Here is a 55,053-nt window from a genome sequence, read left to right as displayed (position 1 = left end):
GGCCGACGAGCGCCTGCGCACCTTCGTCGACTGGCTGGCGGGCAAACCGGCGGGGTTCGAGCCGAGGCATTGAGGGCGCTGTGCTACTCAACGCATCAGGCAGTAGTTGATCAATTGCTCTTCGATGCTCTGTCGCTGCCGCAGGATCAGCGCGACCATCACCAGGCTGGCGGTCTCGTCGAAGCGATAGAGGATGCGGAACTCATCGATATGCAGTTCGCGGTAGCCGCGGACGCCCAGCAAGGCGGCTTCCTCGCAGATGGGGGCGGCCAGTGGGTGGGCTTGCAGATGGTGCTCGGAGGTTGTGATCAGGGCTGCGAGCTTGGCGTAGGCCGGTTCGGCGCCAATGAAAGGCGTCAGGTGGTGGATCTGCGAAACCAGGCTTTCTTCGGCGGTGGTCGCATAGGCGACCTCAATCTTCCTGCTCATCCTCGATGCTTCCCGGTCCTTGGGTGAGGGGGCTGCGCTGTTTGAGGCGCTGCAGCAGGGTGTCGGCGGAGATGAGGCGGCCCTCTGCCTTGTCCCGTTCCGCGAACGACAGCAGCTTGATCAGCGCCAGGGCTTCATCGCGGCGGCGGCGTTCGGCATAGGATTCCACGACGTAGGCCGGTACGCCGTTCTGGGTGATCACCATGGGCTCGCTCAGGTCCAGCGAGGCGGCGTGCTGTTTGAGGTAGCTGATGGTCCGGACTTTCATGGCGGGCTCCTTGTGAGGGGCGCATGGTAACGGATGCGGTCCATATATAGTCCGCATCCGGTCCGGTAGGCAATCGTGCGCTGGCCGGGTCGAGCTCAAGCCGCCTTCGCCATCGCCTCGCATTCCACCACGCAGCGCTGGCAGGCCTGCGCGCATTCCTGGCAGTGGTCGTGGTCATGCTTGGCGCATGCCTCGGCGCAGGCCTGGCAGGCGATGGCGCAGAGGCGGCAGATCTCGTCGGCCAGCGGGCTGTCGCGGGCCATCAGCAGGGCGGCGAGGCGGCACAGGTCGGCGCAGTCGCGGTCGGTGCGGATGCACAGCGCCATGTGCCCGGCGTGTTCCTCGCGCAGGCAGGAGGCGGCGCAGTGTTCACAGGCGATGGCGCAGGCGTTGCAGGCCTGGATGCAGGAGGCATAGCGGTCGCGGATCATGGAGGTCTCCTCATGGAGTGGGTCCTGTTGAGTGGACGTGGCTCTGCCCCGTCGGTTCGACCTATTTCCCGCCCGCCGCCCGTCGATTGACCCTGGCCACCCCGGCCACTAAGCTGCGCGCCTTGCATCAGGTGCCCCGTGGCCATGCCGCCGGGGTGAAACAGGGAAGCCGGTCCATTCTCCCGAAGAATCCGGCGCTGCCCCGCAACGGTAGGCGAATCAGACTCCGCAACAGCCACTGTGCCCAGGCATGGGAAGGCGCGGAAGGGAACCGACGGTTCCACTCGCAAGCCCGGAGACCGGCCTGGTGTGACTGCGCATGGGATCGCCCATGCATCACCCCAGAAGGTCGCGCGGGTGGCGCGACGGAGATCGAATCTTGAGTCGATACGCTTCCCCGAGGCCGGCGCTGCTGGCTGTTCTCGGCATTTCGTGCATTTCCCCGCTGGCCGCCGCGCCCCTCGAACTTGACGAGCAGGTGGTCACCGCCACCCGCAGCGAGCAGCCCGTGCGCGCCAGCCTGGCCGCCACCACCGTGATCGACCGTGCGGCCATCGAGCGCAGCCAGGCGAGCTCCGTGCCCGAGCTGCTGCGCAAGGTGCCGGGCGTGACCCTCAGCAACAACGGTGGCCCTGGCAAGAACACCACGCTGTTCATGCGGGGCAGTGAGTCCGACCACGTGCTGGTGCTGATCGACGGCGTCAAGGTCGGCTCCGTCAGCGCCGGGCTCACGGCCTTCCAGGACCTGCCGGTGGAGCTGATCGAGCGCATCGAAGTGGTCCGTGGCCCGCGCTCCAGCCTCTACGGCTCCGAAGCCATAGGCGGGGTGATCCAGATCTTCACCCGCAAGGGGCATGGCGACGGCGCGGCGAAGCCTTGGTTCTCTGCCGGCTACGGCACCCATGACAGCTACCAGGGCAGCGCCGGGGTAGCCGGTGGCGATGAGCAGGCCTGGTACAACCTCGGCGTTAGCAGCCAGGACACCGACGGCATCAACTCCCGCCGCCAGGGCAGCAACTACTACGAGCCCGACGCCGACGGCTACCGCAACCTGTCCGGTACCCTGAATGCCGGTGTGCAGCTCGGCAGTCTGGCGCTGGATGGCACGCTGATGCGCGCCAAGGCCCACAACGACTACGACGACATCGACAGCAGTGGCTACCTGCATCCCCTCGGCGGCCACGGCGCCAACGCCGACAACCGCCAGGAGGTGATCGGCGGCCGCGCCCGCTTCAGCCCCCAGGACATCTGGAACATCACCCTCCGGGCCGGTCGCAGCGAGGACAAGTCCACCAGCCACACCGATGGCTTGTTCGATGCCCGCTTCGACTCCAAGCGCGACAGCGCCTCCTGGCTCAACGACCTGACCCTCGCCGAAGGCCACGTGCTGACCCTCGGCTACGACTGGCAGCGTGACCAGGTCAGCAGCTCCACGGCCTTCGAGCAGGACTCGCGCCGCAACCAGGGGTGGTTCGCCCAGTACCTGGGGCAAGCCGGCCAGCAGGACTGGCAGCTGTCGCTACGCCGTGACGACAACGAGCAGTTCGGCACCCACGACACCGGCAGCGCCGCCTGGGGCTACGCGTTCACCGATGAATTGCGCTTCAGCCTCAGCTACGGCACCGCCTTCAAGGCGCCCAGCTTCAACGAGCTTTACTACCCCGGCTATGGCAACCCGGGCCTGGACGCGGAAACCTCCGAGAGCTTCGAGGCCGCGCTCACCGGGCAGCACGACTGGGGCCACTGGTCGGTCAACGCCTACCGCACCCATGTCGACGACCTGATCGCCTACGACTCCACCCTCGGCCCGTACGGCGGCCCCAACAACATCGGCAAGGCCCGCATCGACGGCCTCGAACTGGTGCTCGGCAGCCAGTGGCTGGGTTGGGACTGGAACGCCAACGCCACCTTCCTCGACGCCGAGAACCGCGACCACGGCAGCAACGCCGGCAACGAGCTGCCGCGCCGCCCGCAACAGAGCTTCAACCTCGACCTGGACCGGCGCATCGGCCGCTTCGGCCTGGGCGCCACGCTGCACGCCGAAGGCCGCAGCTACGACGACCTGGCCAACCGCAACAAGGTGGCCGGCTATGCCACCCTCGACCTGCGCGGCGAATACTGGCTGAACGAGGAGTGGCGCTTGCAGGCCAAGGTCACCAACCTGCTGGATGCCGACTACGAAACCGCGCTGGACTACAACCAGCCCGGCCAGGCAGTGTTCTTCAGCGTCCGCTACCAAGCCCTCTGACAGGAGCCCCCATGACCGAATCCATCGAACGCGATGCCCGCCACAAGGCGCGCATGCAGCGCAAGAAAGCCCTGATCGACGAGAAGATCGCCCAGGCCCAGGACGAGTACGGCCTGTTGCTGGTGCACACCGGCAATGGCAAGGGCAAGAGCAGCTCGGCCTTCGGCATGGTCGCCCGCGCCCTCGGGCATGGGGTGAAGGTGGGCGTGGTGCAGTTCATCAAGGGCGGCATGTCCACCGGCGAGGAAGCCTTCTTCCGCCGCTTCCCGGACGAGGTCGCCTACCACGTGATGGGCGAGGGCTACACCTGGGACACCCAGGACCGCCAGCGCGACATCGACAAGGCGCAGCAGGCCTGGGCCGTCGCGGCGCAGCTGCTCAACGACCCGCAGGTGGGCCTGGTGGTGCTGGATGAGCTGAACATCGCCCTCAAGCACGGCTACCTCGACCTGGAGACCGTGCTCCGCGACATCGAATCGCGCCCCGAGCTGCAGCACGTGGTCGCCACCGGCCGTGGCGCGCCCCAGGGCCTGATCGACGCCGCCGACACCGTCACCGAGATGAGCCTGGTCAAGCATGCCTTCAAGTCCGGGGTGAAGGCGCAGAAAGGGGTGGAATTCTGAGCACCTCCACGCGCCATTGCCCGGCCCTGCTGATCGCCGCCCCGGCGTCCGGCCAGGGCAAGACCACCGTCACCGCCGCCCTGGCGCGCCTGCACACCCGCCAGGGCAAGCGCGTGCGGGTGTTCAAGTGCGGGCCGGACTTCCTCGACCCGATGATCCTCGCCCGTGCCTCCGGCGCGCCGGTCTACCAGCTGGACCTGTGGATGATCGGCGAGGCGGAAAGCCGCCGCCTGCTCTGGGAGGCCGCTGCCGAAGCGGACCTGATCCTTATCGAAGGGGTGATGGGCCTGTTCGACGGCTCGCCCTCGGCTGCCGACCTGGCGCGCTGCTTTGGCGTGCCGGTGATGGCGGTGATCAATGGCGCCGCCATGGCCCAGACCTTCGGCGCCCTGGCCGTGGGCCTGGCCACCTACCAACCGGGCCTGCCGTTCTCCGGCGTGCTCGGCAACCGCGTCGGCAGCCAGCGCCACAGCGACCTGATCCGCGACAGCCTGCCGGACTGGATCCGCTGGTACGGCTCCCTGCCGCGCAGCGCCGAGGTCGAGTTGCCCAGCCGCCACCTGGGGCTGGTACAGGCCGAGGAACTGGCTGACCTGGATGCGCGCCTGGACGCCGCTGCCGATGCCCTGGCCGCCAGCGCCTCGGTGGAGCTGCCGCCGGCCGTAGCCTTCGAGGCGCCGCCGGCCCATGAGCTGCAACCGCTGCTCGAAGGCGTGCGCATCGGCGTCGCCCGCGACACCTCCTTCGCCTTCACCTACCAGGCCAACCTCGACCTGCTGCGCGCCCTGGGTGCCGAGCTGCAGTTCTTCTCGCCGCTGACCGACGCCGCCCTGCCCGAGGTGGACAGCCTTTACCTGCCCGGCGGCTACCCCGAGCTGCACCTGGCGCCGCTGGCGGAAAACCATGCCATGGCCGATGCGATCCGTGCCCACCATGAGGCCGGCAAGCCGACGCTCGCCGAGTGCGGCGGCATGCTCTACCTGCTGGATGCACTGACCGACGCCGAAGGCGAGCGTGCCGAACTGGTGGGCCTGCTGCCCGGCAGCGCGGTGATGCAGAAGCGCCTGGTGGCCCTGGCCTTGCAGGAAGTCGAGCTGCCCGGCGGTGCCTTGCGTGGCCACACCTACCACCATTCGCGCCTCGACTCGTCGCTGCAGCCCCTGGCGCGCGGCACCTGCCCGAACGACAAGCCGGTGGCCGAGGCGGTGTTCCGCATCGGCCGCCTCACCGCGTCCTATATCCATTTCTACCTGCCTTCCAATCCCGCTGCGGCGGCGGAGCTCCTGCGCCCATGACCGACAACGCCTTCAGCCCCGAGGAACGCGCCGCCGTTTACCGCGCCATCGCCGAGCGTCGCGACATGCGCCACTTCAGCGGCGGCGAGGTGGCGCCCGAGCTGCTCGCACGGCTGCTGGAGGCGGCGCACCAGGCGCCCAGCGTCGGCCTGATGCAGCCCTGGCGCTTCATCCGCGTCACCGAGCCGGCGCTGCGTGAGGACATCCACGGCCTGGTGGAGGCGGAGCGGGTGCGCACCGCCGAGGCCCTGGGCGAGCGCTCCGACGAATTCATGCGGCTCAAGGTCGAAGGCATCCGCGACTGCGCCGAGCTGCTGGTGGCCGCGCTGATGGACGGGCGCGAGGCCCATGTCTTCGGCCGACGCACCCTGCCCGAAATGGATATGGCGTCCCTGGCCTGCGCGATTCAGAATCTCTGGCTCGCCGCCCGCGCCGAAGGGCTGGGCCTGGGCTGGGTCTCGCTGTTCGACCCGCAGGCCCTGGCCGAGCTGCTCGGCATGCCGCCCGGCAGCAAGCCCCTGGCGGTGCTCTGCCTGGGCCCGGTGGAGGTCTTCTACCCGGCGCCGATGCTGGCGCTGGAGGGCTGGGCGCAGCCGCGCCCGTTGTCCGAATTACTGTTCGAGAACCAGTGGGGAAACAAGGAATGAGCCTGGGCATGCTGACATTGGCCGCCGTGGTGCTGGATGCCGTCTTTGGCGAGCCACGGCGCTGGCACCCGCTGGTGGCCTTCGGCAACTGGGCCAAGCGCCTCGAGCAACGCTTCAACCCCGGTGGCCGTGGCTGGCGCAGCCATGGCGTCAGCGCCTGGGTGATCGCCGTGCTGCCGCTGACCCTGGCCGCCTGGTGGCTGGCCGAGCTGCCCTGGATCGGCACCCTGGTGGGCGTCATCGCCCTCTACGCCGCCATCGGCCTGCGCAGCCTCAATGAACACGCCGAGCCGGTGGCCCGCGCCCTCGAGGCCGGTGACCTGGAGCAGGCACGCCAGCGCGTCGGCTACATGGTCAGCCGCGAAACCCGCGAACTGGACGAAGGCGCCGTGGCCCGTGCCGCCACCGAGTCGGTGCTGGAGAACGGCAGCGATGCGGTGTTCGCCGCGCTGTTCTGGTTCGCCGTGGCCGGTGCGCCGGGCGTGGTGCTGTACCGCCTGAGCAACACACTCGATGCCATGTGGGGCTACCGCAACGCGCGCTTCGAACGCTTCGGCTGGGCCGCCGCGCGCATCGATGACGTTCTCAACTACATTCCCGCGCGCCTGGTGGCACTGACCTACGCGCTGCTCGGCAAGACGGCCGTGGCGCTGCACTGCTGGCGCAAGCAGGCACCGCTCTGGGACAGCCCCAACGCGGGGCCGGTGATGGCCGCCGGCGCCGGTGCGCTGGGCGTGCAACTGGGTGGCCCGGCCGTCTACCACGGCGAGCTGCACGAGCGCCCGCACCTGGGGCTGGGCGAGCCCGCGCGGGCCGAAGACATCGACCGTGGCATGGACCTGGTGCGCCAGGGCGTGATGCTCTGGGTGGGCGTGCTGATCATCGGAGGGTGGCTCTTTGCTTGAGCATGGAGGCAGGCTGCGCGCCGCCGCGCAGCGTTATCGCATCCCCGAGGCCGACTGGCTCGACCTCTCCACCGGCCTGGCGCCCTACGGCTGGACCCTGCCGGAGGTGCCCGGCGCCGCCTGGGCCCGCCTGCCCGAGCAGGACGACGGCCTGGAAGAGGCCGCCCGCCGCTATTACAAGGCCCCGACCCTGTTGCCGGTGGCCGGCTCCCAGGCCGCCATCCAGGCGCTGCCGCGCATTCGCCGTACCTCCCAGGTGGGCATCCTCTCGCCCTGTTACGCCGAGCATGCCGCCGCCTGGCGCCGGGTCGGCCATCGCCTGGAAGAGATCAGCGAAGCCGGTGCCCGTCGCGCCATCGACCGCCTGGACGTGCTGGTGGTGGTCAACCCCAACAATCCCACCGGCCAGCGCTACTCGCCGGAGCTGCTGCTGGACTGGCATGCGCGCCTGGCCGAGCGCGGCGGCTGGCTGGTGGTGGACGAAGCCTTCATGGACTGCACCCCGGACCAGAGCCTGGCGCGCATCAGCCACCTGCCGGGGCTCATCGTGCTGCGCTCCTTCGGCAAGTTCTTCGGCCTCGCCGGGCTGCGCCTGGGGTTCGTCTGCGCCGCCCAGGAGCTACTCGATGAAATGGAGGAGTTGCTCGGCCCCTGGGCCGTGAGCGGCCCTGCCCGTTTCATCGCCAAGACCCTGCTGGAGGATGTTGACGGCCAGGCCCGGCAGCGTGAGCGCCTGCTGGTGGACGGCCAGCGCCTGGCGCGCCTGCTCACCGACAACGGCCTGCAGCCCACCGGTGGCTGCGCCCTGTTCCAGTGGGTGGCCATGCCCCACGCCGGGGTGATGCACGAATACCTCGCCGCCCACGGCATCCTCACTCGCCTGTTCCTCACGCCGTCGAGCCTGCGCTTCGGCCTGCCACCGGACGAAGCCGGCTGGCGGCGCCTGGACCAGGCCCTGAGCGGCTTCGCCCGGGAGCTCGCATGACCACGCTGATGGTGCAGGGCACCACCTCCGACGCCGGCAAGAGCACCCTGGTGACCGCGCTGTGCCGCTGGCTCAAGCGCCAGGGCGTGGCGGTGGTGCCGTTCAAGCCGCAGAACATGGCGCTGAACAGCGCGGTGACCGCCGACGGCGGCGAGATCGGCCGCGCCCAGGCGGTGCAGGCCCAGGCCTGTGGGCTGGCGCCGCACACCGACATGAACCCGGTGCTGCTCAAGCCCAATACCGACACCGGCGCCCAGGTGATCATCCACGGCCGCGCCGTCACCTCGATGAACGCGGTCGCTTACCACGACTACAAGAAGGTGGCGATGCAGGCGGTGCTGGCCTCCCACCAGCGCCTCGAAGCCGGTTACCAGGTGGTGATGGTGGAAGGGGCGGGCTCGCCGGCGGAGATCAACCTGCGCGCCAACGACATCGCCAACATGGGCTTCGCCGAGGCGGTGGACTGCCCGGTGATCCTCATCGCCGACATCGACCGGGGCGGCGTCTTCGCCCACCTGGTGGGCACCCTGGCGTTGCTCTCGGAAAGCGAGCAGGCGCGGGTGAAAGGCTTCGTGATCAACCGTTTCCGCGGCGACATCGCCTTGCTGCAGCCGGGCCTCGACTGGCTGGAACAACGCACCGGCAAGCCGGTGCTCGGCGTGCTGCCGTACCTCACCGACTTCCACCTGGAGGCGGAGGACGCTATCGACCGGCGCCAGGACGCCAAGCCCCGCGAGGCGCTGAAGGTGGTGGTGCCGGTGCTGCCACGCATCAGCAACCACACCGATTTCGACCCGTTGCGCCTGCACCCGCAGGTGCAGCTGACCCTGGTCGGCCCCGGCCAGGCGATGCCGGCGGCGGAGCTGATCGTGCTACCCGGCTCCAAGAGCGTGCGCGCCGACCTGGCCTTCCTCCGCCAGCAGGGCTGGGATCTGGCCATCGCCCGCCACCTGCGCTACGGCGGCAAGCTGCTGGGCATCTGCGGCGGCCTGCAGATGCTCGGTGAGCGCATCGACGACCCCCACGGCCTGGAGGGGCCCGCCGGCAGCAGCGCCGGCCTCGGCCTGCTGGCCTTCGACACGGTGCTGGAGCCGGAGAAGCAGCTGCGTAACGTGCGCGGCTACCTGGGCCTGGAGAACGCACCGGTGAGCGGCTACGAGATCCACGCCGGGGTCAGTCGCGGTGCTGCCCTGGAGCAACCGGCGGTGCGGCTGGACGATGGCCGCGCCGACGGTGCCATGAGCGCCGACGGCCAGGTGCTTGGCACCTACCTGCACGGTCTGTTCGAAGGCGCCGAGGCCCGTGATGCGCTGCTGCGCTGGGCCGGCCTCGCCGAGGTGCAGGCGGTGGACTACCCGGCGCTGCGCGAGCGTGACATTGAGCGCCTGGCCGACCAGGTCGAGCGCCACCTGGATACCGACCTGCTGCGCCGCCTCTGCGGCCTGGAGCCCGTCCATGGCTGAACTCATCCTCGGCGGCGCCCGCTCGGGCAAGAGCCGCCTGGCCGAACGCCTCGCCACTGAATCCGGCCTGGCCGTCACCTACATCGCCACCAGCCAGCCCCTGGACGGCGAAATGAGCCAGCGCGTGGCCAGCCACCGCGCCCGCCGCCCCGACCACTGGGGCCTGGTGGAAGAGGCCGTCGAACTGGCCCGGGTGCTGCGCGAGCATGCCGCCCCCGGCACCTGCCTGCTGGTGGATTGCCTGACCCTGTGGCTGACCAACCTGCTGATGCTGGAGGACGAGGCGCGCCTCGTCGCCGAGCGTGACGCCCTGCTGGCCTGCATCGGCGAGCTGCCGGGGCGGGTGCTGCTGGTGAGTAATGAAACCGGCCTCGGGGTGGTGCCCCTGGGCGAACTGACCCGCCGCTATGTCGATGAAGCCGGTTGGCTGCACCAGGCCCTGGCCGAGCGCTGCACCCGCGTGACCTTCACCGTCGCCGGCCTGCCCATGCTGTTGAAGGGAGAGCCCCTATGAACACCTTCGCGTGGTGGTTGGCCGAATGCCAGCCCCAGGACCATGTCGCCCGCACCCGGGCCCAGGCCCGCCAGGACCAACTGACCAAGCCCCGCGGTGCCCTGGGCCAGCTGGAAGGCCTGGCCATCACCCTGGCCGCCATGCAGGGCAGCGATCGCCCCGAGGTGGCGCGCCCCTGGTTCGCCGTGTTCGCCGGCGACCACGGCGTGGTGGCGGAGGGCGTTTCCGCCTACCCGCAGGCGGTGACCGGCGAGATGCTGCGCAACTTCGTGCGCGGCGGTGCGGCCATCAGCGTGCTGGCCCACAGCCTCGGCGCCACACTGGAACTGGTCGACCTGGGCACCGCCGTGCCCCTGGAAAAACTGCCCGGCGTGCTGCACCTGGGCCTGGGCGCCGGCACTGCCAACTTCGCCCGCGAGCCGGCCATGAGCGATGCCCAGTGCCTGGCCGCCCTGGAGGCCGGCCGCGCCAGCGCCGTGCGCGCGGTGGAGTCGGGCGCGGACATCTACCTCGGCGGCGAGATGGGCATCGGCAACACCACCGCCGCCAGCGCCCTGGCCTGCGCGCTGCTGGGCACCCCGGCGGCGCAACTGGTCGGCCCCGGCACCGGGCTGGACGACAAGGGCGTGCAGCACAAGGCCGAGGTGATCGAGCGCGCCCTGGCCCTGCACAGCCCCCATTGCCATGGCCCGCTGGAAAGCCTGCGCCGCCTCGGCGGCTTCGAGGTCGCCGCCCTGGCCGGCGCCTACCTCGGCTGCGCCCAGCGCGGCATCCCGGTGCTGGTGGATGGCTTCATCTGCAGCGTGGCCGCCCTGTGCGCGGTGCGCATGAACCCGGCCTGCCGCGACTGGCTGCTGTTCTCCCACCGTTCCGCCGAGCCGGGCCACCAGGCCGTGCTGGCGGAGCTGCAGGCGCAAACCCTGCTCGACCTCGGCCTGCGCCTGGGCGAGGGCAGCGGTGCCGCCATCGCCTTGCCGCTGCTGCGCCTGGCCTGCGACCTGCACAACGGCATGGCCACCTTCGCCGAAGCCGCGGTTTCGGACCGTCCGGCATGAGCCTGGTCATCGACCTGCTGCGCCATGGCGAGACCGAGCTGGGTGCCGGCTTCCGTGGCAGCCTGGACGACGCCCTGACCGAAACCGGCTGGGCGCAGATGCGCGGCGCGGTGGAGGGGGCCGGCCCCTGGGACGCCATCGTCGCCTCGCCACTGCAACGCTGCGCGCGCTTCGCCGAGGAGCTGGCCGGGCGCCTGGACCTGCCGCTGCGCTTCGATGCCGACCTGCGCGAACTGCATTTCGGCGCCTGGGAGGGCCGCACTGCCGCCCAGTTGATGGCCACCGACGAAGCCGGGCTGGGCCTGTTCTGGAACGACCCCTACAGCTTCACCCCGCCCGGGGGCGAAACGCTGCTGGACTTCGAGGCCCGCGTCCACGCCGCGGCTGCTCGGCTGCAGGAAGGCTTCGCCGGCCAGCGCCTGCTGGTGGTCAGCCACGGCGGGGTGATCCGCCTGCTGCTGGCCCGTGCGCGGGCCTGCCCCGAGCCCAGTTGATGCAGGTGGAGGTGCCCCACGCCACGCTGCACCGGATCGTTTTGCCATGATCCCGCTGCTGATCGCCCTGCAATTCCTCACCCGCCTGCCGGTGCGCCTGCCGGGCATGCCCGAGCCGGTACAGGTGGGGCGCTCGCTGCTGTTCTACCCGCTGGTGGGGTTGCTGCTCGGCCTGGCGCTGCTGGCGCTGGAGTGGCTGCTGGGCGATACCTCGGTGCTGCTCAAGGCTGTGCTGCTGCTCGCCGCCTGGGTGGCGCTGAGCGGTGGCCTGCACCTGGATGGCCTAGCCGATACGGCGGACGCCTGGGTGGGCGGCTACGGCGACCGCGAGCGCACCCTGACCATCATGAAGGACCCGCGCAGCGGCCCCATCGCCGTGGTCGTATTGGTGCTGGTGCTGCTGCTGAAGTTTTCTGCCCTGGTCGCCCTGCTGGAGCAGGGCCCCATCGCCGCGCTGTTGCTGGCGCCCTGGCTGGCGCGGGGGCTGCTGCCGCTGCTGTTCATGACCACGCCTTACGTTCGTGCAGGTGGGCTGGGGCAGGCTCTGGCGGAGCACCTGCCACGCCGGGAGCTGCCCTGGGTGCTGGGCGCCCATGTGTTGCTCGGGTTGGTGTTCGGCTGGGTGGCGCTGGTGTCCCTGGCGGCCGCCCTGGCCGTATTCGCCTGGTGGCGGCGCGGCTTGCTGCGGCGGCTGGGCGGCACCACCGGCGACACGGCCGGGGCGCTGGTGGAGCTGGCCGAGGTGGCCGTGCTGGTGGCGTTGGCGCTGCTGGGGTGAACGCCGGGGCGCAAGGCCCCGGCGCTGTCAGGGCTCAGAAACGCAGCCTGTCGTACCAGTTCTCGTAGACCGCAGTCGGCGCCACTTCCACGCGGAAGCGGCTGGCGTCGTAGGCCTCGCCCCAGAGGAACAGGTGGTCCTTCCAGGCGCCGTCGGGCCAGATCTTCAGGTAGTAGTCGCGGCCGGGCAGCGGGCGCTGGCCGCTGTAGTCGATGAACGCCACCTGGTCGCCGTCCTTCAGGCATTGCCCCTGGTCGTTGTCGATCTGCACGCGCAGGTGCCGCGAGGGCTTCCCGGCCGCCGGGTAGTAGCCGTACTTGCCGGCGCCGTGTTCGTACCAGGTGAGGAAGTAGCCCGGGTAGGCGCGGGATTCCAGGGTCACATAGTCGCCATTGCGCACGCAGAAGCTGGCGAAGTGGTCCCAGTCGTTGAGGCTGAAGGTGCTGGCGTCGTCGCGGCCGTTGCCGGTGACGGTGACCCAGTTGGTGGCCTTCTCCCCGGTGCGCAGGGCGTTGCCGTTGTCGACACTGCGCAGCACCACGCGGGCGTAGCGGTTGTCGGTGGGCTTGAAGGCCTGCTGCGGCGTGCGCTGCGGGTCGGCGTAGGTGAAGGCGGCGACCGGGTAGTGGTCGGAGTAGTCCTGGTAGTGCCAGGTGTTGACGCCGTCGCTGGCGCTCCAGCGCGGGGAGGGCATGTCCAGCGCCTGGTTGTGCCAGTAGGACACCTGGCCGTGGCGGTTGGAAACCAGGATGTAGTCGAGGTATTCCGGTGGGTTGGTCGGCGCCTTGCCGGGGCCGTTGTCCTTGTAGGGGGACTGGTAGCCGGTCACGCCGTTGCGCCGGGTGTCCCAGGTGGCGGGGGCGCCGGCGTAGCTGTCGGGCGCGCGCAGGTCCAGCTGGGCCAGCACGCGCGGGTACTCGGTGCTGCCGCGTACGACGTTGAGGTCGCCACCGACGAAGAGCACTTCGTTCGCTGGGATGTTCTGCCGGTCGATGAAGGCGCGCATTTCCCGGAACTGGCTTTCCCGCACCACTTGCCCGCCATCGGGGCAGGCGGCGTCGGCGGCCTGGGTGTGGGTGGCGATGACGTGGAAGGGGCGCTCGCCGCGCAGCACCTTGACGTAGACGAAGCCCTTGTTGGCCAGCCCGTCGGCGCCACAGGCGTCGCGGTAGAGGTACTGGACCCGGCGCACGATGGGCCAGCGGCTGACGATGGCGACGCCGCCGTCCTCGAGCTTGGCGGCGGGGTTGCCGGTGCTCTCGTCCCAGCCGCTGGTGGAGCGGCCCAATACCGGGGTCTGGTGCGGGTAACGGTCCTTCAGGCCGTTCAGCAGGATGTCGGAGGCGGCGTTGTCGAACAGTTCGTTGAAGATCACCAGGTCGCGATCCTCCAGGTACGCGGCGCGGGTCATCAGGCGCGCGCGCTCCTGGTTGTTCCAGCTGAACTTGAATGGCAGGGGCGTGAGGAAGAAGGCGTTGTGGGTCAGCAGGTTGTAGGCATCGGACCGGGGTTCGGGTGTGGCAAGGGCCGGGGTGGCGAGCAGGGCGAGCATCGCCCAGGCGATTCGGGTGGTGGTCATCGGCGTGTCCGTGTTGGGGGCTCAGGGCGGCGCGACGCTACCACCGGTGGGCAGAGCGGCTGCGCCCTCATCCATGGGTTCGGCTGTAGGAAACATCAGGTGTATGACGGCGACATTTCCATGGGCCTGCTTTAGCCCTGGCCGTGCCAGTCCCGGGCCTCCCAGGGAGGCCCGGGATGGGGCTCAGTCGAAGACGAAGTGCTCCCCCGGCAGGCCCATGACCGAGGCAGTGGGCTTGGTCATGGCGGCGGCGTGGCCCTTGGCGCGGGGCAGCAGGCGGTCGAAGTAGAAGGCGCTGGTGGCCAGCTTGGCGCGGTAGAAGTCCTCCGACTCGGTGCCGCCATCACGGAGCAGGCGGCGCGCGGCGGCTTCCTGCAGGGCCCAGGCGTAGGCGAGGGCGGCGTAGCCGGAGTACATGAGGAAGTCGTGGCTGGCGGTGCCCACCAGGTCGCGGTCCTTGCGGGCGCGCAGGGCGATGCGCAGGGTCAGGACGTTCCACTGGCCGGCGATCTTCAGCAGGGTCAGGGCGCGGCCGCGCATGGCCGGCTCGGTCTTCAGCAGGTCGAGGGCGAAGCGCGCCACCTGGCCGCTGAAGTCGCGCACGGCCTTGCCCTGGGTCATCAGCAGCACCTTGCGGCCGAGCAGGTCGAGGGCCTGGATGCCGGTGGTGCCCTCGTAGAGGGTGGCGATGCGCGCGTCGCGGACGATCTGCTCCATACCGTGCTCGCGGATGTAGCCATGGCCGCCGAACACCTGCATGCCGAGGTTGGCGCTTTCCAGGCCCAGCTCGGTGAGGCAGCCCTTGAGGATGGGGGTGAGGAAGCCGAGCTTGTCGTCCCAGTGCTCGTACTTGGCGGTGTCGTTCTGCAGGATGCCTTCGATCATGCGGTCGGCGTACTGGGTGGCCAGGTAGACCAGCGCGCGGCCGCCCTCGGCCACGGCCTTCTGGGTCAGCAACATGCGGCGCACGTCGCCATGGTGCATCAGCACGTCGGCCACCTCGCCCGGCTCCTTGGTGCCGGAGAGGGCGCGCATGGAGCGGCGCTCGCGGGCATAGGCCAGGGCGCCCTGGTAGGCCAGTTCGGCGGTGGCCACGCCCTGGATGGCGGTGCCGATGCGTGCGCTGTTCATGAAGGTGAACATGCATTCCAGGCCCTTGTTCGGCGGGCCGATGAGGTAGCCGGTGGCGCTGTCGAAGTTCATCACGCAGGTGCTGGAGGCCTTGATCCCCATCTTCTTCTCCAGCGCGCCGCAGCTGACGCCGTTGCGCGGGCCGAGGCCGCCGTCGGCGCCGGGGAGGAACTTGGGCACGATGAACAGGGAGATGCCACGGGTGCCCTTGGGCGCGTCGGGCAGGCGGGCGAGGACGATGTGGATGATGTTCTCGGTGAGGTCGTGGTCGCCGGAGGAGATGAAGATCTTGGTGCCGGTGAGGGCGTAGCTGCCGTCGGCGTTGGCGTCGGCACGGGTCTTCACCTGGCCCAGGTCGGTGCCGCACTGGGGCTCGGTGAGGCACATGGTGCCGGCCCAGCGGCCTTCGGTGAGGGGCGTCAGGTAGGTGCGTTTCTGCTCCTCGGTGCCGTGCTGCATCAGGGTGTTCATGGCACCGAGGGACAGGCCCGGGTACATGGAGAAGGGCCAGTTGGCGGTGCCGAGCATCTCCTGCTTGAGGGCGCCGAGGCTCATGGGCAGGCCCTGGCCGCCGTACTCGACCGGGTGCGAGAGCCCCTGCCATCCGCCGGCCACATAGGCGTCGTAGGCTTCCTTGTAGCCCTTGGGCGTGCGCACGTCGCCGTTCTCCAGGTGGCAGCCTTCCTCGTCGCCGCTGTGGTAGAGCGGGGCGATGACCTCTTCGCAGAGCTTCGCGCACTCGCCGAGGATGGCGTCGACCATGTCCGGCGTGGCTTCGCCGCCATTGGCCAGGGCGCGGTAGTGGGCGGGGAAGTCGAAGACCTCGTTGAGCAGGAAACGGGTGTCGCGCAGGGGCGCCTTGTAGCTGGGCATCGGTGAACCTCGGAACGCAGGTGGCAGACGTGCCGATTTATACGGCGCCCGTGCCGGCGCGGCCTTGGCAGCGGTAACGGAGGCCTCTGGCAGTTCGGACAATGCCGGCCACCAGGCTGATTTCCATTGACGATGATTGGATGCGGGTATATACACGCATCCATGATGACGACCCAATGCCTGTGCACGCGGCTGCGCCGCGCCAGCCGCAACCTGACCCGCATCTACGACGACGCCCTGGAGCATGTCGGGATCAACGTCGCCCAGTACTCGCTACTGAAGAACCTGCAGCGCCTCGACCAGCCGAGCATCACCGACCTGGCCGAGGCCCTGGGGCTGGACCGCAGCACCTTGGGCCGCAACCTGCGGGTGCTGGAGGGCCGGGGCCTGGTGCGGATGGGCGAGGGCGTGGACCAGCGCAACCGCCTGGTGGCCCTGACCGCGAGCGGCAAGGCCTGTGTCGAACAGGCGCTGCAGGCCTGGGAAAGCGTGCAGGAGCGGATGGTCGAGCGCATGGGTGACGAGCGGCGCGATGCGCTGATGTCGCTGCTGGGCGAACTGGAAACCCTGGACTGATTTTTTCGCGATAACGCGGGTATATACCCGTAGAGGACCTTCTATGACTTCCGTATGGCGCACGAGTGGCTGGATTCTCCTGGGGGCGTCGCTGATCCTGGCCCTGTCCTTGGGGATCCGCCACGGCTTCGGCCTGTTCCTGGCGCCCATGAGTGCCGAGTTCGGCTGGGGGCGCGAGGTGTTCGCTTTCGCCATCGCCCTGCAGAACCTGATCTGGGGCCTGGCGCAGCCGGTGACCGGGGCCATCGCCGACCGCTTCGGGGCGATGAAGACGGTGGTGATCGGCGGGGTGCTCTACGCCGTCGGCCTGGTGCTGATGGGGTATTCCCATTCGCCCATGGGGCTCTCGCTGAGCGCGGGGCTGCTGATCGGCATCGGCCTGTCGGGCACTTCGTTCTCGGTGATTCTCGGCGTGGTCGGCCGCGCAGTGCCGCCGGAGAAGCGCAGCATGGCCATGGGCATCGCCGCCGCTGCCGGCTCCTTCGGCCAGTTCGCCATGCTGCCGGGCACCCTCGGGCTGATCGGCTGGCTGGGCTGGTCGTCGGCGTTGCTGGCACTGGGGCTGCTGGTGGCGCTGATCGTGCCCCTGGCGGGAATGATCAAGGACCAGCCGCTGCCGGTGGCCGCCCATGAGCAGACCCTGGGCGAGGCACTGCGCGAGGCGTGCAGCCATTCCGGCTTCTGGCTGCTGGCGCTGGGCTTCTTCGTCTGCGGCTTCCAGGTGGTGTTCATCGGCGTGCACCTGCCGGCCTACCTGGTGGACCAGCACCTGCCGGCCCAGGTGGGTACCACGGTGCTGGCGCTGGTGGGGCTGTTCAACGTGTTCGGCACCTATATAGCCGGCTGGCTCGGCGGGCGCCTGTCCAAGCCGCGCCTGCTCACGGTGCTCTACCTGCTGCGCGCGGTGGTGATCGTCGCCTTCGTCTACTCGCCGCTGAGCACCTGGAGCGCCTACGCCTTCGGCATCGCCATGGGGCTGCTGTGGCTCTCCACCGTGCCCCTGACCAACGGCACCGTGGCCACCCTGTTCGGCGTGCGCAACCTGTCGATGCTCGGTGGTATCGTCTTCCTCTTCCACCAGTTCGGCGCCTTCCTCGGCGGCTGGCTGGGCGGCTACCTCTACGACCACACGGGCAGCTACGACATGGTCTGGCAGATTTCCATCCTCCTCAGCCTGATGGCGGCGGCGCTGAACTGGCCGGTGCGCGAGCGGCCGGTGGCGCGCCTGCAGGCACTGGCATGAGCCTGCGCCTGGGGCTGGCGCTCGGCGTGGGGGCGACCCTGCTGCTGGCGCTGGCCTGGTGGGGCTGGCAGCGCGGCGGCCTGGCGTTGCTGCAGCTGAACATGAGCCTGTGCTGATTGCCGCTTCCGCAGGGCGGGGGTAGCCTTCGAGCATTGCCCCTGCCGCGTGGAGCGCCCGATGAAACGCCTCTTCCTTCTCCCCCTGCTGGTCTCTGTCGCCGGGCCCGCCCTGGCCACCGAGTGCGTGCCGTTGCTGCAGCACTCGATGCAGCAGCTGCGTTCCAAAGAAACCATCGACCTCTGCCAGCGCTTCGCCGGCAAGCCGCTGGTGGTGGTCAACACCGCCAGCCACTGTGGCTTCACCCCGCAGTTCAAGGGCCTGGAGGCGCTCTACCAGCGCTACAAGGACCAGGGGCTGGAAGTGCTGGGCGTGCCCTCCGACGACTTCAAGCAGGAAGCCGACGACAACGCCGAGACCGCCAAGGTCTGCTACGTGAACTACGGCGTGACCTTCGCCATGACCCAGCCGCAGCACGTCACCGGGGACGAGGCGACGCCGCTCTACCGCGACCTCATCGCCCAGTCCGGGCAGAGCCCGCGCTGGAACTTCTACAAGTACGTGGTGGATCGCCAGGGCAAGGTGATTGCGCACTTCTCCAGCCTCACCAAACCCGATGACGAGGATCTGGTGAAGGCAGTGGAGCAGGCTTTGGCCAGTACCCCCTGATCGCATTGCCAATGTTTTGCAAAAAGTTCCGTAGCGCGGGATAAATATTTCCGAATATTTCGGCTGGTTCCGTTTTCCCGGCCCAGCCCGTGGTAACGTCTCGCGCCTGTCTTTTTGCCCATCCATGGAGTTACCCATGTCGATCAAGGAACTGATCCTGGCCGGCCTTATCGCCGCCGCCATTCCTTCCGCATTCGCCGCCAAACCCGAAGCCCCCGCCGAAGAACCCGTTGCCGCCACCCAGGCGGAAGAGGAGGGCGAGGCCACCATCGAGGAAGATGGCCAGACGATGTCCGAGGAAGAGTTCCTCGCCAGCCTGAACTTCCAGCAGGGCAAGGTGGTGATCGGCGACAACCTCGCCACCCTCGACGTCCCCGAGCAGTTTGTCTTCCTCGCTGGTGAAGACGCCGAACGCGTGCTGACCGATGCCTGGGGCAACCCGCCGGATGAAGTCCTGCCGCTGGGCATGATTCTGCCCAAGGGCATCTCGCCACTGGCCGACGAGTCCTGGGCGGTGACGGTTGAGTACGAAGAGAACGGCTACGTCTCCGACGAAGATGCCGCTGACATCGACTACGGCGACATGCTCAAGGACATGAAGGAAGAGGCCAAGGCCGACAACAAGTGGCGTGCCGAGAACGGCTACGAGCCGGTGCAACTGATTGGCTGGGCCGCCCAGCCGCGCTACGACGCCGAAGGCCGCAAGCTGCACTGGGCCAAGGAGCTGAAGTTCGGCGACGCCGAGACCCACACCCTGAACTACAACATCCGCGTGCTGGGCCGTAAGGGCGTGCTGGTGCTGAACTTCATCGCCAACATGGACCAGCTGCCGACCATCGAGCAGAACCTGCCGGCGGTGCTGGCCATGACCGAGTTCAACCCGGGCAACCGCTACGCCGATTTCAACCCCGAGCTGGACAAGGTCGCGGCCTATGGCCTGGGCGCCCTGATCGCCGGCAAGGTCGCCGCCAAGGCCGGCCTGTTCGCCATACTCCTGGTGTTCCTGAAGAAGTTCTTCTTCGTGCCCCTGGCCATCGGCGCCTGGATCATCAACCGCATCCGCGGCAAGAAGAAGGAAGCACCCGCCGAGGCCCAGCCGCAGCCCGCTCCCGAACCGCAGCCCGTGGTGGTGAGCGAGCCGGCGGCGACGGTGATGGACATGAACAAGGACGACAAGCCCAAGATCGTCGAGTGAATGACCTCGAGTGACTGAAAGAAGCCCGGACCTGTCCGGGCTTTTTTTATGGAATGAAGGCTAATAGCCATCTGTGAATTATGCCTCTGCGCTTGTAGGCGCAGTGCTGATATCTCTTTCACGAGCTACAGTTTTTCTACCTACCTGTGCTACTTTGCGATCCCCAAGTTATTGCTCGGTCTTTACCTGTGCTCGGTGAGCTCCGGAGGTGGAGTGGGAATGCCGCTGAATGGGTCCAGTTATGTGAGTTCTTGTTTTAAAGTGCCCTACTTAAGTTTCGTCTAGCTGTCATGGAAGAAAAGATATGAATGCCCCGCTAATACAGCCGTATAGAACCTCTAACGACATAGAGTTCTTCGTTCTATTGAAGGGTATCTGGAAACAGCGTCGCTTGGTTCTTGCAATTACTGTTGTATCGCTCGTTCTTGCAGCAGTCTATGCGTTTGTGGCAATTCCTCAATATAAGGTTCAGAGCATACTTAGGCCGGCGTCTCTCAAGGATCTGGACCAGCTCAATGAGTCAGGTTTCTACTCGATAACGCCTGAGGCTTCATTGGAGCGGGTAGTGAATGCGTTGGGCTCATACAGCCTGCGTTTGGATTATCTGAGCTCTCATTTGGAGCTTGTCAAGGACATGCGTAAGGCGGATGAGCCTTTGAACCAATTGCTCGATCGTCTTAATCGTGAGGCGTTCTCAATGATTGCCTCTGAGGTTAAAGCGGCAGGAGAGCCTCGTTCATATCAAGGGATCAGTTTTATCTATCCAGAGGGTGTGGATGGTGTTGCCATTACCAATGGGTTGGTTATGGCCGCCATTGATCATGAGCGGAAAAAATTGCAGGAAGACATGGATGTTCTTGTGAATAATCGGCTCTCGATGTTACAGGCGCGATTCAGTGCTGAGAAAGCGCGTTATGACGCTGATAAGGCCTCTCGTATTGCAGAGTTATTGGAAAGTGACCAGTTGGACAAGGCTTTGTTTCAGGACGAGCTCAGAGCACTGCGGCAGCAGTTGCTAACTGGTCGGCAGAGTCGTATCAAACAGCTGGATGAAGCGATCCTGATTGCAGAAAAATTGGGGATTTCCAAGCCTACAACGCCCTCGGCAATGGCGGAAAGTAGGGTGGGAGGGCAGGGTAATTTCGTTCGGACCGAAGTTAATAACCAGCAAAATCCTTTATATTTCATGGGCGTTGAGGCGCTGTCGGCCGAACGCACGACGCTTCTGTCTCGTACTTCTGATGATTTCGTCGAGCCAAAAATTGCGAAAATCCAAACAAAGTTGAGCCGTTTGGAAAATAATCGTCAGGTTGAGACGCTTAGGGCGCGTAAAAATGAGGATATTTTCTTCAAGGATATCGTGGAGCTCAGTGGCGAGCGTGCGAAGTTGGAATCTTTGAAAGCCGAGTTCGCACTTCTCGATTTCTCTAAGTTACGCTTGGTCCATGTAGATCAAGTGGCTTCGAGCCCTGAGGAACCTGTGAAACCCCAGAAGTTCTTGATTCTTCTGTGTGGTTTAGTCCTAGGTCTCGTAGTGGGGGGATTCATCGCCACTATTCGTGTCTTGGTCCGACATGCCATGGAGCCTGTCCGACAAGAGGTCTCCGTGTAGCCTTACGATTTTATTGGTGGAGCAAAAAGGGCCGATCAGTTTTCTGATCGGCCCTTTTTGTTGAGGCAGGATTCTATCAGAAGCGGTAGGTCACCTGAGCACCCAGGCCGTGGGCGCTGTTCTTGTAGGTGGAGCTGTAGCGGCCCTTGGTGGCGCTGGTCTGGTTCACTTCGGCATCGTCTTCCTTCAGGTAGGAATAGGCGACGTCGACGGTCCAGTCGTCGCTCGGGCTCCAGGCGGCGCCCAGGCTGAGGATCTTGCGGTCGTCGGTGGGGATGCGCGGCGAGCGGTGCTCGTTGCGGGTCGGGGTCTGGTCGTAGGCCAGGCCGGCGCGCAGGGTCCACTGCGGGTTCAGCTTGTAGGAGGCGCCTACGGCGTAGGACCAGGTGTCGCGCCAGTCCTGCTCTTCGGAGATGGTGCCGATGGGGCCGGCCGAGCCGCCCAGCAGTGCCGGAACGCCCTTGTTGTTGACGGTGATGTCCTTCAGGCGGCTCCAGCGGGTCCAGGTGCTACCGGCATAGAGGGTCCAGTCGGCGTTCAGGTCGTGGGTAACCGAGAAGTCGACGGATTCGGGCGTCTTCAGTTTCAGCGAGGCGTCGTACTCGTTGCCGGAGAAGGGACCGAAGCCGGTGCCGGAAACCTGGGTATCGCCTTTCAGCTTGTAGTTGACCATGGAGTGGTAGGTCAGGCCGAAGCGGGTGCTCTGGGTGGCTTCGAACAGCACGCCGACGTTGTAGCCCAGTGCGGTGTCGTCGCCCTTGACCTTGACCTTGCCATCGTTGCGGCCGGGGGTGGCCGCGTTGAGGGTGGCGGAGGTCAGTTCACCGTCGATGCGGTTGATGGTCGGGCCGAAGCCGACGGAGAGCTGGTCGTTGATCTTGTAGCTGATGGTCGGCTGCAGGGTGATCACGCGGACTTCGCTGCGATCGCCGTAGTAGCGGCCTTCGAAGCCGGACTCGTAGTCGGTGATCAGGCCGAAGGGCACGTACATGCCGAGGCCGAAGGTCCATTTGTCATCGATCGGCTTGACGTAGTAGCCCATGGGCACGCCCATGAAGGGGACCATGTCGCCGTCGTTGCTGCCGCCGAAGGTGCTGCTGTGGTCGTCGATGTCGGTCTTGGCGTCCAGCAGGGCAAGGCCACCACTGACCTGTTCGCGCTTGAGGCGCGACATGCCGGCCGGGTTGCCGAACACGGTGGTGGCGTCATCAGCGGACGAGGAGCGACCGGCGAAGGCGGTGCCCATGCCACTGACGCTCTGTTCGTTGATGGCGAAGCCGCCGGCGAGGCTGTAGCTGGATGCAGCGCTGATGGCGATTGCGAGGCTGGTCTTGAAGACTCTTTTGATCACGGGTGACTCCTGGGGACTTTGAGGCAGGTGGCGGAAACTATCAGGATTTCCAGACCCCTGCCAGCTTCCGGGAGTTCCCGGAATAGAGCGTTTTCTCTGGCTTTATGGCATCAAAATGCCTGCAATTTCGCCGATCGGGCATATTGCATTGGACGCTCGTTCCTGACTGGTCGGTCAGTGAGCGGTTTTGTCCTACGCGACCTTCGCCGAGGGGCCTACCCAGCGTTGCCAGGCATCCAAGTAGTCACCGGGTGTTCCCTGAGGGTTGAACACCTGGCGCCAGATGGCGGCCATGCCCGCCCAGTCGTCGGCGGCGGGCATCACCAGCACTTCGGTTTCGATCAGCAGCCAGGCGATGGCGGTGGCGTAGCGCAAGTTCACCGTCAGCTCCATGTGCGGTGCGGCGAGGAAGGCGTGCTGGCTGGCCAGGCCGCGCACCAGGCTGGCGAGTTCCGGGTCGCGTGCCAGGTGCAGATCCCAGAGGCAGCGGTGGTGCTCTTCGCTGATGTGGTAGAGGCCGTAGCCCGCCTTGTCACCCAACGCTGAGCCGAGTGCCGACTGGCAGGCGGCGGCGCCCAGCAGCAGGGACTCCGCCATCGGCGATGGTCGCTGCAGGTAGAGCAGGGTGGGGCGGATGACGTGTTCACAGAGGTCGCTGGCGGCTATTCCCATGGTGCCCTCGCGAGAAAGGTGCCGGCGGGACCGGGGGCATCTGGCAGCTTCTCGTTCTCGGAAAGGGCCCCGCCGGAAGCGGGGTTAGCCGCTCGATTTGAAGTGTAGTGCGATGAAACCGCTGTAAAGGCCTGTTTTTAAACTGTTTGAGGCCGTGATGGCGGCGGCATATATCCCAGGGTGATTAAAAAATGATCGCTGGCAACCGGCCCAGTGCCCGGCTGGCGCTGGGCCGGTGGGGCGTGCCCGGCTTCAGTCGCCCTTGGCCAACGGGCGTGCCGGGTCATTGATCCATTCGCTCCAGGAGCCGGCGTAGAGCGGCGCCAGCGGGTAGCCGGCCAGGCTCAGGGCGAACAGGTTGTGGCAGGCGGTGACGCCGGAGCCGCAGTAGGCCACCAGGCCGTCCACCGGGCGCTCGCCGAGGAAGGCGGCGAACCGCTGGCGCAGGGTTTCGGCGGGGAGGAAGCGACCGTCGGCGCCGAGGTTGTCGGTGAACACTGCGCACTGCGCGCCGGGTATATGGCCGGCCACCGGGTCGATGGGCTCCACCTCGCCCTTGAAGCGGGGCAGGGCGCGGGCGTCGAGTAGGGTCAGGTCAGCGTTGCCCAGGCGGCCCTGCAGTTCGTCGGCGCTGCGCAGCAGGGTCGGGTCGGCCTGGCCGCTGAAGTGGCCCCGGGGCACTTCGGGCACCGCGACTTCCAGGGGCAGGCCTTCATCGCGCCAGGCCTTGAGGCCGCCATCCAGCAGGTAGACGCCTTCGCGCTTGCCCAGCCAGGCCAGCAGCCACCAGGCGCGGGCGGCAAAGGCGCCGGGGCCATCGTCGTGGAGCACCAGGGTGCTGCCGTTGTCGATGCCCCAACCGCGCAGGCGCTCCACCAGGCGCTCGGGAGCGGGCAGCGGGTGGCGGCCGGTGACGCCCTTCTGCACCCGGCCGGAAAGGTCGTGCTCCAGGTCGGCGAAGCGGGCGCCGGGGATATGCCCTTCGGCGTAGCTGCGCTGGCCGTAGGCGGGGTCGTCGAGGGCGAAGCGGCAATCCAGCACGATCACGCCCGGTTCGTTCAGGCGGGCTTCCAGTTGCCGGGGGCTGATGAGTTGCGCGAGGGGCATGGCGGTGTCCTGTGTCCAATCGATGACAGTGGGCATCATAAGGACAGCCGCGCGCCGCGTCGCGCTGATCGATGGGGAGCCGTCCATGCCCAGCCTGCAATCCTTCGCCGAGAGCGCCAACCTCGCCCGCCGTATCGGCGTGGTGCTCGGGTCACTGTCGCTGACCCTGTTCTATTGCCTGTTGATACTCGGGCGGGGGCCTGCGGGCGCCTCGACCGCGCGCGGGTCGACGCCTACACCCGTGCCTGGTCCCGGGGCCTGCTGCGCCTGGTGCGGGTGCGCCTGTCGGTGCACGGCAGCCTGCCGGATTTCAACGACGGCCGCCGCTACCTGATCCTTTGCAACCATTCCAGCCACTACGACATTCCCGCCAGCTTCGTCGCCCTGCCGGGCTCGATCCGCATGCTGGCCAAGCAGGAGCTGTCGCGCCTGCCGTTTCTCGGTGCGGCGATGAAGGCCGGTGAGTTCCCCTTCATCGACCGGCACAACCGCGAGCGGGCCCTGGCCGACCTGCACAAGGCGCGGCAGATGATGGAGAGCGGCATCGTGCTGTGGGCGGCGCCGGAAGGTACGCGCTCGAAGGATGGCCAGTTGCAGCGCTTCAAGAAGGGCTGTTTCCACCTGGCGCTGGATACCGATGCGGTGATCGTCCCGGTGGCCATCCGGGGCATCCATCAGGTGCTGCCGGCGCGTACCTGGCGGTTCAACCTCGGCCTGCCGGTGTCGCTGCACGTGGGCGAACCCATCGATGCCGCGCAGTTCGATGTGGAGCGCCTGGAAGAGCTGATGGCACGGACCCATGGGCAGATGCAGGCGCTGCTGCACCCTCAGCCGGCGCGGGTGGTTCAGGGCGTGCGCGAGACGGTGCCGGCCTGAGTGCCGGCATTACCGCCCCTGAAATGAAGAAGCCCGCCGATTGGCGGGCTTTTCGTATCCGGTAGCGGGGTGCGGTTCTTGCGATTCTCAGTGGATCTTCAGCTTGCCGATGCGGTCGTTGTCCAGGCTGCCGAAGTAGAGGTAGTCGCCCACCGGTTTCACCGAAGTGATCATGCGCAGGTGGGTGCCGCTGGTGTCGTGCAGGCTGCGGATGATCTGGCCGTTCTCGTCGAGGGCGATCACCAGGCCGTATTTCTCCGCCTTGGGCCACAGGGCGCGGGGCAGCTTGGCGATCTGCGCCTTGAGCCAGGGCTGGGTGTGGAGGAAGTCGGCGTCGGCCTTGCGCGGGGAGGGCAGGGCGACCCAGAAGGTGCCCTTGCGGTCGCCTTGCAGGTTGTCCGGCAGGCCCGGCAGGTTGTCGATGAACACGTCGTGGGTGCCGGCCTTCTCGCCACTCAGCCAGTAGCGGGTGATGCGGTAGCGGTAGGTTTCGTTGACCAGCACGAAATCTTCCTTGGCCGAGAGCGCCACGCCGTTGCCGAAGTACAGGTCCTTGAGCAGCACCTCGACCTTGCCGGTGGCCGGGTCATAGCGTATCAGGCGGCCGTGGGGACGGCCCTCGAGCAGGTCCAGCAGGTAGTCCGGCTGCTCGAACTTGGCGGAGGCGTCGGTGAAGTAGATGCGCCCGTCGCTGGCGATGTCCAGGTCGTCGGTGAAGCGGAAGGGGCCGCCTTCGGCCTCGGTGGCGAGGACCTTGATCTGGCCTTGCGGGTCGATGCTCAGCAGGCCCTTGTAGGCGTCGCCGACGATCAGGTTGCCTTGGGCGTCGAAGTCCATGCCCAGCGGGCGGCCGCCGGTGGTGGCGAAGGTCTCGACCTTGCCGTCGGCGGTGATGCGCACCACGCGGCCGTCATGCAGGCCGGCGTAGACGCGGCCCTGGGCGTCCACTGCGGTGTCCTCGGGGCCGTGGATCTGTCCCTTGGCCAGCAGCTCGGCCTTCATCAGGGTGTCGTTGGGCTCCATCACGCCGGTCATGGGCGGCGCCTTGGGGGCGTCCCAGGCGACGGGATCGATGGGGCTCTTGGTGATGGCGAGGTAGATGCCCGCAGCGGCGATGAGCAGGACCAGCAGGCCCAGAAGCTTCTTCATGTCCGAATTCCCTGGCGGTGGGCCCGTCATGGGCCTGGTTATTGTTGGAAGGGCTTTTTAGCAGCCATGGCCGGCCAACGCCAGACACCGGGCCCGGCTGAATGGCTGGGGTGCGACGTCGCCGCAGTTGACAGGCTTGTAGGGATTTTCGCAGTATCCCCGTCTCGCATTCCTGCACCGAGCTACTCCATGCCCGCCATCTTCGCCTCCATCGCTTCCGTTCCGGCCCTGCCGGCGCTGGTGCGTGGCGTTGCCGCGGGTAAATCGAAGAAACAGTCGCTCATTTGACCGGGGCGTGCTGTCCCGTCAGATGGGCTGACAGGACAGTGGACGCGAAGGTCGAAACCTCTCTTGCACGAACACTCCCCGCCAGCCTCCGACGGTGACTTTTACGGTCAGCCTGAAGGAGTTTTCGCTATGCCTGTGTTTTCCGGAATCTGGGTCGCCCTGGTAACCCCCTTCGCCGATGGCGCCATCGATTTCCCCGCCCTGCGTCGCCTGTCCGCGCACCTGCTGGAGGCCGGCGTCGCGGGGCTGGTGGTGTGTGGCAGCACCGGTGAGGCGGCGGCGCTGAGCAAGCGCGAGCAGCTCGCGGTGCTCGATGCCCTGCTCGAAACCGTGCCCGGCGAGCGCCTGGTGATGGGCCTGGCCGGCAACAACCTGGCAGAGGTCCTGGCCATGCAGCACGAGGTGCAGAAGCGCCCGGTGGCCGGCCTGCTGGTGCCCGCGCCCTATTACATCCGCCCGTCGCAGTCGGGGCTGCTGGCCTGGTTCGGCGCCATCGCCGATGCCGCCGCGGTGCCGGTGATCCTCTACGACATCCCCTATCGCACCGGCTCGCGCCTGGAGCTGGAGACCCTGCGCGAGCTGGCCCGGCACCCGCGCATCGTGGCGATCAAGGATTGCGGCGGCGAGATCGACAAGACCCAGGCGCTGATCGCCGACGGCCAGCTCGACGTGCTGGCGGGGGAAGACGCGCAGATCTTCGCCACCCTCTGCCACGGCGGCACGGGTGCCATCGCCGCCTCGGCGCACATCCACCCCGAGCGCTTCGTGGCCATGGCCGAGCGCGTGGCAGCGGCCGACCTGGTGGGCGCGCGGGCGATCTTTCGCGAGCTGCAGCCGCTGATCCGCCTGGCCTTCGTCGAGCCCAACCCGGCGCCGGTGAAGAGCCTGCTGGCCCTGCGCGGGCTGATCCGCGACGAGTTGCGCGCGCCCATGCAGGCCAGCTCGCCGGCCCTGGTGCAACGCCTGCGCAGCGAGCTGGGCTGACCTGTGCCGCCCCACGCGGAATGACGGGTGGGGCGGGGATGGGGTTGCGATATATACTTCGCGCCTCTGAACCGAGGAGAGCCTTGTGGCCATCGACTTTCACTGGATTCGCGACGACGCCGAACTGGCCTCCCATTGCGCCCGCTGGCGCAACCTCAGCTTCGTGGCCCTGGACACCGAGTTCATGCGGGTCGACACCTTCTACCCGAAGGCCGGCCTGGTGCAGGTGGGCGACGGCGAGAGCGCCTGGCTCATCGACCCCCTGCTGATCAAGGACTGGCGCCCCTTCGCCGAGCTGCTCGAAGACCCGGCGGTGACCAAGGTGCTGCACGCCTGCAGCGAGGACCTCGAAGTCTTCCTGCGCCTCACCGGCAGCCTGCCGCTGCCGCTGCTGGACACCCAGCTGGCCGCCGGCTACCTGGGCATCGGCTACTCCATGGGCTATTCGCGCCTGGTGCAGGCCGTGCTCGGCATCGACCTGCCCAAGGACGAGACCCGCTCCGACTGGCTGCAGCGCCCGCTCACCGAGATGCAGGAGCGCTACGCCGCCGAGGATGCCATCCACCTGGCCGAGATCTACCGCATCATCGACGAGCGCCTGGACGCCACCAAGCGTGCCTGGGTGCTGGAGGACGGCGCCGAGCTGGTGGCCAACCTGCGCCGTGAAGTGGACCCGTACGAGCTGTACCGCGACGCCAAGCTGGGCTGGAAGCTGTCCCGCCAGCAGCTGGCCGTGCTGCGTGACCTCTACGCCTGGCGCGACCTCGAGGCGCGCCGCCGCGACCAGCCGCGCAACCGCATCGTCCGCGAGCACGCCCTGTGGCCGCTGGCCAAGTTCCAGCCGGACAACCTCGTCGCCCTGGCCCGTGTCGAGGACATGCACCCGCGCACCGTGCGCCAGGACGGCAACACCCTGCTGAAGATGATCCGCGAAGCGGCCGAGCTGCCCCCGGCCGAATGGCCCGAGCCGCTGCCCGAGCCGCTGCCGTCGGAAGCCACCACGCTGCTGAAGAAGCTGCGCGCCATCGGCCAGGCCGAGGCCGAGCGCCTGGGCATGGCGCCCGAACTCATGCTGCGCAAGAAGCACCTGGAAGCCCTGCTCAAGACGGGCTACCCCAACGGCCCCTACAGCCTGCCCGACGGCTTCAAGGGCTGGCGCCGCGAACTGATGGGCCAGGCGCTGCTCGATGCCCTGGCCGGAGACAACGCCCCATGAAACGCATCTGCTCCATCTACAAGAGCCCGCGCAAGAACGAGATGTACCTCTACGTCGAGAAGCGCGACGCCCTGGCCCGTGTACCCGAGGCACTGCTGGCGGCCTTCGGCGCGCCGCAGCATGCCTTCGACCTGGTGCTCAGCCCCGAGCGCCAGTTGGCCCGCGAGGACATCGGCAAGGTGCTGGAGAACCTCGAAAAGCAGGGTTACCACCTGCAGATGCCGCCGGGTGAAGAGGAATACATCGAGCATCTGCCCGAAGAACTGCTGCGGATGAACGACCCCATCTGATGAAAGTCCTCCTCGCTGACGAGAAACACCTCCGCCACGCCGAACTGCTGCTCGCCGCCATCCCCTCGCTGGATGTGGCCGGCAGCGATGACCCGGACGAGCTGCGCGCCCTGGCGGCGGAGCGGCCCATCTGGCTGGGCAGCCCGGAACGGGTGGTGGAACTGCTGCAGGCCGGGTTCGCCCCGCACTGGGTGCAGTCCAGCTGGGCCGGCATCACCCCGTTGCTGGCGGCGGGCCTGCCGCGCAACTACCGTCTGACCCGCGCCGTGGGCATCTTCGGCCAGGTGATGGCCGAGTACATGCTGACCTACATCCTCGCCCACGAGCGCCAGCTGCTCTCGCGCCTGGCCAGCCAGGTGGAGCGCCAGTGGGATGCACGCATGCCCAGCAGCCTGGCCGGGCGGCGAGTGCTGGTCGTCGGTGCCGGTGATATCGGCCAGAGCGTTGCGCGCTTCCTCGCGCCGTTCGGGGTCGAGCTGCGCGGCATCGCCCGCGAGCCCCGTGCCCTGGAGCCGTTCAGCCAGGTGCTGGGGATGGACGCCCTGGCGGAGCAGGCGGCCTGGGCCGATTACCTGATCAACCTGCTACCCGACACCCCGGCCACCCGCGACGTGTATGACGCTGCGCTGTTCGCGCGCATGCAGCCGGAGGCGCTGTTCATCAATGCCGGGCGCGGTGTGGCGGTGGTGGATGCCGACCTGGTCGCCAGCCTGCAGGCCGGGCACCTGGCCGGTGCGGTGATCGACGTCTGCCGCGAAGAGCCGCTGCCCCCCGCGCACCCGTTCTGGACCGCGCCGCGGCTGCTGCTCACCGGCCACAGCTCGGCGCCCACCCTGCCGGAGCTGCTGGTGGGGCTGTTCCTCGACAACCTGGCACGCTTCCAGGCTGGCGAGCCGCTGCGCGGCGAGGTGGAGTTCCAGCGCGGCTACTGATGCCAGCTCGGTGGGCCTCTGCGTGGTGATGGCGTTCGTGTTCTCCGGCAGCACCGCTGGTGGATGAAAAGAGCGTCATCCACCCTACGCCCGGCGGCATCTCAGGCCGCTTTTGCTGAGCACCGAACCAGATGGCTTGCGTAGATACCGTCTTGATCCCTAGTGAGCAAGGGCCAGTTTTACGTCGTACGGCTGGCCCGATTTCAAGACGCCATAAGCGATGTTCAGCAGCTTACGCATCGCTGCACAGATGATCTGCATGCCGGTCTTGCCCTTGGCTCTGAGGCGTTCTCTCATCGCTTTGATCGCCCCGTTGTGCTGCAGGGCGCAAACGGCAGGCATGTACAGCCCAGCACGCAGCCGCGATGAGCCCATCTTGGAAATGCGGGTCTGCCCCGGTACTTACCAGACTCCTGCAAACGCGGGTTGAGTCCGGCAAAGGCGGTAATCGCGCGGCTGCTGGTGAAGCGATGAGGGTCGCCCAGCTCCGCCAGGATCAGGGCGGCTGTCTTGTCCGCGATGCCATCGATGCTGGTCAACAGATCACGTTTGCCACGCAGATCCGGGTCATTGTCGATGTGGTCGTTGATGGCCTTGAGGGTTTCCTCGATCTGTTGCTCGATGTGCCGCAACACTGAGCGGATCGACTCCTGCACGCTGGTATCGGCCACCTCCAGGCGATTGCTCTCCATCTGCTGGATTTCCTGCAGATCCGCCAGGCGCCGCATCAGTGCTTTCAGGCGCCGTATGGCGCGAGGTTCAGGCTGCCAGGGCCGTAGCTCATCTTGGTGGCGCTCGCCGTATTCGGCGATCAGCTTGGCGTCGACCTTGTCAGTTTTCACGCGCTGCAGCTGACTGCGGGCGTAGTGAGCGATTTGCGCTGGGTTGAGGACGCAGACCCGATAGTTCTGCTCCAGCAGCCATTCGGCCAGGGCTTCATGGTGGATGCCGGTGGCTTCCATCACGACCCAGGCACCCGCCTCGCTGTGCTTGTTCAGCCACTCCTGCAGCGTGCGAAAGCCCGCCTCGCTGTTGGCCAACTTGGCCTTGGTGCGGTACTTGCCGTTCGCCTGCAGGGTGGCGATATCAAACGTGTGCTTCGCAATGTCGACACCAATGACACTGGGCATGTGTGCTCCTCCTGATCGTTCCAAATGCGATCATCACTGCACCCGGCCCAACCTTGTGAATGCGAGCTCTGGGCTCAAGGGTGGACCACGCTTCACCGGTCCACCTTTCGTGCTCCCAGGCAACATGGTTGGTGGATGAAAAGAGCGTCATCCACGCCTGCCCGTTGCCTGGGAGCCCACGGTGTAGCCGTCCTGCGAATGATTTTCCTTACATGGCGCTACCGGTCGTCCCGTCGTCGGCAGCGCTTGGCCGGCACCTTCGACGGGACTAGACTACCGCGCCCCGTTACCCAGTCAGACCACCATGGCCGCCAAAGTCGAACCCTTCTGGAAGCGCAAGACCCTCGCACAGCTCGATCAGGAGGAGTGGGAATCCCTCTGCGACGGTTGCGGCCTGTGCTGCCTGCAGAAGCTGGAAGACGAGGACGACGGCGCCGTGTACTACACGCGCATCGCCTGCAAGCTGCTGGACCTGAACACCTGCCGCTGCACCAACTACCCCAAGCGTCGCGATTTCGTGCCCGATTGCATCCAGCTCACCCCGGCCCAGGCCGACGAGTTCCGCTGGCTGCCGCCCACCTGCGGCTACCGCCTGGTGGCCGAGGGCAAGGACCTGCCGCCCTGGCACCCACTGATCTGCGGCGACACCGAGGCGGTGCACAACGCCGGTATCTCCCAGTCCGGGCGCATGGTCAGCGAGACCCAGGTGGCCGAGGACGACTGGGAGGACTACATGATCTTTCGTGCGGGCTAGACGGATAGAACCACCGCGTGCCGAGTCATAGGGAAATCGCTCCGAGGAAGCCCGACATGTCCAACCGCGCCACCCTGCTGCTGTCCACCGCCACCCTGCTGTTCTGCGCGCCGCTGCTGGCCGCCAAGCGCAGCGATGTCGACTACCTGGTGCGCTTCCTGCCGGACAGCGACCAGGCCGAGGTGCGCGTGGTGCTGGAGAACGGCGAGAAGGTCCGCAGCCTCGGTTTCGACCTGGGCGACAAGGGCTACTACAGCGACTTCAAGGCCGACGGCCAATGGCAGCAGGCCAGCGCCGAGCGTGGCACCTGGACCCCGGCGGAGGGCAAGGCGACCCTCAGCTACAAGGTGCGCATCACCCACCCCCGTGGCGATGGCAAGTTCGACGCGCGGATGACGCCGGACTGGACGCTGCTGCGTGGCGACGACCTGGTGCCCCCGGCACGCATCGACCTGGTGGACGGCACCGAGCTGGTGTCGCGCATCCAGTTCGAGCTGCCCAAGGGCTGGAGCACGGTGGAGACCGGCTGGTCCCGCGTGGGCAAGAACCGTTTTCGCGTCGACAATGCCGAGCGCCTGTTCGACCGCCCCACCGGCTGGATCATCGCCGGCAAGCTGGGCAGCCGCCGCGCCGAACTCGGCAACACCGACGTCACGGTCGCCGCGCCCATGGGCGAGGGCATGCGCCGCATGGACATCCTCACCCTGCTGACCTTCGTCTGGCCCCATGCCCAGGCGGTGTTCCCCCGCGACCCCGGCAAGCTGTTGATCGTCGGTGCCGGCGACCCGATGTGGCGCGGCGGCCTGTCCGCGCCCAATTCCTTCTTCATGCACGCCGACCGCCCCCTGGTCAGCGAGAACGGCACCAGCTCCCTGGTGCACGAGCTGGTGCACGTGTTCAGCCGCATCAAGGACACCGACCAGAGCGACTGGATCAGCGAAGGCATCGCCGAGTTCTACGCCATCGAACTGATGCGCCGCGCCGGCGGCCTCAGCGAGGACCGCTACCACAAGGTCCGCGCCAAGCTGCAGCGCTGGAGCCGCAAGGTCGAGAACCTGCGTGGCGAGCAATCGTCCGGCCCGGTCACCGCCCGCGCGGTGCTGCTGCTGCAGGACCTCGACGAGGAGATCCGCAAGGCCAGCAACGGTGAGCGCTCCCTCGACGACGTCACCCGTGGCCTGATGCGCCTGGACAAGGTCAGCACCCGCGACTTCGTCGAGATCGCCGAGAACGTGCTCGGTGGTGAGTCCGACGTGCTCGACACGTCGCTGCTGAAGCTGCCCAAGGCGTCCTGACTTTCGGCGCGGGTCCCGGGCTACGCTCCGCTGGACGCCATCGCCCCACCTGCGCAACGATGCCGGCTTTGCCCGGAAGCCCGCCCATGCGCCGCCTGCCGTCCCTCACCGCCCTGCGCACTTTCGAATCGGCTGCCCGCCATGCGCATTTCGGCCGTGCCGCCGCCGAGCTGTGCGTCACCGACAGCGCGGTGAGCCACCAGATCCGCCAGCTGGAGGAGCAGCTCGGCACCGAGCTGTTCGTCCGTGCCGGCCGCCAGGTGCGGCCCACGCCCCAGGCACGGCGCCTGCTGCACAGCCTGCAGCAGGCCTTCGAGCTGATCCTCGATGCCTGCGACGAGTTGCGCGACCCCGGCTCCCAGGCGCAGCTGCGCATCGCCGTGACCGCCGAGCTGGCGCAGAAGTGGCTGGTGGGCCGGCTGGCGGATTTCGGCGAGCGCCATCCGCACATCACCCTGCACCTCTACGTCCAGCCGCTGGAGTCGGCGCTGCCGGGCGAGGAGATCGACCTCGCCATCACCTACGGCACCGGCCCGGGGGATGCCAGCGCCTACTTCGTGCGGCCGCTGCCGGCCCTGCAGTTCTTCCCGGTGTGCAGCCCCGGCCTGTTCAACCAGCTGCCGCTCAAGCACCCGCGCGACCTGGCCCGCCACTGCCTGCTGCATGACGACCAGGACGGCAAGACCTGGAGCGCCTGGCTCAGCGTCCACGCCGGCGACCTGCAGCCGCTGCGGCACCTCTACCTGGGCCACGCCGGGCTGACCCTGGAAGCCGCCGCGCAAGGGCAGGGCGTGGCCATGGGCGACAACCTCACCAGCGCCGAGGACCTGGCCAGCGGCCGCCTGGTACGCCCCTTCGCCGCCAGCGTGGCGTCCCTGGGGCAATACGCGCTGGTCTGCGAACGGCTGCGCCTGGACAAGCCGGCGGTGGCCCAGTTCGTCGAATGGTTCAGCGATCAGCTGGCCGATAGCTGAATCCAATTCAAGGATTCCGCGATATTCATCATTGGTCGCCGGGGCACCGGCGCGCTTAACGTCAGGGCACTTCCAACCCTACTCCGAGGTTTCCCATGGCGCGTTCCCTGACTTCCCTCCCCAAGGCCGACGGCTTCCGCCTGCCCGGCGAATTCGAGCCCAAGGCCGGCTGTTGGCTCGGCTGGCCCGAGCGCACCGACGTCTGGCGCAACGGCGCCAAGCCCGCGCAGAAGGTCTGGGTGGAGATCGTCAGCGCCATCGCCAGCAGCGAGCCGGTCACCGTCTGCGCCTCCGCCACCCAGTACGCCAATGCCCGGCGCATGCTGCCGGCCCAGGTGCGGGTGGTGGAGATGACCTGCAACGACACCTGGTTCCGCGACAGCGGCCCGGCCTTCCTGGTCAACGACCAGAGCGGCGAGGTGCGCGGCGTGGACTTCGAATTCAACGCCTACGGCGGCCTCGATGGCGGCCTCTACTACCCCTGGGACAAGGACGACCAGATCGCCCAGAAGATCCTCGAGATCGAGAAGCTGGACCGCTACCGCGCGCCCTTCATCGCCGAGATGGGTGGCATCCAGACCGACGGCCAGCGCACCCTGCTGACCACCGAGCAGTGCCTGCTCAACCGCAACCGCAACGCCCACCTGGGCAAGGAGGAGGTGACCCGGCGGCTCTCCGACTACCTCGGCGCCGAGCAGGTGATCTGGCTGCCGCGCGGCTGCAAGTTCGACGAAACCGACGGCCACATCGACGACCTGGCCTGCTTCGTCCGCCCCGGCGTGGTGGTGATGCAGTGGACCGACGACCGTGACGACCCGCAGTGGGAGATCTACCAGGAGGCCTACGACATCCTGCGCAGCACCCGTGACGCCCGCGGCCGCGCGCTGGAGGTGCACAAGCTGCCGCAGCCCCGCGTGCTCACCTGGACGGCTGAGGAGGCCGCCGGCCTGGACCAGGTGGACGGCACCCACCTGCGCGAGGAGGGCACGCGCATCTGCGCCTCCTACATCAACTACTACGCCGGTAACTCCGCCATCGTCCTGCCGTTGTTCGGCGACGTCCACGACCAGGCGGCCGGCGCGGTACTCGCGGAGCTGTTCCCCAGGCACCGCATCGTCGGCATCGAGAACTCGCGGGAAATCCTCCTCGGGGCGGCAACGTCGCCTGCATCACCATGCCGCAATACGCCGCCAGCCGAGCTGGCTAGGGAGCCTTCGATGCACATGCGCACACTGGCAATAGCCCTGGGCCTGGCCCTCGGCAGCGGCATGGCCCAGGCGGCGAGCGAGCCGCCCAAGGTCAACCTGTACATCTGGAGCGAGTACCTGGCGCCGGATACGCTCTCCCGCTTCGAGGCCAGGACCGGCATCAAGGTGGTGGCCGACCACTTCGACTCCCTGGAAACGGTGGAGACCAAGCTGCTCACCGGTCGCAGCGGCTACGACCTGGTACTGACCGCCGGCCAGCACCTGCAGCGGGCCATCGCCAGCGGCGCATTGCAGCCGCTGGACAAGGCCAGGCTGCCGCACTTCCAGGGGCTGGACCCGGAGTTCACCGCGCACATGGCCAGCTTCGACCCGGGCAACCGCTACGCCGGGCTCTATGTCTGGGGCACCACCGGCTTCGGCTACCAGGAGGAGGCCATTCGCACGCGCATGGCCGACGCCCCCACCGACAGCTGGGCGATGCTGATGGACCCGGCGGTGGTCGCACGCTTCGCCGACTGTGGGGTGAGCTTCCTCAACGATCCCAACGAGGTGTTCGCCGCCGCCTTCCGCTACCTGGGGCTGGACATCAACCGCCAGAGCCTCGACGACCTCAAGCTCGCCGAGGCGCACCTGGCGAAGATCCGCCCGTCGATCCGCTACTTCGACAACGACCGCAACATCAACGACCTGGCCAACGGCAACACCTGCCTGGCGATGTCCTGGAACGGCAACGTGGCCATCGCCGCCGCCCAGGCCGAGCAGGCGCAGAAGCCCTTCAGGCTGCGCTACCGCATCCCGCGGGAAGGCACCCTGATCTGGTTCGACGCCATGGTGGTGCCCAAGGATGCGCCGCACCCCGAAGCCGCCCTGGCGCTGATGGACCACCTGATGACACCCGAGACCATCGGCGCCATCACCAACAACATCCACTACGCCAATGCGGTGCCGGCGGCCGCCGCCAGCGTCGACCCCGCCATCCTCGCCGACCCGGGCACCTACCCGCCGGCGGACGTGCGCGCCAAGCTCTACACCAAGAACGACAACACCAAGGCCTTCAACCGCGCCCTGACCCGCGCCTTCAGCAAGCTCAAGTCCGGCCTCTGAGCTACCCCCGCCCCGGCATCCGACCTTCGGGATGTCGGGCATCTTGACCGCCCCGTCGCGCTTGCTATCTAATGATATGCATTCTCATTTGGTATCCCTGGCACGCCGCATCCGGCAGCGTCGCCCGGTTACCTGTTGTCGGGGGCGTGCGTGCAGGTAGCGAGTCGAGCAGACGGGAGGCAGCCCCGTGGATGAGCAGTTCCGGGGCTCCGTCTCCGGCGCCTACCGCGCCTTCCATGCCGAGCTGCTGAAGTTCCTCGGCAAGCGCCTGGGCAGTTCCGCCGACGCCGCCGACCTCGCCCAGGATGCCTTCACCCAGTGGCTGGACTGGCGCGACCGCGACCAGGTCCGCCAGCCCCGCGCCTTCCTCTTCCAGATCGCCCGCAACCTGCTGCGTGACCACTGGCGCCGCCAGCAGGTGCGCGGTGCGGCCGACGGCGAGGGCGAACAGACGCTGGAAACCATGGTCGATGAACAAGGAGCGAGCCCCTTGGAACAGGTCGAGCAACATCAGCGCTTGCGCCTCCTGGCCTCGGCACTGGATGATCTGTCGCCGCGCCGGCGCGAGGCCTTCGTCCTGCACAAGTTCGATGGCCTGTCCCAGGCGGAAGTCGCCGCGCGCATGGGGATTTCCTTGAGCATGGTGGAAAAGCACATCGCCTGTGCCCTGCTGCATTGCAAGCAACGCGTGCAGGGCGACGTCCAGGCGGACGGACAATGAACACGAGCACCTGGATGGATTCCCGACCCTCGATCGACGAACAGGCCGCCACCTGGTACGCCCGCCGTACCAGCGGGCAGTTCACCGCCGAGCAGGAGGCCGAGCTGCAGGCCTGGCTGGCCACCAGCCCGGCGCACGCCAAGGCCTTCGCCGACATGCAGCTGATCTGGGCCGACTTCGATCGCGTGCCACGGCCCGTGCTCGCCACCCCGGTGGTCATGCTCAAGCCTCGCAGCCGGCGGACCCTGCCGCGCGCCATGGCCGCTTCGTTCGTGCTGCTCTGCGCCGCCCTGGCCACCTCGCAGGACTGGTTCGGCCGTGCGCCCAGCGTCGACCTGCAACTGAGCAGCGCCCGGGGCGAGCAGCGCCAGGTGGAGCTGGCCGACGGCTCGCGCATCGACCTCAACGTGGACACCCGCCTGCACGTGCGCCTCTACGACGACCACCGCGAAGTGGAACTGCTCCAGGGCGAGGCGTTCTTCGCCGTCGCCCGTGATGAACGACGCCCGTTCGTGGTGATGGCCGGGGAGGGCAGCGTGCGCGTGCTCGGCACCCGCTTCAGCGTCCGCCGGGGCGGCGAGCGCCTCGACGTGGCAGTGGAGAGCGGCAAGGTCGCGGTGAGCCCGGAGGCCGGCGGCAGTCACCGTGCCGAACTGGGTGCCGGCGACAGCGCCGATTTCGACTACCGCACCCGTCACCTGGAGCTCGGCCACCGCAGCCCCGAGGAAATCGCCAGTTGGCGGCGTGGCCAGTTGATCTTCCGTGATCGCCCGCTGGCCCAGCTGGTGGACGAGCTTTCCCACTACCGAAACGCGCCCGTGGGCCTGGCCGATGCCAGCCTCGCCGAGCGCCGTGTTTCCGGCAGCCTGAACATCGGCAAGCCGGATGCCTTCCTCGCCGCGTTGCCGCAACTGCTGCCGGTGCGCGTCGAATACCTGGCCAACGGAACGGCCCTGATCCACCCGCGCTGACACCCCGGAGCTGCTCCGGGGCCGCGCCGCGCGGGTACTTCGATGCAAGTGAAAATATTTTTCATTTGCATATGCGGGTTTTGCCGAGCGCTGCGTCTTCCTGATGTCCGCCTCATGCAAGGGCGGTTTTGCAGTACTTGGGGAGATTTGGATGAACACCCGTAGCACCCGTTTCGCGCTGCGCCGCCTCGTCGCCGGCGGCGCCCTGGCCACCCTCCTGCTCAGCGGCAGCGCCCTGGCTCAGGACCACGACTTCAACCTGCCGGCCCAATCCATGGCCAGCGCCCTGACCGCCCTGGCCCAGCAGAGCCAGCTGCAGATCCTCTTCGACGAGTCGCAGCTGCGTGACCTGCGCGCCCCGGCCCTGGCCGGCCGCTACAGCGCCCGCACTGCTCTTGAGCGTCTGTTGGCCGGCTCCGGGCTGGAGCTGGTGGAGGCGGGGGATGGGTTCGTGATTCGTCGTGTGGCCAGTGCCGGCCATGCCGCCGCCGATGACAACGTGCTGGAGCTGGGCAGCACCAACATCATGGGCAGCGCCATCGACTCCAGCTCGGTAGGGCGTTCTGTCCTGACCCAGGAAGACATCAACCGCAAGCAGGCGGACAACATCGCCGAGCTGCTCGACACCTTGCCGGGCGTGAGCTCCAGCGGCTCGCCCCGCCCCGGTGGCCAGACCCTGAACATCTGGGGCATGGGCGATGTGGAGGACGTCAAGGTCATCCTCGACGGCGCGCCCAAGGGCTTCGAGAAGTACCGCCAGGGCTCGGTGTTCATCGAGCCGGAACTGATCAAGAACGTCGAAGTGGACAAGGGTCCCCACAGCACCCTGTACGGCAATGGCGGCTTTGGTGGGGTGATCAAGGTGGATACCAAGGACCCGGCCGACCTGCTGCAGGACGGCGAGAACGTCGGCGCCTTCCTCAAGTACGGCTATCACACCAATGACCGCCAGGAGATCTACAGCGGCGCGGTGTATGGCCAGACCACCGACAAGATGCTCGATGGCCTGCTGTTCCTCACTGGGCGTGACGGCGACAACATCAAGCGCCCGGATGGCACGCGCTTCGTCTACTCCGAAAACAGCCTTGACGCCTTCCTGTTCAAGAGCAACTTCCGCCCCAACGACGAGCATGTCTTCACCCTGTCGGCCATGCAGTCCGGCAGCGAGGCCTGGGAGCCCTTCGCCGCCAAGCGCGATGAAATGGCTGCCCCCACTGCGGTGGAGATAGCCCGCTATGGCTTGGACGGTGCCTGGAAACGCAAGCTGGTGAACCGTGACCAGGACGACGAGAACTACTCGTTGAAGTGGAACTACACGCCGCTGGACAACCCGTTGGTGAATGTCACCGCGAGCTATGCCTATTCCAAGACCGACCAGCATGACAAGCGGCCGGCCAACGCGTCTGCGGGGTTCGCGTCTTCGCTGGGCAACGAGAGCTGGGTCAACTACACCGACCGGCTGGCGGAGCTGAAGAACGAAAGCCGCTTCGATACGGGGTTGTTATCCCATGTCGCTACAGTGGGTGTGCAATGGCACGGGCATGATCGCGACACGCTGATGAAGGACCTCAGCAAGCTGACTGACAGGACCTACAACTACGGCCTCTACCAGCCCTACTACATGCCGTCCGGCGAGCAGGAAACCCGCAGTGGCTATCTGCAGGACGCCATCACCATCGGCTCCGTGACCATCACCCCGGCACTGCGTTACGACCATGTCTACAGCCGTGGCGAGCCCAGCCTGGCGCCGCGCTACAACAGCCCCGATCCGGCCGTAGGGCACGACTACAGCAGCGTCACCTACAGTGGCTGGTCGCCGCGCCTGGGGCTGTTCTGGACCGCCACCGACAACCTGGCGTTCTTCGCCGACTACAGCAAGACCTGGCGCGCCCCTTTGATCGACGAACTGTACGAGGTGCAGAGCGCGGCGAGCAGTGTGCCCGCCACCAGTCGCAACCTGGACCCGGAGCGCATCACCGGGGTACGCCTGGGCAGCATCTTCAATTTCGACAAGCTGCTGGTGGACAGTGACAACCTGCAGATCCGCACCACGCTGTTTCGCAACCGTGGCAAGGACGAGATCTTCAAGCGCACCGGCGTCTATTGCCTCGCCAGCGTGACCGGCGGCAACAGTGCATGCCCGGGGCCGTTGGCCAACAACCGCAACCTGCCCGGCTACACCATCGAGGGGGTGGAGGTCGAATCCTTCTACGACAGCTCGCGCATCTTCGGCAGCCTGTCGGTGTCCTACATCCGCGGCAAGCGCGATGCCTCGCCGCGCAACCCCTGGGGCCCTGAAACCTGGCTTTCGGACATCCCTCCGCGCAAGGCGGTGGCGACCCTGGGCGTGAAGGTCCCGGAGATCGACATGGCCATGGGCTGGACCGGCAACTTCGTGCGCAAGCAGGACCGCTCCCCAACTGACGATGATCCTCTGGCGTCTGGCTGGAGCCTTCCCGAAACCCAGGGTTACGCCCTGCACGGCCTATTCGCGACCTGGCAGCCCAAGTACATCAAGGGCTTCGAGGCGCGGCTGGCGGTGGATAACCTGTTCAACCGCGAGTACTACCCCTACCTCGGCGAGTCCGTTTCCGGCGTTGGCCGCAACATCAAGTTCAGCGTCTCGCAATTCTTCTGAGGTGCCTTCCAGGGCGTCCCCGCGTTCGTGGGGATGCCCGCTCCCTTCGGAGCTTCGGGTTGCCCCCGACCTGCGTGCCCACCATCACTGCACAGCCCCCTCGCATGCACACCCCGTAGGAGCGCGCTCTGCTCGCGAAGCGCTGGCCCGCGCTTCGGCTCAGCCGCCAAGCCGCTGCAAGAGCGCGGCGGCGGTGGGTTCGGAGGAGGCGGGGTTCTGGCCGGTGATGAGGTTGCCGTCGGTGACCACATGGGGCTGCCAGTCGGCGACCTTGGAGTACTGGCCGCCCTGTTCGCGCAGCACGTCTTCCACCAGGAAGGGCACCACGGCGGTGAGGCCGACGGCCTCTTCCTCGTTGTTGGAGAAACCGGTCACCGCGCAGCCCTGCACCAGCGGGTTGCCGTCGGCGGCGCGGGCGTTGCGCAGCACGCCGGGGGCGTGGCAGACGGCGGCCACCGGTTTGCCGGCGTGGTGCAGGTCTTCGATCAGGCGGATGGAGAAGGGGTCGTCCACCAGGTCCCAGAGCGGGCCGTGGCCGCCGGGGTAGAACAGCGCGTCGTAGTCGGCCGATACCAGCCCGGACAGCGGCAGGGTGTTGGCCAGGGCCTGGCGGGCCTGCTCGTCGGCGCGGAAGCGGTGGGTGGCTTCGGTCTGTGCGTCGGGCTCGTCGCTCTTCGGGTCCAGCGGTGGCTGGCCGCCCCGGGGGGAGGCCAGGATCACCTCGGCGCCGGCATCGCGGAAGGCGAAGTAGGGGGCGGCGAACTCTTCGAGCCAGAAGCCGGTCGGCTTGCCGGTATCGCCCAAGCGGTCGTGCGAGGTCAGCACCATGAGGATTTTCATCGGCAACTCCTTGAGGTTATCGAGGGGTGTGACTGGCGCTCCTCCGGCAAGGTTCCGGTCGCCGGCCGATGAATTCTAGACGCGTCCTGGAAGCTGTTCTCAGTCCTGCGGCGGACGCCTGCGCGCGGTGAGTCCACGGAGGAAGTTGCGCAGGATCTGGTCGCCGCAGGCGCGATAGTTCTTGTGGTCCTTCTTGCGGAACAGCGCGCCGATTTCCGCCCGGGTCATGGGCAGGTCCGCTTCCTGGAGGATGGCGAGGATGTCGTCCTCGCGCAGCTCGAAGGCCACCCGCAGCTTCTTCAGGATCTGGTTGTTGCTCATCGGCAGTTCCATGGGCAGGGGCGGGCGGCTCTCGTCCTTGCCACGCAGGGTGTACACCAGGCCGTCGAGGAAACCGGCGAGGCGTTTGTCGCTGCAGGAGTGGTAGCCCTCTTCGTCATCACGGACCAGCCAGGAGGCCACTTCCTGGCGGCTGACTTCCTGGTCGGCCAGGCCGATGATTTCCAGCACCCGGGCGTCGCTGATATCCAGCAGGTAGCGCAGGCTGCGCAGTACATCGTTGTTGGTCATGGGGTGTTCCGTCGGGAGTGGCGGCCGGAAGGGGGCCGGCAACTAGACTGAGGACGTCGACGCCGAAAGGCGGGAGGTCCATATGAAGGGCGCCATTGTGCTCGCATTCGCGGCGCTGGTCGCGGTCAGTTGTGGCATCCAGGCGCAACAGCCGCCGTTGCTGCGTTCCCCCGGCACGCCGGCACCGGGTTCGCCCGGTACGGCCACGCCACAACCCTATCCCCAGGCCAGCCCACCGAGCCTGCCGGCCGCTGCGCCGCGTTCGGGCAGCCCGCCGCTGCTGGTCAACCCGCCGACAACGCGCCAGGCGGACCCGCGCGACGAGCGCATCCCGGCCCTGCAGGAGCAGCTGGATCGCAACAGCAAGGGCCTGGGCGGCAGTGAGAAGAAGCCGGCGCCCTAGCGCAGCAGTGGCGGCACGCGGGCCTGGAGCAGGTCCACCAGGGCCGGGTCCATGTACTCGTAGTCGTCGGGGATATCCAGGCTGACCACGCGCTTGCCCTTGAGGGCGGCGGGGAAGCGTGCGGCGAGCTTGCGCCGGTGGCTGCTCTCCATCACCAGGATCAGGTCGGCCCAGGCCAGGGCTTCGGGCATCACCGGGGTTTCCGCCTCGGCCTTGAGGCCGGCCGAGTCGGTTTCGATCCCCGGCCAGCTGGCGAACAGCTGCTCGGCGGTGGGGCTGCGCAGGCGGTTCTGCCCACAGATGAACAGCAGGCGCTGCACCTTCATCGGCCGGTGAGCCCCAGCACCTTGAGCAGGAAGGCGTACTCCAGGGCGACGTCGCGCAGCGCCTGGTAGCGCCCGCTCATGCCGCCGTGGCCGGCGCCGAGGTCGGTCTTGAGCAGCAGCAGGTTGTCGTCGGTGCGGGTGGCGCGCAGCTTGGCCACCCACTTGGCAGCTTCCCAGTACTGCACCCGCGAGTCGTTGTAGCCGGCCACCACCAGCAGCGCCGGGTAGGCCTGGGCACGCACGTTTTCGTAGGGCGCGTAGCTGCGGATGCGCTCGAACACCTCGGGCTCGTTCGGGTCGCCCCACTCGTCGTACTCGGTGACGGTCAGCGGCAGGTCGGGGTTCTGCATGGTGTTGAGCACGTCGACGAAGGGCACTTCGGCGATGGCGGCGGCGAACAGGTCGGGGCGCTGGTTGAGCACGGCGCCCATGAGCAGGCCACCGGCGCTGCCGCCGCTGATCACCAGTTGCTCGCGGCTCGTCAGGCCTTCGCCGATCAGGTGTTCGGCGCAGGCGATGAAGTCGCTGAAGCTGTTGGCCTTGTGCTCCAGCTTGCCGGCGCGGTACCAGGCCTCGCCCAACTCGCCGCCGCCGCGCACGTGGGCGATGGCGAAGACGAAGCCGCGCTCCAGCAGGCTCAGACGGGCGTGGGAGAACCAGGGGTCGAGGCTTTCGCCGTAGGCACCGTAGCCGTAGAGGTAGAGCGGCGCGGGTTGGCCCAGCACGTCGCGGCGGGCGACCAGGCTGATGGGCACGCGGGTGCCGTCGGCGGCGGTGGCCCAGAGGCGCTGGCTGACGTAGGCGTCGGCGTCGAAGGGGCCTTCCACCGGGGTTTGCTTGAGTACCCGCTGCTCGCCATCGGCCAGGCGCAGCTCGCGGACCTGGGCCGGGCGGGAGAGGGCCTCGTAGCGCAGGCGGATGGCCGGGCTGTGGAACTCCATGCTGTCCTGCACGTAGAGGCTGTAGGCGGCGTCCGGCAGTTGCACGCGGTAGGGCGCGGCGCCACGGGGGTGCACCTGGATGATCGGCAGGCCGCCCTCGCGCAGGCTGAGGGTGAAGGCTTCGGCGTTCATGCCCACGCCTTCGAGCATGCAGTCGGGGTTGTGGCCGATCAGCTCGTGCCAGTGGGCGCGCTCGGGCGTCGCTTCGGGGGCCTGGTAGAGGGCGAAGTTGATGCCGGTCTGGTTGCTGCGGATCAGCCAGCACCACTGGCCGTCCACCTGGCCGTGGTCGGCGTAGTACTCGTGGCCTTCCTCGCGCGGGGCCAGGCAGCGGAAGTCGCCGTCGGGGGTGTCGGCGTCCAGCACCCAGCTTTCGCTGGTGGTCTTGCTGCCCAGCATCAGCACCAGTTGGCGCTCGGAGCTGGCGCGGTGGCAGCCGAGGAAGAAGCGGCCGTCGGCCTCCTCGAACACCAGCTCGGCGTCGGCCTCGCCCAGGCGGTGACGGTACAGGCGGTGCGGGCGATGGGTGTCGTCCAGCTCGCCGAAGAACAGGGTGCGGCTGTCGTTGGCCCAGGTCATGCTGCCGTCGCAGTCGTCGAAGGGCAGGGCGCTGATGGCGCCGTCGACCAGGTTCTTGACGTAGAGGCGGTAGATCTCGTCGCCGCTGGTGTCCAGGCTGTAGGCCAGCAGTCGGTGGTCGGGGCTGACGCTGAAGGCGCCGAGGGAAAGGAAGCCGCCCTCGGCCAGGGCGTTCGGGTCGAGCAGCAGTTGCTCGGTCGCCTCGTCCACCTCGAAGCCTTCGGCTGGGCGTGCGCAGCGGTAATGGCGCGGGTATTCGTCACCGGCGGTGGTGCGCTGGTAATAGAGGTAGGGGCCCCAGGGCGTGGCGAGGGACAGGTCGGTCTCGCGGATGCGCCCGCGGATTTCCTCGAACAGCGCCTCGCGCAGCGGTGCTTCGGCGGCCAGGTGCTGGTCGAGCCAGGCGTTCTCCGCCTTGAGGTAGTCGAGCACCTCGGGTGCGTCGCGCTCCTCCAGCCAGCGGTAGGGATCGGCTCCGGCCTGGATGCGGGCGATGGGGGCTTCGGACATGGCGGTTCTCACGGCTAGGCGTTGCGGGCCGGGCGACGGCGGGGACGCCGGGCTTCGGAAAAGTCGCTATCATAAGCGCCCCTTTGCCCGCCTTGCCATGGAAGCCCATGAACGAACACGACTATCTCCTCGCCTGGGGCGCCTATGGCGTCGCGGCCTTGGGCTGCCTGCTGGTGAGCTTCCGCGCCACCGGCTGGATGTGGCGCTGGCTGCGCGAGCCCCTGCGCCTGATAGTCGCCGTGCTGCTGCTGACGCCGACCCCGGTGGACCCCGGCCGCGACCTCTACGCGCCGGCCGTGGCGGTGACTGCGCTGGACATCGTGTTCAAGGTGGGCAACAACGCCTGGAAGGCGGTTTCCGACCTGGCCATGTACGGCATGATCGGCCTGGTGCTTTACCTCATCTTCGTCGCCATCCGCTGGCCCATCGAACGTGCCATCCGTGCCCGTCGCGCCGAGCGCGAGAAGCCGGCGGTCGCGGACGAGGAAGAAGAGGAGCCGACCCTGCGCCAACTGATGGAGCGTGAATCCACCGGCCATGTGGACACCCGTCTCGACGATCGTGGCGACCGCCGCCTGCGCATCGAGCCGCGTCTCTGACACCAGGCAGCGCGCCGCGCCGGCTACGAGGAATACCCATGGATTGTGTGTTCTGCGCCATCGCCGGCGGCAAGCTGCCGGCCCATCTGCTGCACGAGGACGAGCACTTCCTGGTGCTGCTGGACATCTTCCCCCTGCGCCCGGCCCATGTGCTGGTGGTGGCCCGCGAGCACGCGCCGTTCCTCGCCGACCTCGGCGCCCCGGCGCGCCAGCGCCTGGTGGAGCAGGCCCTGCGCGTGGGCGAGGCCTTGCGCGGTGCGGGCTATGGTCGCCAAGGCATCAACCTGCTGATCAACGACGGCCCGGATTCCAACCAGCACGTGCCCCATCTGCACCTGCACCTGATTCCCCGGCAACGGGGCGACCTGGCCGCGCTGCTGTGGCGTATCCTCACCCGCTTCCTGCCCTTTGGCCGTGCCCGCATCCAGGCGCGCCTGGAGCGGGAAGCCGAACAACTGCGACAGGCATTGAAACGAGAGCCCTGAACCATGTGCGAATTGCTCGGCATGAGCGCCAATGTGCCCACCGATATCGTCTTCAGCTTCACCGGCCTGATGCAGCGCGGCGGCGGCACCGGCCCGCACCGTGACGGCTGGGGCATCGGCTTCTACGAGGGTCGTGGCCTGCGCCTGTTCCAGGACCCCTCGGCCAGCGTCGACTCCGAGGTGGCGCGCCTGGTGCAGCGCTACCCGATCAAGAGCGAAACGGTGATCGGCCACATCCGCCAGGCCAACGTCGGCAAGGTCAGCCTGGCCAACACCCATCCCTTCGTCCGCGAGCTGTGGGGCCGCAACTGGTGCTTCGCCCACAACGGCCAGCTCGCCGACTTCCACCCGGCCGCCAGCTTCTACCGGGCGGTGGGCGACACCGACAGCGAGGCGGCCTTCTGCGACCTGCTCAACCGTGTGCGCCAGGGCTTCCCCGAGCCGGTGCCGGTGGAGGTGTTGCTGCCGGTGCTGGTGCAGGCCTGCTCCGAGTACCGCAGCCGGGGCGTGTTCAACTGCCTGCTCAGCGACGGTGACTGGCTGTTCTGCTTCTGCACCACCAAACTGGCGCAGATCACCCGGCGTGCGCCCTTCGGCCCGGCGCGACTGAAAGACGCGGACCTGACCGTGGACTTCCAGTCCGAGACCACGCCCAATGACGTGGTAACGGTGATCGCCACCGAGCCGCTGACCGACAACGAAACCTGGACGCTCTACCAGCCCGGCGCCTGGAGCCTGTGGCGGCGGGGCGAGTGCCTGGCCTCCGGGCAGACCTGAACAACGAGAGGGAATATCGATGCTGCGAAGCTACCTGCGACTGGCGCTGTTCGCCCTGGGTCTGCTCATCGGGGTGCAGGTGCCCGGGTTCGTCGATGACTACGCCAAGCGCGTCGAGGCCCATCGCCTGGAGGCTGAGACCGGGCTCAAGGGCTTCCGCGAGACCGCCCAGCGTTTCTTCGATGGCGACCTCGCCGCGCTGGTGGCCCACTACCGCGCCAGCAACGACCCGGTGATGCGCAGCGACGCCGACAGCGTGGCCACCCTGGTCAACCGCGATGCCTTGCTGCAGCGCGAGTGGGAGGCCATGCAGGGCGCCTGGTACGCGCGCACCTGGCACGTGGCCACGAGCGCCGACCACGACCTGTTGCTGGAAACCGCCAACGCCTACAGCTACCAGGTGCTGCTGGTGCCCGAGGCGATGGCCTGGGGCATCGTCTGCGCGCTGCTGCTGGCCTGGGTGGTGGAAAGCCTGTTCCTCGGCCTCGCCCTGCTCGCTGGCGGCAACGGCAAGCGGGTGCAGCAGCGCCATTGGCGCTGAGGCCGAGGGTGGTGTCGAGTACGAACCAAGATCCGCCCTGCGGCTCATAGCCCGAAGCGGTCGGCCTCCTCGCGCAGGGTGCTGGCCAGGGTGAGGAAGCCGTCGTAGAGCAGTTGGTCGTTGCTGGAGGCGTTGCTGACGCTGGCGCGGACGAACTGCGGCACCGTGGCGCGGCCCACGGCGAAGGCTTCGGCGGCGGTGATCAGGTAGTTCTTCAGCTTCAGGTCGGCCTCGATGTCCGAGGCGCGCCAGGCTTCCGGTACTTCGATCCAGAAGTGCGGACTCTGCGGATGGGTGCGGTAGTTGAGCCCGTCCAGCAGCCGTTCCACCAATGCCTTGCGTCGGCCGATCTCGTGGATCTGCTGGCTCAGCAACTTCTCCGCCGTACCGTTCTCGATCCATAGCGTCGACAGCTCCAGCGCCAGGGGCGTGGCCATCCAGCAGGTGGCGCGCAGGGCTGCGGCGATGCGGCTGACCAGTGCCGTCGGCGCATGCAGGTAGCCCACCCGCAGGCCGGCGGCCACCGCCTTGCTCAGGCTGCTGATGAGGATGGTGCGCTCCGGGGCGTAGAGGCTCAGGGGCGGCGGGCGGTCCTCCACCAGCACCGCGTGGGCCTCGTCTTCGATGATCAGCAGGTTGTGCTCGCGGCACAGGCGCGCGATGGCGTCGCGGCGCTGGTGCGAGAGCACGCCGGTGGTGGGGTTCTGGATGGTCGGTGTGCAGTAGAGCGCGGTGACCCGGTTGTTGCGGCAGATCTCGTCGAGGGAGGCGGGGACCAGCCCTTCCTCGTCCATGTCCGCGCCGAGCAGCTTGATGCCGAGCATCCGGGCCAGGGTGATCAGCCCCGGGTAGGTGAGCTGCTCGGTGACCAGGATATCCCCCGCGCGCAACAGGCCCATCAGGGTGCAGAGCAGCCCGTGCTGGCCGCCGTTGACGCACAGCACCTGGTCCGCCTGGGGCTGGAAGTCGCCGTGGGCCAGCCAGTTCGCGCCCACCTGGCGGTAGCGCGGCAGGCCGATGTCCGGCGTGTAGCGGGTCAGGTCCTGCAGGGTCTGCGGGTCGTTGGCCAGGTCCAGCAGGCTCTGCGCCAGAAAGGCTGTTTCATGCCCGGGGATGTGCATGTTGCGGCTCATGTCGTAGAGCTCCGGCGCCTCTTCGATGAAGTTGCGGAAGCCCTCGTCGCGCTTGCGTTCCAGCCCCCGGCGGCGGACGAAGGTGCCGTCGCCGACGCGGGCTATCACCAGCCCCATGCGTTCCAGCTCGGCGTAGGCGCGGCTGACGGTGCCGATGGTCACCCCCAGGCGGTCGGCCAGGTTGCGATGCGGCGGCAGCTTGGCGCCGCCTTCCAGGGTGCCCTCGAGAATCCTGATTTCCATGGCTCCGGCGAGGCGCTTGTACTTCGCGCCCTGGCCGGAATCCAGTGCTGATTTCAGAATTGACACCGTGTCAATAATTGGTTTGACAGCCATTTTTCGTCCTAATAGCCTGATTGAGCTGTGTCAATCAGTGATTGATACCCAGGTTTTAGAGGTCAATTTAGCAGCAAGGATGAATTGCCATCATGCCAATGTCCGCCGTAATTGAAAACACCGGAAAATCGCAAAAGCACTGGTTGGCCGGATTCATCACCAGCCTGCTGTTTCTCGTGGTGTGCCTGAGCTGGGGCACCACCTGGCTGGGCATCAAGATCGCCGTGGAGAGCGTGCCGCCCCTGACTTCCTCGGGCCTGCGCTTCCTCATCGCCTTCCCGCTGTTCATCTGCTTCGCCCTGGTCCGTGGCGACTCGATCCTGTTCCCCCGCGAGCGCCTGGGCTTCTTCGCCTTCGTCACCCTGAGCTACTTCAGCATTCCCTACTACCTGCTCAATTACGGCGAGATGCATGTCTCCTCGGGGCTCACCGCACTGCTGTTCAGCTGCATGCCGGTGTTCATCCTGATCTTCTCGTCGCTGTTCCTGCGCGAGCGCATCTACCTGTCCCAGGTGGTGGGCATCGGCATCGGCTTCGGCAGCCTGTTCATGATCCTGCGCAGCCAGGGCCTGCGCCTGGACCACGCCGAATTCCTCGGCGTGCTGGCGATCCTCGCCGCCGCAGTGATGCATGCGCTGTGCTACGTGATCACCAAGCAGAAGGGCGAGGGCATCAGCGTCATCACCTACAACACGCTGCCCATCGGCCTGGCCGGGGCGATGCTGTTCCTCGCCGGCCTGGTGGTGGAACAGCCGGACTTCAGCCAGGTCACCTCGCGCTCCTGGCTGGCGCTCACCTACCTGGGCCTGTGCGCGTCGGTGGGCGGCTTCATCGTCTACTTCTTCCTGCTCAAGCGCCTGAGCCCGGTGATCCTCTCCTTCGTCTTCATCATCTTCCCGGTGTTCGCCGTGGTCATCGGCTCCTGGTACGAGGGGCAGGCCATCTCCCGCGACCTGGCGCTGTACTCGGCGATCCTGCTCGCCGGTTTCGCCATCACCAAGCTGCCCGTGGAAAAACTCCTGACGCGCAAGCCCTGACAACGAGGACCACATGGACGTGATCGATCGCGACACCCTGCAGCCGATCTACCGCCACGCCTGCGAGACCTACCCCGAGGAGTGCTGCGGCTTCGTCTTCGCCGATGGCGAGGTGCACCTGGGCAGCAACATCCAGAACCTGCTCAACCAGCGCAGCCCCGAGGTGTTCCGGCGTGACGCCAGCACCGGCTTCACCTTCGCGGTGGCCGACACCCTGCTGCTCAACCGCAGCCTGCGCGGCGACAACCCGGTGCGGGTCATCTACCACTCGCACCCCGACGTCGGCGCCTACTTCAGCCGCGAAGACGAGGACAAGGCGCTGTTCATGGGCGAGCCGATCCACCCCGTCGCCCACCTGGTGGTGGATGTGCGGGCCGGCCGGGCCCACGGCGCGAAGCTGTTCGAGTGGAGCGGAGAATCCTTTGTCTGCAGCCGGGAATACCCCGGCACCCCATAACGACCTGCATAAAAGGAGTTGGCTATGAATACGGTGATCTTCCCGGATGTACTGGCACGTGTCGCCAAATTGCCGGAGGCCCGCCTGCAAGGGCAGGGCACCACGGTGCGCGAGCTGGTCGAGGATATCTGCAGCCGCCACGCGGGGCTGCGTGACCACCTGTTCTATGGAAACGACCAGTTCAAGGAGCACTTCCTGCTCAGCGCCAACGGCGAGCTTGTGGACGGCGACAGCAGCCTGGAGGCAGGCGCCGAGCTGGACATCATGCTCGCCACCTCCGGGGGCCTGGACAGCGATGAGCTGAGCAACGACGAGGTGCGCCGCTACGTGCGCCACATCACCCTGCCGGACGTCGGCCGCCAGGGCCAGTTGCGCCTGAAGAAGGCGCGGGTGCTGATCATCGGCACCGGCGGCCTGGGTTCTCCGGTGAGCCTGTACCTCGCCGCCGCCGGCATCGGCACCCTGGGCCTGGTGGATTTCGACCGCGTCGAGGCCAGCAACCTGCAGCGCCAGGTGGTGCATGGCACCAGCACCCTGGGCCTGCCCAAGGTCGAGTCGGCGCGCCGTCGCCTGCTGGACCTCAACCCGGACATCCACATCGATGCCCACGACTGCGCCCTGACTCCGGATAACGCCCTGAAGCTGGTGGGCGACTACGACCTGGTGGTGGACGGTACCGACAACTTCGCCACCCGCTACCTGGTCAACGATGCCTGTGTGCTGCTGGGCCGGCCGCTGGTTTACGGCGCGCTGCACCGCTTCGACGGGCAGATCAGCGTGTTCAACCATCAGGACGGCCCCTGCTACCGCTGCCTGTTTCCCAAGAGCCCGCCGGCGGAGCTGGCACCCAACTGCAGCGCCGGCGGGGTGATCGGCGTGCTGCCCGGCGTGGTCGGGCTGCTCCAGGCCACCGAGGCGGTGAAGCTGGTCCTCGGCATCGGCGAGCCCCTGGTGGGCCGGCTGATGCGCTTCGACGCCCTGGCGATGAAGTTCAACGAAGTGCGCTTCAAGCGCCGCGCCAACTGCCCGTCCTGCTCGCCCGGCCGCACCTGCATGCAGCCGCTGGAAGAGGAGGTTTCGGCCTGTTCTTCCAGCATCCCGCCTGCCAGCACGCTACCGGCGGATTTCCGCATCACCGCGCTGGAGCTGCAGCAGCTCCTGGCCTGTGGCACCGATCTGCAACTGCTGGACGTGCGCGAAACCAACGAGCTGGAGGTGTGCCGCCTGCCCGGCAGCCTCAACCTGCCGCTGGGCGAGCTGGACGCTCGCCTCGACGAGCTGGATCGCCAGCGCCCGCTGTGCATCGTCTGCTACGGCGGCACCCGTGCCGAACGCGCGGCGCTGCTGCTGCTGGCAGCGGGCTTCACCCAGATCCAGGTGCTGCAGGGCGGCATCAAGGCCTGGGCGCGGGATGTCGACACCGACATGCCGCTGTACTGAGGAGGCGCGCGATGATCCACGAATCCCTGCTCCAGGCCATTGGCGAGACGCCCGTGGTGCGCCTGGCCGCCTTCAGCGCCGAGACCGGGCTGGAGGTGTACGCCAAGCTGGAGTCGCTCAACCCCGGTGGCAGCCACAAGGCACGCATCGCCCTGGGCATGGTCCGCGACGCCGAGGCCCGGGGCATCCTCGTGCCCGGCAGCGGGCAGACCATCATCGAACCCAGTGGTGGCAACACCGGCATCGGCCTGGCCATCGCCGGCAACATCCTCGGCTACCGCGTGGTCCTGGTGATCCCCGACAACTACAGCCCCGAGAAACAGAAGGTGCTGCGCCTCTACGGTGCCGAGGTGGTGCTCTCCGACAGCCGCCTTGGCAACAACTCCCATGGCGAGAAAGCCATGGAGCTGCAACTGGAGAACCCCGGCTACGTGATGCTCAACCAGCAACGCAATGCCGCCAACCCGGAAACCCACAGACGCAGCACCGCGCAGGAGATCCTCCGCGACTTCGCCGATCGCCCCCTCGATTGCCTGGTGGCGGGCATCGGCACCGGCGGCCACATCACCGGGCTGGGCGAGACGCTCAAGGCGCGCTGGCCTTCGCTGCGGGTGTTCGGCGTCGAACCGGAGCAGTGCGACCTGCTCGCCGACCGCCACGCGCCGCACGAGATCCAGGGCCTGTCCATCGGCCTGGTGCCGAGCATCCTCAACCTCGGGGTGCTCGACGGCATGCTCAAGGTAGCCAAGGCGGATTGCCTGGAGCGTGTGCGCCGCACCATGCGTAGCGACGCGGTGAGCCTGGGGCTGTCCTCGGCCGCCAATCTGGTGGCCATCGCCAGCCTGGCCGGCGAGCTGCCGCGCGGCAGCCGGGTACTGACCCTGATCTACGACGGTGTGGACGGCTACCTGCCGCATTTCGAATAACGAGCCTGGGGAGGGCGACAGGATGTGGGGATATCTCGACAGGTTGCGGCTCTATGACGAGCTGCTCGATCAACTGGTGCATGCACTCAAGCCGAACGAGCTGGACCAGCTCATGCCCCACCTGGACGGCATCATGGACGTGGCCGTGCAGCAGGTGGCAGACGACCTTCAGGCCTATGCCCAGCGCGACCCCGCCACGGCCGGGCGCATCGACCTGGTGCTCGGCTCCTATGCCTCCTTCAAGGCGGTGCTGTTCCATCGCCTGGCGCACCAGGTCTGGACCCACGGTGTGGTGGACGGGCACGAGGCCATGGCGCACAAGCTGGCCAGCACCGGCAAGTTGCTGTCCGGCGCCGAGATCCACCCGGCGGCGCGCATCGGCAAGCGTTTCGTGCTCGACCATGGCTTCGGCACCGTGATCGGCCAGACCTGCGAGATCGGCGACGACTGCTACCTGCTCAGTGGCGTCACCCTCGGCGCTTCGGGCATCGCCGACAACCCGGGCGGCAAGCGCCACCCGCGCCTGGGCAATCACGTGGAGGTAGGCGCGGGGGCGCGTATCCTCGGGCCCATCAGCATCGGCGACAACGTATTCATCAGCCCGGCCTGCGTGATCACCCGCGACGTGCCGGCCAACACCAAGGTCAGCATCGTCAACCAACTGCAGATGCAGCGCGCGTCGATGTCGTCCAACTGCGGCTACCTGGGGGCCTTCGCCCTCAACGAGCGGGTGCACCTGGTGGGCGAGCTGCCGGAAAGCGGCGAGGTGCTGGTGCTGGACGCCGAGCACCGGCGCTTCGGCTGCATGGCCCTGGAATGCACGGTGCACGAGCGCAACCACCGCCAGTACCGGCTGCGCAGCATCGGCCTGGCCCTGCCGGCGCCCCGTTACCCGCTGCACCTGCGGATCATCGGCCCCGACCACGACATCACCCTGCTCGACCCACCTGGCCTCAGCGCACTCGTGCGCTCGCAACTGCAACCCTATTTCCTGAGCATCGGAGGCTGAAATGTCCGTATTCGCCATGCACACCCGCGCCCTGTTCGACGAAGCCCCCTACCAGCGCACCTTCACGGCCCGCGTGCTCGCGGTGAGTGACCAGGGCGTGGCGCTGGACCAGACGCTGTTCTACCCCACCGGCGGCGGCCAGCCGGGGACCAGGGCCACCTGCTGTTGCCGGATGGTTCGGTGGTGGCGGTGGTCGGCACCCAGCGCGACCCGCTGCTGCGCTCGATGATCTGGCACCAGTTGGAGGAGGGCGCCGTGCCCGTCACCGCAGGCCTCGAACTGCAGGGCTGCCTGGATTGGGAGCGGCGCTTCCAGCACATGAAGATGCACACCTGCCTGCACCTGCTGTGCTCGATCATCGATGCCCCCGTCACCGGTTGCAGCATCGCGGCCGACAAGGGCCGCCTGGATTTCGACCTGCCGGAATCGACCCTGGACAAGGAGCACCTGACCCATGCGCTGAACGAGCTGATCGAGGGGGCGCTGGATGTGCGCACCCATATGCTGCCGGCCAGCGAATACAACACGGTGCTGGAGATGACCCGCACCCAGGCGGTGGCGCCGCCGGTGCTGCAGGGCCTGGTGCGGGTGGTGGACATCCCCGGGGTGGACATCCAGCCCTGTGGCGGCACCCATGTGCGCAACACCCGCGAGATCGGCCGGGTGGTGTGCGACAAGATCGAGAAGAAGAGCCGTCACAACCGCCGCGTGACCCTGCGCTTCGCCTGAGGCAGCAAGGCTGGGCGGCTTGCGCTAGCCGCCGGGGTACAGGCCCTGCTCGCGCAGGCGCTTGTACAGCGTGTTGCGGCTGAGGTTGAGGCGGCGCGCAAGGTCGGAGATGTTGCCGCCGCAGGCCTGCAGCTGGGCGGCGAGGCTGGCGTCCGTCGGCTGGGTTGGCGTGGTGCCGTGGCTGGGCGGCGGGGTTTCTTCCAGGTCGGCGAAGAAGTCGTCCGGCAGGTGCTCGCGGCGGATGGGCTGTTCTTCCGCCATGGCCAGGGCGATCTGGATCACGCTGCCGGCCTGGCGCAGGTTGCCGGGCCAGGGGTGGGCCATGAAGAGTTCGTGCACATCGTTGCTGAAGCCGGCCCACTGGCGCGGCTCGCGGTGCTGCTCCCAGAGGCGGCGGAACAGCTCGCCACGGTCGCTGCGTTCGCGTAGGGGCGGCAGTTCGAGGTTGAGGCCGCTGACGCGGTAGTAGAGGTCCTGGCGGAACAGCCCGGCGTCCACATCCTGGCGCAGCGGGCGGTTGGTGGCCGAGACCAGGCGGATATCCACCGGGTAGGGTTCGCCGCCGCCGAGGGGCTGCACGCTGCGCTCCTGCAGTACCCGCAGCAGCCGGGCCTGGACGTTGAGGGGCATGTCGCCGATCTCGTCGAGGAACAGGGTGCCCTTGTCGGCCTTGCGGATCAGGCCG

At 67.5% G+C, this 55,053-nt stretch carries 51 protein-coding genes, 5 pseudogenes and 1 riboswitch (2 of these 57 only partly in view); of the genes and pseudogenes, 40 read left to right on the top strand and 16 right to left on the bottom strand.

Annotation, left to right across the window (positions count from 1 at the left end):
* Nucleotides 1–73, top strand: partial view of a hypothetical protein gene (locus tag PSm6_RS01245; RefSeq protein ID WP_021222695.1) — the 3' end only. The gene continues 248 nt to the left of window position 1, outside the view; only the last 73 of its 321 coding nucleotides appear in the window; the start codon falls outside the window, past its left edge; the stop codon is at nt 71–73.
* Nucleotides 74–87: 14 nt separating this feature from the next.
* On the opposite strand, the gene PSm6_RS01240 is transcribed toward PSm6_RS01245, so the two are convergent.
* The 3 genes from PSm6_RS01240 to PSm6_RS01230 all read right to left on the bottom strand — a co-directional run bounded on the left by PSm6_RS01240 (nt 88) and on the right by PSm6_RS01230 (nt 1,128).
* Nucleotides 88–429, bottom strand: a complete 342-nt coding sequence (locus PSm6_RS01240) for a type II toxin-antitoxin system RelE/ParE family toxin (protein WP_043244951.1) — start codon at nt 427–429, stop codon at nt 88–90.
* Nucleotides 413–697, bottom strand: coding sequence for a type II toxin-antitoxin system Phd/YefM family antitoxin (locus PSm6_RS01235; protein ID WP_021222697.1), 285 nt, complete (start codon nt 695–697; stop codon nt 413–415). The genes PSm6_RS01240 and PSm6_RS01235 overlap by 17 nt, the downstream gene beginning before the upstream one ends.
* Nucleotides 698–792: 95 nt before the next feature.
* Entirely contained in the window at nt 793–1,128 is a 336-nt protein-coding gene (locus PSm6_RS01230) for a four-helix bundle copper-binding protein (protein WP_265169306.1), read from the bottom strand.
* A 112-nt stretch (nt 1,129–1,240) separates the two neighbouring features.
* Nucleotides 1,241–1,450, top strand: a riboswitch (cobalamin riboswitch).
* Between the two features lie 57 nt (nt 1,451–1,507).
* On the opposite strand from PSm6_RS01230, the gene btuB reads away from it, so the two are divergent.
* From btuB to PSm6_RS01175, 11 genes and pseudogenes are all read left to right on the top strand, one after another.
* On the top strand, nt 1,508–3,376 hold the full coding sequence (gene btuB, locus PSm6_RS01225) for a TonB-dependent vitamin B12 receptor (RefSeq protein ID WP_371877003.1): 1,869 nt from the start codon (nt 1,508–1,510) through the stop codon (nt 3,374–3,376).
* Between the two features lie 11 nt (nt 3,377–3,387).
* On the top strand, nt 3,388–3,999 hold the full coding sequence (gene cobO, locus PSm6_RS01220) for a cob(I)yrinic acid a,c-diamide adenosyltransferase (protein WP_021222700.1): 612 nt from the start codon (nt 3,388–3,390) through the stop codon (nt 3,997–3,999).
* Entirely contained in the window at nt 3,996–5,294 is a 1,299-nt protein-coding gene (locus PSm6_RS01215) for a cobyrinic acid a,c-diamide synthase CobB (RefSeq protein ID WP_265170487.1), read from the top strand. The genes cobO and PSm6_RS01215 overlap by 4 nt, the downstream gene beginning before the upstream one ends.
* The gene (bluB, locus tag PSm6_RS01210) at nt 5,291–5,941 is read left to right on the top strand and encodes a 5,6-dimethylbenzimidazole synthase (protein WP_265169305.1); all 651 of its coding nucleotides are present in this window, start codon (nt 5,291–5,293) and stop codon (nt 5,939–5,941) included. Before PSm6_RS01215 ends, bluB begins: the two co-directional genes overlap by 4 nt.
* On the top strand, nt 5,938–6,846 hold the full coding sequence (cbiB, locus tag PSm6_RS01205) for an adenosylcobinamide-phosphate synthase CbiB (RefSeq protein WP_021222703.1): 909 nt from the start codon (nt 5,938–5,940) through the stop codon (nt 6,844–6,846). The genes bluB and cbiB overlap by 4 nt, the downstream gene beginning before the upstream one ends.
* Nucleotides 6,839–7,831 carry a threonine-phosphate decarboxylase CobD gene (cobD, locus tag PSm6_RS01200; protein ID WP_021222704.1) on the top strand — a complete coding sequence of 331 codons (993 nt, stop codon included), beginning with the start codon at nt 6,839–6,841 and terminating at the stop codon, nt 7,829–7,831. The genes cbiB and cobD overlap by 8 nt, the downstream gene beginning before the upstream one ends.
* Nucleotides 7,828–9,294 carry a cobyric acid synthase gene (locus tag PSm6_RS01195; RefSeq protein ID WP_021222705.1) on the top strand — a complete coding sequence of 489 codons (1,467 nt, stop codon included), beginning with the start codon at nt 7,828–7,830 and terminating at the stop codon, nt 9,292–9,294. Before cobD ends, PSm6_RS01195 begins: the two co-directional genes overlap by 4 nt.
* On the top strand, nt 9,287–9,808 hold the full coding sequence (gene cobU / locus PSm6_RS01190; protein WP_021222706.1) for a bifunctional adenosylcobinamide kinase/adenosylcobinamide-phosphate guanylyltransferase: 522 nt from the start codon (nt 9,287–9,289) through the stop codon (nt 9,806–9,808). The genes PSm6_RS01195 and cobU overlap by 8 nt, the downstream gene beginning before the upstream one ends.
* The gene (gene cobT / locus PSm6_RS01185) at nt 9,805–10,863 is read left to right on the top strand and encodes a nicotinate-nucleotide--dimethylbenzimidazole phosphoribosyltransferase (protein WP_265169304.1); all 1,059 of its coding nucleotides are present in this window, start codon (nt 9,805–9,807) and stop codon (nt 10,861–10,863) included. Before cobU ends, cobT begins: the two co-directional genes overlap by 4 nt.
* Nucleotides 10,860–11,407: pseudogene (gene cobC / locus PSm6_RS01180) on the top strand (alpha-ribazole phosphatase family protein). The gene cobT and the pseudogene cobC overlap by 4 nt, the downstream one beginning before the upstream one ends.
* Complete coding sequence (locus PSm6_RS01175; protein ID WP_265169303.1) at nt 11,404–12,135, top strand: adenosylcobinamide-GDP ribazoletransferase; 732 nt, start codon at nt 11,404–11,406, stop codon at nt 12,133–12,135. The pseudogene cobC and the gene PSm6_RS01175 overlap by 4 nt, the downstream one beginning before the upstream one ends.
* Nucleotides 12,136–12,169: 34 nt before the next feature.
* Here the strand turns inward: PSm6_RS01175 and sph are convergent, their stop codons facing one another.
* Entirely contained in the window at nt 12,170–13,714 is a 1,545-nt protein-coding gene (gene sph / locus PSm6_RS01170; RefSeq protein ID WP_265169302.1) for a sphingomyelin phosphodiesterase, read from the bottom strand.
* A gap of 183 nt (nt 13,715–13,897) precedes the next feature.
* Nucleotides 13,898–15,718: an acyl-CoA dehydrogenase C-terminal domain-containing protein gene (locus PSm6_RS01165; protein ID WP_265169301.1), complete on the bottom strand. Its 1,821-nt coding sequence runs from the start codon at nt 15,716–15,718 to the stop codon at nt 13,898–13,900.
* A 162-nt stretch (nt 15,719–15,880) separates the two neighbouring features.
* Here PSm6_RS01165 and PSm6_RS01160 point away from each other — a divergent pair, with 162 nt between their 5' ends.
* The 5 genes from PSm6_RS01160 to PSm6_RS01140 all read left to right on the top strand — a co-directional run bounded on the left by PSm6_RS01160 (nt 15,881) and on the right by PSm6_RS01140 (nt 21,070).
* On the top strand, nt 15,881–16,294 hold the full coding sequence (locus PSm6_RS01160; RefSeq protein ID WP_021222712.1) for a MarR family winged helix-turn-helix transcriptional regulator: 414 nt from the start codon (nt 15,881–15,883) through the stop codon (nt 16,292–16,294).
* 43 nt (nt 16,295–16,337) lie between these two features.
* A complete protein-coding gene (locus tag PSm6_RS01155; RefSeq protein WP_265169300.1) occupies nt 16,338–17,537 on the top strand; it encodes an MFS transporter in 1,200 nt (399 codons plus the stop codon).
* 177 nt (nt 17,538–17,714) lie between these two features.
* On the top strand, nt 17,715–18,263 hold the full coding sequence (locus tag PSm6_RS01150; RefSeq protein ID WP_265169299.1) for a glutathione peroxidase: 549 nt from the start codon (nt 17,715–17,717) through the stop codon (nt 18,261–18,263).
* Between the two features lie 136 nt (nt 18,264–18,399).
* On the top strand, nt 18,400–19,458 hold the full coding sequence (locus PSm6_RS01145; protein WP_043246203.1) for a DUF2167 domain-containing protein: 1,059 nt from the start codon (nt 18,400–18,402) through the stop codon (nt 19,456–19,458).
* Nucleotides 19,459–19,762: 304 nt separating this feature from the next.
* Nucleotides 19,763–21,070: a Wzz/FepE/Etk N-terminal domain-containing protein gene (locus PSm6_RS01140; protein WP_265169298.1), complete on the top strand. Its 1,308-nt coding sequence runs from the start codon at nt 19,763–19,765 to the stop codon at nt 21,068–21,070.
* Nucleotides 21,071–21,146: 76 nt separating this feature from the next.
* Here PSm6_RS01140 and PSm6_RS01135 read toward each other — a convergent pair whose 3' ends face one another.
* The 3 genes from PSm6_RS01135 to PSm6_RS01125 form a co-directional block, all read right to left on the bottom strand.
* On the bottom strand, nt 21,147–22,421 hold the full coding sequence (locus PSm6_RS01135) for an OmpP1/FadL family transporter (protein ID WP_021222717.1): 1,275 nt from the start codon (nt 22,419–22,421) through the stop codon (nt 21,147–21,149).
* Nucleotides 22,422–22,613: 192 nt separating this feature from the next.
* The gene (locus tag PSm6_RS01130) at nt 22,614–23,093 is read right to left on the bottom strand and encodes a hypothetical protein (protein ID WP_021222718.1); all 480 of its coding nucleotides are present in this window, start codon (nt 23,091–23,093) and stop codon (nt 22,614–22,616) included.
* A gap of 252 nt (nt 23,094–23,345) precedes the next feature.
* Nucleotides 23,346–24,200, bottom strand: a complete 855-nt coding sequence (locus PSm6_RS01125) for a sulfurtransferase (protein WP_265169297.1) — start codon at nt 24,198–24,200, stop codon at nt 23,346–23,348.
* A gap of 85 nt (nt 24,201–24,285) precedes the next feature.
* Between PSm6_RS01125 and PSm6_RS01120 the strand changes: the two are divergent.
* Nucleotides 24,286–25,076: pseudogene (locus PSm6_RS01120) on the top strand (lysophospholipid acyltransferase family protein).
* Between the two features lie 87 nt (nt 25,077–25,163).
* Here PSm6_RS01120 and PSm6_RS01115 read toward each other — a convergent pair.
* Nucleotides 25,164–26,225, bottom strand: a complete 1,062-nt coding sequence (locus PSm6_RS01115) for an SMP-30/gluconolactonase/LRE family protein (RefSeq protein WP_043246210.1) — start codon at nt 26,223–26,225, stop codon at nt 25,164–25,166.
* Nucleotides 26,226–26,642: 417 nt separating this feature from the next.
* Here PSm6_RS01115 and dapA point away from each other — a divergent pair, with 417 nt between their 5' ends.
* The 4 genes from dapA (at nt 26,643) to PSm6_RS01095 (ending at nt 29,935) form a co-directional block, all read left to right on the top strand.
* Nucleotides 26,643–27,497, top strand: coding sequence for a 4-hydroxy-tetrahydrodipicolinate synthase (gene dapA, locus PSm6_RS01110; protein ID WP_021222723.1), 855 nt, complete (start codon nt 26,643–26,645; stop codon nt 27,495–27,497).
* An 85-nt stretch (nt 27,498–27,582) separates the two neighbouring features.
* Entirely contained in the window at nt 27,583–28,713 is a 1,131-nt protein-coding gene (gene rnd, locus PSm6_RS01105; RefSeq protein WP_021222724.1) for a ribonuclease D, read from the top strand.
* Entirely contained in the window at nt 28,710–29,003 is a 294-nt protein-coding gene (locus tag PSm6_RS01100) for a YcgL domain-containing protein (protein ID WP_021222725.1), read from the top strand. The genes rnd and PSm6_RS01100 overlap by 4 nt, the downstream gene beginning before the upstream one ends.
* Nucleotides 29,003–29,935 (top strand): D-2-hydroxyacid dehydrogenase, encoded by a 933-nt coding sequence (locus PSm6_RS01095; protein ID WP_021222726.1) that lies wholly within the window; start codon nt 29,003–29,005, stop codon nt 29,933–29,935. Before PSm6_RS01100 ends, PSm6_RS01095 begins: the two co-directional genes overlap by 1 nt.
* A 293-nt stretch (nt 29,936–30,228) precedes the next feature.
* On the opposite strand, the gene PSm6_RS01090 is transcribed toward PSm6_RS01095, so the two are convergent.
* On the bottom strand, nt 30,229–31,065 hold the full coding sequence (locus PSm6_RS01090; RefSeq protein WP_265169296.1) for an IS110 family RNA-guided transposase: 837 nt from the start codon (nt 31,063–31,065) through the stop codon (nt 30,229–30,231).
* A 304-nt stretch (nt 31,066–31,369) separates the two neighbouring features.
* On the opposite strand from PSm6_RS01090, the gene PSm6_RS01085 reads away from it, so the two are divergent.
* The 8 genes and pseudogenes from PSm6_RS01085 (at nt 31,370) to PSm6_RS01050 (ending at nt 40,730) form a co-directional block, all read left to right on the top strand.
* On the top strand, nt 31,370–31,819 hold the full coding sequence (locus tag PSm6_RS01085; RefSeq protein WP_021220466.1) for a YcgN family cysteine cluster protein: 450 nt from the start codon (nt 31,370–31,372) through the stop codon (nt 31,817–31,819).
* A gap of 56 nt (nt 31,820–31,875) precedes the next feature.
* Nucleotides 31,876–33,114, top strand: a complete 1,239-nt coding sequence (locus PSm6_RS01080; RefSeq protein WP_021220467.1) for a M61 metallopeptidase family protein — start codon at nt 31,876–31,878, stop codon at nt 33,112–33,114.
* An 86-nt stretch (nt 33,115–33,200) separates the two neighbouring features.
* Complete coding sequence (locus PSm6_RS01075; RefSeq protein ID WP_021220468.1) at nt 33,201–34,088, top strand: LysR substrate-binding domain-containing protein; 888 nt, start codon at nt 33,201–33,203, stop codon at nt 34,086–34,088.
* A 95-nt stretch (nt 34,089–34,183) separates the two neighbouring features.
* A pseudogene (aguA, locus tag PSm6_RS01070) lies at nt 34,184–35,295 on the top strand (agmatine deiminase).
* Nucleotides 35,296–35,305: 10 nt separating this feature from the next.
* The gene (locus PSm6_RS01065; RefSeq protein WP_021220470.1) at nt 35,306–36,400 is read left to right on the top strand and encodes an extracellular solute-binding protein; all 1,095 of its coding nucleotides are present in this window, start codon (nt 35,306–35,308) and stop codon (nt 36,398–36,400) included.
* A gap of 187 nt (nt 36,401–36,587) precedes the next feature.
* The gene (locus PSm6_RS01060) at nt 36,588–37,121 is read left to right on the top strand and encodes a sigma-70 family RNA polymerase sigma factor (protein ID WP_021220471.1); all 534 of its coding nucleotides are present in this window, start codon (nt 36,588–36,590) and stop codon (nt 37,119–37,121) included.
* 14 nt (nt 37,122–37,135) lie between these two features.
* Nucleotides 37,136–38,092: a FecR family protein gene (locus PSm6_RS01055; protein WP_158480992.1), complete on the top strand. Its 957-nt coding sequence runs from the start codon at nt 37,136–37,138 to the stop codon at nt 38,090–38,092.
* Between the two features lie 151 nt (nt 38,093–38,243).
* Entirely contained in the window at nt 38,244–40,730 is a 2,487-nt protein-coding gene (locus PSm6_RS01050) for a TonB-dependent receptor (protein ID WP_265169295.1), read from the top strand.
* A 159-nt stretch (nt 40,731–40,889) separates the two neighbouring features.
* On the opposite strand, the gene PSm6_RS01045 is transcribed toward PSm6_RS01050, so the two are convergent.
* Both PSm6_RS01045 and PSm6_RS01040 read right to left on the bottom strand, forming a co-directional pair.
* On the bottom strand, nt 40,890–41,570 hold the full coding sequence (locus tag PSm6_RS01045) for a type 1 glutamine amidotransferase domain-containing protein (protein ID WP_265169294.1): 681 nt from the start codon (nt 41,568–41,570) through the stop codon (nt 40,890–40,892).
* Nucleotides 41,571–41,669: 99 nt separating this feature from the next.
* Nucleotides 41,670–42,140, bottom strand: coding sequence for a YehS family protein (locus PSm6_RS01040; protein WP_265169293.1), 471 nt, complete (start codon nt 42,138–42,140; stop codon nt 41,670–41,672).
* Between the two features lie 82 nt (nt 42,141–42,222).
* On the opposite strand from PSm6_RS01040, the gene PSm6_RS01035 reads away from it, so the two are divergent.
* A complete protein-coding gene (locus tag PSm6_RS01035) occupies nt 42,223–42,543 on the top strand; it encodes a hypothetical protein (RefSeq protein ID WP_021220476.1) in 321 nt (106 codons plus the stop codon).
* On the opposite strand, the gene PSm6_RS01030 is transcribed toward PSm6_RS01035, so the two are convergent.
* On the bottom strand, nt 42,540–42,863 hold the full coding sequence (locus PSm6_RS01030) for a low molecular weight protein tyrosine phosphatase family protein (protein WP_265170485.1): 324 nt from the start codon (nt 42,861–42,863) through the stop codon (nt 42,540–42,542). The genes PSm6_RS01035 and PSm6_RS01030 overlap by 4 nt on opposite strands.
* A 2-nt stretch (nt 42,864–42,865) precedes the next feature.
* On the bottom strand, nt 42,866–44,899 hold the full coding sequence (locus tag PSm6_RS01025) for a S9 family peptidase (protein ID WP_265169292.1): 2,034 nt from the start codon (nt 44,897–44,899) through the stop codon (nt 42,866–42,868).
* Between the two features lie 107 nt (nt 44,900–45,006).
* Between PSm6_RS01025 and PSm6_RS01020 the strand changes: the two genes are divergently transcribed.
* From PSm6_RS01020 to PSm6_RS01005, 4 genes are read left to right on the top strand one after another with little or no spacing between them, the layout of a single operon-like run.
* Complete coding sequence (locus PSm6_RS01020; RefSeq protein ID WP_043246110.1) at nt 45,007–45,498, top strand: hypothetical protein; 492 nt, start codon at nt 45,007–45,009, stop codon at nt 45,496–45,498.
* A gap of 38 nt (nt 45,499–45,536) precedes the next feature.
* Complete coding sequence (locus PSm6_RS01015) at nt 45,537–45,983, top strand: HIT family protein (protein WP_021220480.1); 447 nt, start codon at nt 45,537–45,539, stop codon at nt 45,981–45,983.
* 3 nt (nt 45,984–45,986) lie between these two features.
* The gene (locus tag PSm6_RS01010; protein ID WP_021220481.1) at nt 45,987–46,760 is read left to right on the top strand and encodes a class II glutamine amidotransferase; all 774 of its coding nucleotides are present in this window, start codon (nt 45,987–45,989) and stop codon (nt 46,758–46,760) included.
* A gap of 19 nt (nt 46,761–46,779) precedes the next feature.
* On the top strand, nt 46,780–47,301 hold the full coding sequence (locus tag PSm6_RS01005; RefSeq protein WP_021220482.1) for a DUF2937 family protein: 522 nt from the start codon (nt 46,780–46,782) through the stop codon (nt 47,299–47,301).
* Nucleotides 47,302–47,345: 44 nt separating this feature from the next.
* Here PSm6_RS01005 and PSm6_RS01000 read toward each other — a convergent pair whose 3' ends face one another.
* Nucleotides 47,346–48,770 carry an aminotransferase-like domain-containing protein gene (locus PSm6_RS01000; protein WP_031288127.1) on the bottom strand — a complete coding sequence of 475 codons (1,425 nt, stop codon included), beginning with the start codon at nt 48,768–48,770 and terminating at the stop codon, nt 47,346–47,348.
* 98 nt (nt 48,771–48,868) lie between these two features.
* Here PSm6_RS01000 and PSm6_RS00995 point away from each other — a divergent pair, with 98 nt between their 5' ends.
* The 5 genes and pseudogenes from PSm6_RS00995 to PSm6_RS00970 all read left to right on the top strand — a co-directional run bounded on the left by PSm6_RS00995 (nt 48,869) and on the right by PSm6_RS00970 (nt 54,368).
* Nucleotides 48,869–49,807 carry a DMT family transporter gene (locus tag PSm6_RS00995; protein ID WP_021220484.1) on the top strand — a complete coding sequence of 313 codons (939 nt, stop codon included), beginning with the start codon at nt 48,869–48,871 and terminating at the stop codon, nt 49,805–49,807.
* Nucleotides 49,808–49,820: 13 nt separating this feature from the next.
* Nucleotides 49,821–51,704: pseudogene (gene moeB, locus PSm6_RS00990) on the top strand (molybdopterin-synthase adenylyltransferase MoeB).
* 11 nt (nt 51,705–51,715) lie between these two features.
* On the top strand, nt 51,716–52,630 hold the full coding sequence (locus PSm6_RS00985; protein WP_021220487.1) for a PLP-dependent cysteine synthase family protein: 915 nt from the start codon (nt 51,716–51,718) through the stop codon (nt 52,628–52,630).
* Nucleotides 52,631–52,652: 22 nt separating this feature from the next.
* Nucleotides 52,653–53,639, top strand: a complete 987-nt coding sequence (locus PSm6_RS00980; RefSeq protein WP_031288130.1) for a serine O-acetyltransferase — start codon at nt 52,653–52,655, stop codon at nt 53,637–53,639.
* A 1-nt stretch (nt 53,640) separates the two neighbouring features.
* A pseudogene (locus tag PSm6_RS00970) lies at nt 53,641–54,368 on the top strand (alanyl-tRNA editing protein).
* A gap of 24 nt (nt 54,369–54,392) precedes the next feature.
* On the opposite strand, the gene PSm6_RS00965 reads toward PSm6_RS00970, so the two are convergent.
* On the bottom strand, nt 54,393–55,053 hold the 3' portion of the coding sequence (locus PSm6_RS00965; protein ID WP_265169289.1) for a sigma-54-dependent Fis family transcriptional regulator. It continues 1,208 nt past the right edge of the window; only the last 661 of its 1,869 coding nucleotides appear in the window; the start codon falls outside the window, past its right edge — the gene reads right to left on this strand; the stop codon is at nt 54,393–54,395.

Source organism: Pseudomonas solani (assembly GCF_026072635.1).
Classification (GTDB): Bacteria; Pseudomonadota; Gammaproteobacteria; order Pseudomonadales; family Pseudomonadaceae; genus Metapseudomonas; species Metapseudomonas solani.
The sequence above is the reverse complement of the archived record's forward strand: the minus strand, read 5'-3'. Positions and strand labels throughout refer to the sequence as shown.

What these genes read in the sequence shown, in the direction of transcription:
- bluB (WP_265169305.1), top strand. Translation starts at nt 5,291, where the DNA reads ATGACCGACAACGCCTTCAGCCCCGAGGAACGCGCCGCCGTTTACCGC.
- PSm6_RS01100 (WP_021222725.1), top strand. Translation starts at nt 28,710, where the DNA reads ATGAAACGCATCTGCTCCATCTACAAGAGCCCGCGCAAGAACGAGATG.
- PSm6_RS01065 (WP_021220470.1), top strand. Translation starts at nt 35,306, where the DNA reads ATGCACATGCGCACACTGGCAATAGCCCTGGGCCTGGCCCTCGGCAGC.
- PSm6_RS01175 (WP_265169303.1), top strand. Translation starts at nt 11,404, where the DNA reads ATGATCCCGCTGCTGATCGCCCTGCAATTCCTCACCCGCCTGCCGGTG.
- PSm6_RS01040 (WP_265169293.1), bottom strand. Translation starts at nt 42,140, where the DNA reads ATGACCAACAACGATGTACTGCGCAGCCTGCGCTACCTGCTGGATATC.
- PSm6_RS01115 (WP_043246210.1), bottom strand. Translation starts at nt 26,225, where the DNA reads ATGAAGAAGCTTCTGGGCCTGCTGGTCCTGCTCATCGCCGCTGCGGGC.
- PSm6_RS01140 (WP_265169298.1), top strand. Translation starts at nt 19,763, where the DNA reads ATGAATGCCCCGCTAATACAGCCGTATAGAACCTCTAACGACATAGAG.
- PSm6_RS01235 (WP_021222697.1), bottom strand. Translation starts at nt 697, where the DNA reads ATGAAAGTCCGGACCATCAGCTACCTCAAACAGCACGCCGCCTCGCTG.
- PSm6_RS01025 (WP_265169292.1), bottom strand. Translation starts at nt 44,899, where the DNA reads ATGTCCGAAGCCCCCATCGCCCGCATCCAGGCCGGAGCCGATCCCTAC.
- PSm6_RS00985 (WP_021220487.1), top strand. Translation starts at nt 51,716, where the DNA reads ATGATCCACGAATCCCTGCTCCAGGCCATTGGCGAGACGCCCGTGGTG.
- PSm6_RS01080 (WP_021220467.1), top strand. Translation starts at nt 31,876, where the DNA reads ATGTCCAACCGCGCCACCCTGCTGCTGTCCACCGCCACCCTGCTGTTC.
- PSm6_RS01020 (WP_043246110.1), top strand. Translation starts at nt 45,007, where the DNA reads ATGAACGAACACGACTATCTCCTCGCCTGGGGCGCCTATGGCGTCGCG.
- PSm6_RS00980 (WP_031288130.1), top strand. Translation starts at nt 52,653, where the DNA reads ATGTGGGGATATCTCGACAGGTTGCGGCTCTATGACGAGCTGCTCGAT.
- sph (WP_265169302.1), bottom strand. Translation starts at nt 13,714, where the DNA reads ATGACCACCACCCGAATCGCCTGGGCGATGCTCGCCCTGCTCGCCACC.
- PSm6_RS01095 (WP_021222726.1), top strand. Translation starts at nt 29,003, where the DNA reads ATGAAAGTCCTCCTCGCTGACGAGAAACACCTCCGCCACGCCGAACTG.
- dapA (WP_021222723.1), top strand. Translation starts at nt 26,643, where the DNA reads ATGCCTGTGTTTTCCGGAATCTGGGTCGCCCTGGTAACCCCCTTCGCC.
- PSm6_RS01160 (WP_021222712.1), top strand. Translation starts at nt 15,881, where the DNA reads ATGATGACGACCCAATGCCTGTGCACGCGGCTGCGCCGCGCCAGCCGC.
- PSm6_RS01015 (WP_021220480.1), top strand. Translation starts at nt 45,537, where the DNA reads ATGGATTGTGTGTTCTGCGCCATCGCCGGCGGCAAGCTGCCGGCCCAT.
- PSm6_RS00995 (WP_021220484.1), top strand. Translation starts at nt 48,869, where the DNA reads ATGTCCGCCGTAATTGAAAACACCGGAAAATCGCAAAAGCACTGGTTG.
- PSm6_RS01035 (WP_021220476.1), top strand. Translation starts at nt 42,223, where the DNA reads ATGAAGGGCGCCATTGTGCTCGCATTCGCGGCGCTGGTCGCGGTCAGT.
- cobO (WP_021222700.1), top strand. Translation starts at nt 3,388, where the DNA reads ATGACCGAATCCATCGAACGCGATGCCCGCCACAAGGCGCGCATGCAG.
- PSm6_RS01125 (WP_265169297.1), bottom strand. Translation starts at nt 24,200, where the DNA reads ATGCCCCTCGCGCAACTCATCAGCCCCCGGCAACTGGAAGCCCGCCTG.
- PSm6_RS01010 (WP_021220481.1), top strand. Translation starts at nt 45,987, where the DNA reads ATGTGCGAATTGCTCGGCATGAGCGCCAATGTGCCCACCGATATCGTC.
- PSm6_RS01005 (WP_021220482.1), top strand. Translation starts at nt 46,780, where the DNA reads ATGCTGCGAAGCTACCTGCGACTGGCGCTGTTCGCCCTGGGTCTGCTC.
- PSm6_RS01045 (WP_265169294.1), bottom strand. Translation starts at nt 41,570, where the DNA reads ATGAAAATCCTCATGGTGCTGACCTCGCACGACCGCTTGGGCGATACC.
- PSm6_RS01240 (WP_043244951.1), bottom strand. Translation starts at nt 429, where the DNA reads ATGAGCAGGAAGATTGAGGTCGCCTATGCGACCACCGCCGAAGAAAGC.
- cbiB (WP_021222703.1), top strand. Translation starts at nt 5,938, where the DNA reads ATGAGCCTGGGCATGCTGACATTGGCCGCCGTGGTGCTGGATGCCGTC.
- cobU (WP_021222706.1), top strand. Translation starts at nt 9,287, where the DNA reads ATGGCTGAACTCATCCTCGGCGGCGCCCGCTCGGGCAAGAGCCGCCTG.
- PSm6_RS01000 (WP_031288127.1), bottom strand. Translation starts at nt 48,770, where the DNA reads ATGGCTGTCAAACCAATTATTGACACGGTGTCAATTCTGAAATCAGCA.
- PSm6_RS01055 (WP_158480992.1), top strand. Translation starts at nt 37,136, where the DNA reads ATGGATTCCCGACCCTCGATCGACGAACAGGCCGCCACCTGGTACGCC.
- PSm6_RS01145 (WP_043246203.1), top strand. Translation starts at nt 18,400, where the DNA reads ATGTCGATCAAGGAACTGATCCTGGCCGGCCTTATCGCCGCCGCCATT.
- PSm6_RS01075 (WP_021220468.1), top strand. Translation starts at nt 33,201, where the DNA reads ATGCGCCGCCTGCCGTCCCTCACCGCCCTGCGCACTTTCGAATCGGCT.
- PSm6_RS01165 (WP_265169301.1), bottom strand. Translation starts at nt 15,718, where the DNA reads ATGCCCAGCTACAAGGCGCCCCTGCGCGACACCCGTTTCCTGCTCAAC.
- PSm6_RS01150 (WP_265169299.1), top strand. Translation starts at nt 17,715, where the DNA reads ATGAAACGCCTCTTCCTTCTCCCCCTGCTGGTCTCTGTCGCCGGGCCC.
- PSm6_RS01085 (WP_021220466.1), top strand. Translation starts at nt 31,370, where the DNA reads ATGGCCGCCAAAGTCGAACCCTTCTGGAAGCGCAAGACCCTCGCACAG.
- cobT (WP_265169304.1), top strand. Translation starts at nt 9,805, where the DNA reads ATGAACACCTTCGCGTGGTGGTTGGCCGAATGCCAGCCCCAGGACCAT.
- PSm6_RS01090 (WP_265169296.1), bottom strand. Translation starts at nt 31,065, where the DNA reads ATGCCCAGTGTCATTGGTGTCGACATTGCGAAGCACACGTTTGATATC.
- PSm6_RS01230 (WP_265169306.1), bottom strand. Translation starts at nt 1,128, where the DNA reads ATGATCCGCGACCGCTATGCCTCCTGCATCCAGGCCTGCAACGCCTGC.
- PSm6_RS01155 (WP_265169300.1), top strand. Translation starts at nt 16,338, where the DNA reads ATGACTTCCGTATGGCGCACGAGTGGCTGGATTCTCCTGGGGGCGTCG.
- PSm6_RS01130 (WP_021222718.1), bottom strand. Translation starts at nt 23,093, where the DNA reads ATGGGAATAGCCGCCAGCGACCTCTGTGAACACGTCATCCGCCCCACC.
- PSm6_RS01195 (WP_021222705.1), top strand. Translation starts at nt 7,828, where the DNA reads ATGACCACGCTGATGGTGCAGGGCACCACCTCCGACGCCGGCAAGAGC.
- PSm6_RS01050 (WP_265169295.1), top strand. Translation starts at nt 38,244, where the DNA reads ATGAACACCCGTAGCACCCGTTTCGCGCTGCGCCGCCTCGTCGCCGGC.